The 57,671-nt window shown below is 41.5% G+C and carries 57 protein-coding genes and 3 pseudogenes; 23 read left to right on the top strand and 37 right to left on the bottom strand.

What is annotated here, in order from left to right:
• Positions 1–145 precede the first annotated feature (145 nt).
• On the bottom strand, positions 146–577 hold the full coding sequence (locus PGZ10_RS13285; protein ID WP_173699499.1) for a hypothetical protein: 432 nt from the start codon (positions 575–577) through the stop codon (positions 146–148).
• A gap of 47 nt (positions 578–624) precedes the next feature.
• Positions 625–1,869, bottom strand: a complete 1,245-nt coding sequence (locus PGZ10_RS13290) for a BTAD domain-containing putative transcriptional regulator (protein WP_270541608.1) — start codon at positions 1,867–1,869, stop codon at positions 625–627.
• A 189-nt stretch (positions 1,870–2,058) separates the two neighbouring features.
• Between PGZ10_RS13290 and PGZ10_RS13295 the strand changes: the two genes are divergently transcribed.
• From PGZ10_RS13295 to PGZ10_RS13325, 7 genes are read left to right on the top strand one after another with little or no spacing between them, the layout of a single operon-like run.
• The gene (locus tag PGZ10_RS13295; protein WP_270541610.1) at positions 2,059–3,030 is read left to right on the top strand and encodes a transglutaminase-like domain-containing protein; all 972 of its coding nucleotides are present in this window, start codon (positions 2,059–2,061) and stop codon (positions 3,028–3,030) included.
• 58 nt (positions 3,031–3,088) lie between these two features.
• Positions 3,089–4,141: a type II secretion system F family protein gene (locus tag PGZ10_RS13300; RefSeq protein WP_044998829.1), complete on the top strand. Its 1,053-nt coding sequence runs from the start codon at positions 3,089–3,091 to the stop codon at positions 4,139–4,141.
• A 12-nt stretch (positions 4,142–4,153) separates the two neighbouring features.
• The gene (locus tag PGZ10_RS13305; RefSeq protein WP_118199463.1) at positions 4,154–4,513 is read left to right on the top strand and encodes a hypothetical protein; all 360 of its coding nucleotides are present in this window, start codon (positions 4,154–4,156) and stop codon (positions 4,511–4,513) included.
• Positions 4,503–4,991, top strand: coding sequence for a DUF4860 domain-containing protein (locus tag PGZ10_RS13310; protein ID WP_270541612.1), 489 nt, complete (start codon positions 4,503–4,505; stop codon positions 4,989–4,991). The genes PGZ10_RS13305 and PGZ10_RS13310 overlap by 11 nt, the downstream gene beginning before the upstream one ends.
• A gap of 14 nt (positions 4,992–5,005) precedes the next feature.
• Positions 5,006–5,404, top strand: coding sequence for a hypothetical protein (locus PGZ10_RS13315; RefSeq protein ID WP_270541613.1), 399 nt, complete (start codon positions 5,006–5,008; stop codon positions 5,402–5,404).
• Positions 5,405–5,408: 4 nt separating this feature from the next.
• Positions 5,409–5,861, top strand: a complete 453-nt coding sequence (locus PGZ10_RS13320) for a hypothetical protein (protein ID WP_270541614.1) — start codon at positions 5,409–5,411, stop codon at positions 5,859–5,861.
• Between the two features lie 19 nt (positions 5,862–5,880).
• Entirely contained in the window at positions 5,881–6,936 is a 1,056-nt protein-coding gene (locus tag PGZ10_RS13325; RefSeq protein WP_055297463.1) for a type IV pilus twitching motility protein PilT, read from the top strand.
• A 66-nt stretch (positions 6,937–7,002) separates the two neighbouring features.
• Here PGZ10_RS13325 and PGZ10_RS13330 read toward each other — a convergent pair whose 3' ends face one another.
• The 4 genes from PGZ10_RS13330 to PGZ10_RS13345 all read right to left on the bottom strand — a co-directional run bounded on the left by PGZ10_RS13330 (position 7,003) and on the right by PGZ10_RS13345 (position 10,254).
• Positions 7,003–7,350, bottom strand: coding sequence for an Hpt domain-containing protein (locus tag PGZ10_RS13330; protein WP_117558085.1), 348 nt, complete (start codon positions 7,348–7,350; stop codon positions 7,003–7,005).
• Between the two features lie 140 nt (positions 7,351–7,490).
• Complete coding sequence (locus PGZ10_RS13335) at positions 7,491–8,906, bottom strand: hypothetical protein (RefSeq protein WP_270541615.1); 1,416 nt, start codon at positions 8,904–8,906, stop codon at positions 7,491–7,493.
• Positions 8,903–9,295, bottom strand: coding sequence for a GntR family transcriptional regulator (locus PGZ10_RS13340; RefSeq protein ID WP_173699481.1), 393 nt, complete (start codon positions 9,293–9,295; stop codon positions 8,903–8,905). Before PGZ10_RS13340 ends, PGZ10_RS13335 begins: the two co-directional genes overlap by 4 nt.
• Before the next feature lie 179 nt (positions 9,296–9,474).
• Entirely contained in the window at positions 9,475–10,254 is a 780-nt protein-coding gene (locus PGZ10_RS13345) for an HD domain-containing protein (protein ID WP_117836002.1), read from the bottom strand.
• 248 nt (positions 10,255–10,502) lie between these two features.
• On the opposite strand from PGZ10_RS13345, the gene PGZ10_RS13350 reads away from it, so the two are divergent.
• Entirely contained in the window at positions 10,503–11,390 is an 888-nt protein-coding gene (locus tag PGZ10_RS13350; RefSeq protein ID WP_055248710.1) for an Rpn family recombination-promoting nuclease/putative transposase, read from the top strand.
• Between the two features lie 22 nt (positions 11,391–11,412).
• Here PGZ10_RS13350 and PGZ10_RS13355 read toward each other — a convergent pair whose 3' ends face one another.
• A complete protein-coding gene (locus PGZ10_RS13355; protein WP_270205780.1) occupies positions 11,413–11,721 on the bottom strand; it encodes a hypothetical protein in 309 nt (102 codons plus the stop codon).
• 91 nt (positions 11,722–11,812) lie between these two features.
• Positions 11,813–12,307: a GNAT family N-acetyltransferase gene (locus tag PGZ10_RS13360; RefSeq protein ID WP_270541617.1), complete on the bottom strand. Its 495-nt coding sequence runs from the start codon at positions 12,305–12,307 to the stop codon at positions 11,813–11,815.
• A 165-nt stretch (positions 12,308–12,472) separates the two neighbouring features.
• On the opposite strand from PGZ10_RS13360, the gene PGZ10_RS13365 reads away from it, so the two are divergent.
• Positions 12,473–14,071, top strand: a complete 1,599-nt coding sequence (locus PGZ10_RS13365; protein ID WP_195413245.1) for an AAA-like domain-containing protein — start codon at positions 12,473–12,475, stop codon at positions 14,069–14,071.
• 117 nt (positions 14,072–14,188) lie between these two features.
• Here the strand turns inward: PGZ10_RS13365 and PGZ10_RS13370 are convergent, their stop codons facing one another.
• The 5 genes from PGZ10_RS13370 to speB all read right to left on the bottom strand — a co-directional run bounded on the left by PGZ10_RS13370 (position 14,189) and on the right by speB (position 21,514).
• Positions 14,189–15,613, bottom strand: a complete 1,425-nt coding sequence (locus tag PGZ10_RS13370) for a glycoside hydrolase family 32 protein (protein ID WP_270541619.1) — start codon at positions 15,611–15,613, stop codon at positions 14,189–14,191.
• Positions 15,614–15,724: 111 nt separating this feature from the next.
• Entirely contained in the window at positions 15,725–17,677 is a 1,953-nt protein-coding gene (locus PGZ10_RS13375; protein ID WP_270541620.1) for a PTS beta-glucoside transporter subunit IIBCA, read from the bottom strand.
• A 175-nt stretch (positions 17,678–17,852) separates the two neighbouring features.
• Positions 17,853–18,902: a LacI family DNA-binding transcriptional regulator gene (locus tag PGZ10_RS13380; protein WP_270541621.1), complete on the bottom strand. Its 1,050-nt coding sequence runs from the start codon at positions 18,900–18,902 to the stop codon at positions 17,853–17,855.
• Between the two features lie 76 nt (positions 18,903–18,978).
• Entirely contained in the window at positions 18,979–20,460 is a 1,482-nt protein-coding gene (locus PGZ10_RS13385; RefSeq protein WP_270541623.1) for a YjiH family protein, read from the bottom strand.
• A 103-nt stretch (positions 20,461–20,563) separates the two neighbouring features.
• On the bottom strand, positions 20,564–21,514 hold the full coding sequence (speB, locus tag PGZ10_RS13390) for an agmatinase (protein ID WP_055155955.1): 951 nt from the start codon (positions 21,512–21,514) through the stop codon (positions 20,564–20,566).
• A gap of 244 nt (positions 21,515–21,758) precedes the next feature.
• Here speB and PGZ10_RS13395 point away from each other — a divergent pair, with 244 nt between their 5' ends.
• Positions 21,759–22,655: a LysR family transcriptional regulator gene (locus tag PGZ10_RS13395; protein ID WP_270541624.1), complete on the top strand. Its 897-nt coding sequence runs from the start codon at positions 21,759–21,761 to the stop codon at positions 22,653–22,655.
• Between the two features lie 107 nt (positions 22,656–22,762).
• Here PGZ10_RS13395 and PGZ10_RS13400 read toward each other — a convergent pair whose 3' ends face one another.
• The gene (locus PGZ10_RS13400; protein ID WP_173826231.1) at positions 22,763–23,998 is read right to left on the bottom strand and encodes an MFS transporter; all 1,236 of its coding nucleotides are present in this window, start codon (positions 23,996–23,998) and stop codon (positions 22,763–22,765) included.
• 191 nt (positions 23,999–24,189) lie between these two features.
• Between PGZ10_RS13400 and glsA the strand changes: the two genes are divergently transcribed.
• Positions 24,190–25,140, top strand: coding sequence for a glutaminase A (glsA, locus tag PGZ10_RS13405; RefSeq protein WP_008371229.1), 951 nt, complete (start codon positions 24,190–24,192; stop codon positions 25,138–25,140).
• Positions 25,141–25,239: 99 nt separating this feature from the next.
• Here the strand turns inward: glsA and PGZ10_RS13410 are convergent, their stop codons facing one another.
• A complete protein-coding gene (locus tag PGZ10_RS13410; RefSeq protein WP_270541625.1) occupies positions 25,240–25,701 on the bottom strand; it encodes a type IV pilin protein in 462 nt (153 codons plus the stop codon).
• Positions 25,702–25,855: 154 nt separating this feature from the next.
• Between PGZ10_RS13410 and PGZ10_RS13415 the strand changes: the two genes are divergently transcribed.
• Positions 25,856–27,190 carry a D-serine ammonia-lyase gene (locus PGZ10_RS13415; RefSeq protein ID WP_270541628.1) on the top strand — a complete coding sequence of 445 codons (1,335 nt, stop codon included), beginning with the start codon at positions 25,856–25,858 and terminating at the stop codon, positions 27,188–27,190.
• 160 nt (positions 27,191–27,350) lie between these two features.
• On the opposite strand, the gene queF is transcribed toward PGZ10_RS13415, so the two are convergent.
• From queF to PGZ10_RS13440, 5 genes are all read right to left on the bottom strand, one after another.
• Entirely contained in the window at positions 27,351–27,833 is a 483-nt protein-coding gene (gene queF, locus PGZ10_RS13420) for a preQ(1) synthase (protein WP_270541629.1), read from the bottom strand.
• Between the two features lie 14 nt (positions 27,834–27,847).
• Positions 27,848–28,531 carry a 7-cyano-7-deazaguanine synthase QueC gene (gene queC, locus PGZ10_RS13425; protein WP_117835985.1) on the bottom strand — a complete coding sequence of 228 codons (684 nt, stop codon included), beginning with the start codon at positions 28,529–28,531 and terminating at the stop codon, positions 27,848–27,850.
• 23 nt (positions 28,532–28,554) lie between these two features.
• Positions 28,555–29,205, bottom strand: a complete 651-nt coding sequence (gene queE, locus PGZ10_RS13430; RefSeq protein WP_270541631.1) for a putative 7-carboxy-7-deazaguanine synthase QueE — start codon at positions 29,203–29,205, stop codon at positions 28,555–28,557.
• A complete protein-coding gene (locus PGZ10_RS13435; protein WP_270541632.1) occupies positions 29,206–29,628 on the bottom strand; it encodes a 6-pyruvoyl trahydropterin synthase family protein in 423 nt (140 codons plus the stop codon).
• 297 nt (positions 29,629–29,925) lie between these two features.
• Complete coding sequence (locus PGZ10_RS13440) at positions 29,926–30,396, bottom strand: GNAT family N-acetyltransferase (protein ID WP_117835979.1); 471 nt, start codon at positions 30,394–30,396, stop codon at positions 29,926–29,928.
• Between the two features lie 152 nt (positions 30,397–30,548).
• On the opposite strand from PGZ10_RS13440, the gene PGZ10_RS13445 reads away from it, so the two are divergent.
• Entirely contained in the window at positions 30,549–30,866 is a 318-nt protein-coding gene (locus PGZ10_RS13445) for a PadR family transcriptional regulator (protein WP_117835977.1), read from the top strand.
• Entirely contained in the window at positions 30,863–31,039 is a 177-nt protein-coding gene (locus PGZ10_RS13450; protein WP_195502448.1) for a hypothetical protein, read from the top strand. Before PGZ10_RS13445 ends, PGZ10_RS13450 begins: the two co-directional genes overlap by 4 nt.
• Positions 31,040–31,129: 90 nt before the next feature.
• Here PGZ10_RS13450 and PGZ10_RS13455 read toward each other — a convergent pair whose 3' ends face one another.
• From PGZ10_RS13455 to PGZ10_RS13470, 4 genes are all read right to left on the bottom strand, one after another.
• Complete coding sequence (locus tag PGZ10_RS13455; RefSeq protein ID WP_117835975.1) at positions 31,130–31,591, bottom strand: CFI-box-CTERM domain-containing protein; 462 nt, start codon at positions 31,589–31,591, stop codon at positions 31,130–31,132.
• Positions 31,592–31,865: 274 nt separating this feature from the next.
• A complete protein-coding gene (locus PGZ10_RS13460; RefSeq protein ID WP_117835974.1) occupies positions 31,866–32,630 on the bottom strand; it encodes an EFR1 family ferrodoxin in 765 nt (254 codons plus the stop codon).
• A 401-nt stretch (positions 32,631–33,031) separates the two neighbouring features.
• Positions 33,032–34,762, bottom strand: coding sequence for an ABC transporter ATP-binding protein (locus PGZ10_RS13465; RefSeq protein WP_270541634.1), 1,731 nt, complete (start codon positions 34,760–34,762; stop codon positions 33,032–33,034).
• 2 nt (positions 34,763–34,764) lie between these two features.
• Positions 34,765–36,513: an ABC transporter ATP-binding protein gene (locus tag PGZ10_RS13470; RefSeq protein WP_270541636.1), complete on the bottom strand. Its 1,749-nt coding sequence runs from the start codon at positions 36,511–36,513 to the stop codon at positions 34,765–34,767.
• 352 nt (positions 36,514–36,865) lie between these two features.
• Here PGZ10_RS13470 and PGZ10_RS13475 point away from each other — a divergent pair, with 352 nt between their 5' ends.
• Positions 36,866–37,714 carry a LysR family transcriptional regulator gene (locus tag PGZ10_RS13475; RefSeq protein ID WP_270541638.1) on the top strand — a complete coding sequence of 283 codons (849 nt, stop codon included), beginning with the start codon at positions 36,866–36,868 and terminating at the stop codon, positions 37,712–37,714.
• Positions 37,715–37,847: 133 nt separating this feature from the next.
• Here PGZ10_RS13475 and PGZ10_RS13480 read toward each other — a convergent pair whose 3' ends face one another.
• Together PGZ10_RS13480 and PGZ10_RS13485 are read right to left on the bottom strand one after the other, a co-directional pair.
• Positions 37,848–39,032, bottom strand: a complete 1,185-nt coding sequence (locus PGZ10_RS13480) for a sensor histidine kinase (RefSeq protein WP_270541639.1) — start codon at positions 39,030–39,032, stop codon at positions 37,848–37,850.
• Positions 39,029–39,709, bottom strand: a complete 681-nt coding sequence (locus PGZ10_RS13485; protein ID WP_270541640.1) for a response regulator transcription factor — start codon at positions 39,707–39,709, stop codon at positions 39,029–39,031. Before PGZ10_RS13485 ends, PGZ10_RS13480 begins: the two co-directional genes overlap by 4 nt.
• A 256-nt stretch (positions 39,710–39,965) precedes the next feature.
• Between PGZ10_RS13485 and PGZ10_RS13490 the strand changes: the two genes are divergently transcribed.
• Genes PGZ10_RS13490 through PGZ10_RS13500 form a run of 3 tightly spaced genes read left to right on the top strand, consistent with a single transcriptional unit; the run spans position 39,966 to position 41,970 of the window.
• The gene (locus PGZ10_RS13490) at positions 39,966–40,106 is read left to right on the top strand and encodes a CD1871A family CXXC motif-containing protein (RefSeq protein ID WP_020435933.1); all 141 of its coding nucleotides are present in this window, start codon (positions 39,966–39,968) and stop codon (positions 40,104–40,106) included.
• Positions 40,099–40,986, top strand: coding sequence for a 4Fe-4S binding protein (locus tag PGZ10_RS13495; protein ID WP_117558043.1), 888 nt, complete (start codon positions 40,099–40,101; stop codon positions 40,984–40,986). Before PGZ10_RS13490 ends, PGZ10_RS13495 begins: the two co-directional genes overlap by 8 nt.
• Before the next feature lie 42 nt (positions 40,987–41,028).
• Positions 41,029–41,970 carry a TlpA disulfide reductase family protein gene (locus PGZ10_RS13500; RefSeq protein WP_270541641.1) on the top strand — a complete coding sequence of 314 codons (942 nt, stop codon included), beginning with the start codon at positions 41,029–41,031 and terminating at the stop codon, positions 41,968–41,970.
• Positions 41,971–42,145: 175 nt separating this feature from the next.
• Here the strand turns inward: PGZ10_RS13500 and PGZ10_RS13505 are convergent, their stop codons facing one another.
• Together PGZ10_RS13505 and PGZ10_RS13510 are read right to left on the bottom strand one after the other, a co-directional pair.
• Entirely contained in the window at positions 42,146–43,222 is a 1,077-nt protein-coding gene (locus tag PGZ10_RS13505; protein ID WP_118219167.1) for a M42 family metallopeptidase, read from the bottom strand.
• Between the two features lie 12 nt (positions 43,223–43,234).
• Complete coding sequence (locus PGZ10_RS13510; protein ID WP_117824036.1) at positions 43,235–43,996, bottom strand: creatininase family protein; 762 nt, start codon at positions 43,994–43,996, stop codon at positions 43,235–43,237.
• Between the two features lie 415 nt (positions 43,997–44,411).
• Here PGZ10_RS13510 and PGZ10_RS13515 point away from each other — a divergent pair, with 415 nt between their 5' ends.
• From PGZ10_RS13515 to PGZ10_RS13525, 3 genes are all read left to right on the top strand, one after another.
• The gene (locus PGZ10_RS13515; protein ID WP_270541642.1) at positions 44,412–45,170 is read left to right on the top strand and encodes a GntR family transcriptional regulator; all 759 of its coding nucleotides are present in this window, start codon (positions 44,412–44,414) and stop codon (positions 45,168–45,170) included.
• A gap of 202 nt (positions 45,171–45,372) precedes the next feature.
• Positions 45,373–47,133 (top strand): diguanylate cyclase domain-containing protein, encoded by a 1,761-nt coding sequence (locus PGZ10_RS13520; protein WP_270541644.1) that lies wholly within the window; start codon positions 45,373–45,375, stop codon positions 47,131–47,133.
• A 278-nt stretch (positions 47,134–47,411) separates the two neighbouring features.
• Positions 47,412–47,543: a hypothetical protein gene (locus PGZ10_RS13525; protein WP_270247274.1), complete on the top strand. Its 132-nt coding sequence runs from the start codon at positions 47,412–47,414 to the stop codon at positions 47,541–47,543.
• A gap of 34 nt (positions 47,544–47,577) precedes the next feature.
• On the opposite strand, the gene PGZ10_RS13530 is transcribed toward PGZ10_RS13525, so the two are convergent.
• The 3 genes and pseudogenes from PGZ10_RS13530 to PGZ10_RS13540 all read right to left on the bottom strand — a co-directional run bounded on the left by PGZ10_RS13530 (position 47,578) and on the right by PGZ10_RS13540 (position 49,571).
• The gene (locus PGZ10_RS13530; protein WP_270541647.1) at positions 47,578–48,639 is read right to left on the bottom strand and encodes a Fic family protein; all 1,062 of its coding nucleotides are present in this window, start codon (positions 48,637–48,639) and stop codon (positions 47,578–47,580) included.
• Between the two features lie 410 nt (positions 48,640–49,049).
• A pseudogene (locus PGZ10_RS16860) lies at positions 49,050–49,193 on the bottom strand (ATP-binding protein); the annotation flags it as partial.
• A 165-nt stretch (positions 49,194–49,358) separates the two neighbouring features.
• On the bottom strand, positions 49,359–49,571 hold the full coding sequence (locus tag PGZ10_RS13540) for a helix-turn-helix domain-containing protein (protein WP_004846074.1): 213 nt from the start codon (positions 49,569–49,571) through the stop codon (positions 49,359–49,361).
• A 110-nt stretch (positions 49,572–49,681) separates the two neighbouring features.
• Between PGZ10_RS13540 and PGZ10_RS13545 the strand changes: the two genes are divergently transcribed.
• Positions 49,682–50,059: a hypothetical protein gene (locus PGZ10_RS13545; protein WP_270541649.1), complete on the top strand. Its 378-nt coding sequence runs from the start codon at positions 49,682–49,684 to the stop codon at positions 50,057–50,059.
• Between the two features lie 71 nt (positions 50,060–50,130).
• Positions 50,131–51,528: a hypothetical protein gene (locus PGZ10_RS13550; RefSeq protein ID WP_270541650.1), complete on the top strand. Its 1,398-nt coding sequence runs from the start codon at positions 50,131–50,133 to the stop codon at positions 51,526–51,528.
• Between the two features lie 113 nt (positions 51,529–51,641).
• Here the strand turns inward: PGZ10_RS13550 and PGZ10_RS13555 are convergent.
• The 6 genes and pseudogenes from PGZ10_RS13555 to PGZ10_RS13580 form a co-directional block, all read right to left on the bottom strand.
• Positions 51,642–52,133 (bottom strand): annotated as a pseudogene (locus PGZ10_RS13555) (site-specific integrase); the annotation flags it as partial.
• Positions 52,134–52,293: 160 nt separating this feature from the next.
• Positions 52,294–52,482: pseudogene (locus PGZ10_RS13560) on the bottom strand (helix-turn-helix domain-containing protein); the annotation flags it as partial.
• The gene (locus PGZ10_RS13565) at positions 52,469–52,711 is read right to left on the bottom strand and encodes a hypothetical protein (RefSeq protein ID WP_270541651.1); all 243 of its coding nucleotides are present in this window, start codon (positions 52,709–52,711) and stop codon (positions 52,469–52,471) included. The pseudogene PGZ10_RS13560 and the gene PGZ10_RS13565, both read right to left, overlap by 14 nt.
• A 319-nt stretch (positions 52,712–53,030) precedes the next feature.
• Positions 53,031–54,473: a glycoside hydrolase family 32 protein gene (locus PGZ10_RS13570; protein ID WP_270541652.1), complete on the bottom strand. Its 1,443-nt coding sequence runs from the start codon at positions 54,471–54,473 to the stop codon at positions 53,031–53,033.
• 21 nt (positions 54,474–54,494) lie between these two features.
• A complete protein-coding gene (locus PGZ10_RS13575; RefSeq protein WP_270541653.1) occupies positions 54,495–56,414 on the bottom strand; it encodes a PTS beta-glucoside transporter subunit IIBCA in 1,920 nt (639 codons plus the stop codon).
• A 193-nt stretch (positions 56,415–56,607) separates the two neighbouring features.
• The gene (locus PGZ10_RS13580) at positions 56,608–57,597 is read right to left on the bottom strand and encodes a LacI family DNA-binding transcriptional regulator (protein WP_227084569.1); all 990 of its coding nucleotides are present in this window, start codon (positions 57,595–57,597) and stop codon (positions 56,608–56,610) included.
• Between the last annotated feature and the right edge of the window lie 74 nt (positions 57,598–57,671).

Genomic DNA, 57,671 nt, shown 5'->3' on the forward strand with positions numbered 1-57,671 from the left:
ACTGGAGTTTTTTGTGAAAAGCAATTAAGAAAGAATAAAATTTTAAGATAATTAAAAGGCACCCTCCGATCATATTCCGTGATCAGACAATGCCTGTATAATTCTTATTCATTCATGTAATGATATCTCTCACAATGCCATTCCTTTAAACTAATGCATTGCTGAGAATTTTAAGCAGTTCAAGTACGCTTACAAACTGCTGCGTAGAGTTACCTTCGACCCAGCGGACGATGCCCTGCCAGGATGAATTCTGGCGGTATCTGACATTGAGAAAGAAAGTCCCTTTTTGTCCACGATTCTCGATGAAATCTTCCGGTGACCGTACTTTATCAAGCCGGTCAACACCTGAAAACTGGGTTGAAGTGAAAGAACGTGCGCTGGTGGATGCCTGTGGAAATTCGAGTCTGTCGAAGAAATCATCAGCTAATTCGATCAGCTGAAGGATATTGGTGAATTTCCAGGGTTCTTTGCTGTAGCAGTGATAAATCCGACCGGACAGCTCTCCATCATTAATATTATCAATACACATGTTAATAAAGTTTGGTGCATACCAACTGATTTGATAGCTCTGTTCCATAAATTATCTCCATTTCTGCCCTGCTGCGAAGATAACATGATTGCAGCTTACCAGGTTTTATTCTCAGTATTGAACTGAATCGGTGAATCTTGCCGGTCTACTTCGGCTACAGAGGACACGAAGTAGTCCAGGTACTGCTTCCAGCTTTTATGCTCTCTGGAGAAGTATCTCTGGATTCTGTCGAAAATCATGCTGCAGTTCTCTTTATTCGTACCAACGAGAAGTATCAGAAACTGTGATGGACTGTATTTGGTAAAGGAGTCCCCTTTACGCAGACACTGCTGGATCGTATTCTGAAGCTCACCTGAAAGAACTTCAAGCTTGTCCGGCTTGTCCATCGGCATTCCTTTTCCGTTGGTGATGCTACATAACATTAAGTATACGGACTGTCCGTTCCTCTCAATGATTCGGGAAACGAGACGGTAACTGTCACGGAAACTTGGCAGGCTGCAGTAAAAAGCACCGCCGCGTATATCGTCCTCTTTCAGACGTTCCTTGATGTCGCCGAGTTCCTGTGGTTTGTAGTTAAGGCGGCTGCTCATCTGCTCGAACTGCTGCATCATATGTTCAGAAGGGCGGATTCCAAGCTCTTCGAAAAATAATTTGGCAGTGTTCTCATATTCCTGCACAGCATCCTTATAGCGGTTCAATGCCATATAGCAGTCGATGCGGACGGATTGCCATTCATCGAACGGATATAACTGGCATGCCGGCTCACAGAAACGAAGTGTCTCTTCATAATCTCCGCGTTCGATCAGAAGCTTACAGAGCTCCTGAAGGGATTCGGAATAAATATTCTTATATTGGACGCTTTCAACAAGAACCCATTCATCTCCCGAAAGTTCCGGAAGAAATTCCCCACGGTACATCAGACAGATCTTCTTAAGAAGTGCCAGCTTTTTTACCTTATCGGTACACGTCTGCACGTCTTTTGACAGAACCTTAAACTGATGTGCATCAACTTCGGTCGGCATCGGAGCATCCCATCGGTAAATACCTTTTTTGATGTTGATATAATCATGGCTCGGAAGTCCGGCGTCTACGATGATCTTTTTAAGACGGTGTGCGGTTACCCGAAGGTTGTTGGCAGCATCGGCAAGTTCTTCTCTTCCGTACAGTTCATCAAGAAGCTTATCTCTGGAGATACCGGTATTGCCATGGTAGAGTAATATCTGCAACAATTTCATTGCTTTTGTCGTTGTGTTGCGTCCGAATGATACGGGAATCTCTCCGTAGCTTGCTGAGAATCCTCCGAATAAACGAACCTTTAAGACAGGTAAATGATCACTCATAAATTAACCCCCAATTTTACTATTGTGATGGTTTATAACTGATTTCTATTGTAATGGTCTTTGATTTCTTTGTCAAATAAATTAAAGCATATTAGATCAAATAACTTCTTTTAATGTTTTGATTATGCTATAATTTTTCTAGTTGAGTTTTTGGGACTGTTTCACTGTGGAAAAGAAAGGAGGAATTCTGTGCGGCAGAACGGTTTATATGAACAAAAAAGACGCTGGCAGAGGATTTTTCTTTTCTTTTTTCTGCTATTTCTGACAGGTGTACTGATACCTGGCGGATGTGCATCGGAGGGGAAAAAAAGCCAGTCCGGGAAAAAGGGGGATCCGAGAGATCCATCGGCGCAGGTGCTTCAGACGGAGGCTTCCGGTGAAGTGACATATGGAAATGACCTGGTTGTACTGGATGCATCCCATACGGCAGATGGCTATGTGATGATCTGTTATAATGGAAGTAATGAAAAAGTCAAGCTCCAGGTGACATCCCCGGATGGCACAGAGTATACCTATCCGGTTACGGTTGTTGGTGATTATGCGGTTTATCCGCTTCCGGGCGGGAATGGTTCTTATAAGGTAACACTTCTGGAGAGTGTGTCTGTAGAGGACAATCTGTATGCGGTAAGCTTTACCCAGGATCTGGACGTACAGATCACAGATGAATTTGCCCCGTTTCTGCATCCGAATTATTATGTGAATTTCACGGCAGATTCCAAGTGTGTAAAAAAGGGTGAGAGTCTTGCAGGAAAGGACTGCTATTCTGATCTGGATGTGGTAACGCAGATTTATAATTTTGTAATTAAAAATATTTCCTATGATAAAAAGAAAGCGGAGAATGTTCCGTATGGGTACACACCGGATCCAGATGAGACACTGGATACCGGGAAAGGAATCTGTTTTGATTATGCGGCGTTGATGTCGGCAATGCTCCGGTCGCAGCGGATCCCGACGAAGCTGGAGGTTGGCTATTCCGGTGATGTGTATCATGCATGGATCAGCTGTTATGTTGATGAGATTGGCTGGGTGGATAACATCATTGAATTTGACGGAAAGAACTGGTCGATCATGGATCCGACACTTGCTGCAAACAACAGTGCTTCGGATGTGAAGAAGTATGTGGGAAATGGAAAGAATTATGTCACAAAGTATACCTATTAGATAAAAGGAAGCCGGATAAGAAGAATGTGGCAGTAATGTGAAAAGGAGGATGGCATATATGGAAAAGCGGACACAGCAGGGGAAGCTTACGAATCTGGAAATTGCTTCGTTCTGCAGTGAAATGGCAATGATCCTGAAGTCTGGGATTTCTTCCCTGGAGGGAGTTGATCTTCTCCGGGAAGATGCGCAGACGAAGGCAGAAAAAGAGCTGCTGGATGAGATTTATCAGTCAGTGATGGATACGGGCAGGCTGGATCAGGCGCTGGAAGAGACGAAAGTATTTCCGGAGTATCTGATCCGTATGACGCAGATCGGAGAAGAGACAGGAACTTTAGATGAAGTAATGGAATCTCTGGCGGAGCATTATGACCGAGAGGAAGCGATCAGGAGAAGTGTCCGGAGTGCCATCTCCTACCCTCTTCTGATGATCGGGATGATGCTGGTGATCATTATCATTTTGATGACAAAGGTTATGCCGGTATTTGATCAGGTGTTCCGCCAGTTTGGTCAGGAAATGACCGGATTTTCAAGAGGGATCCTGCTTGCAGGCAATGCTCTTTCCAGATATTCGGCGGTGTTTGCGGTACTTTTGGCGGTGATTGTCTGTGCGGGTATTTATTTTACAAAGACAGAGAGCGGCAGAAAGAAAATGTATCACATCGGATCCGGATTTGCATTTTCAAGGGAGCTGAAGGATAAGCTGTCGGCATGCCGGTTTGCCGGAGGAATGTCACTGGCACTGAAAAGCGGACTGACGCCGGAACAGGGAATGGAATTTTCAGAGAATCTGATCGAGGATGATGATTTCCGGAAGAAAGTAGCAGAATGCAAAGCGGATATGGAAAATGGAACGGATATCGCAGAGGCACTGGTGAAAGCCGGAATCTTCACAGGTGTTTATGCGCGGATGACATCCATTGCCGGGAAAGCCGGAATGATGGATGAGATGATGGGAAGGATTGCCGATGAGTGTGAGGAGGAAGTGGATGAAAAGCTTTCTTCTATGATCGCAGTTCTGGAACCGACGCTGGTGATCATCCTGTCGGTGATCGTCGGAACGATCCTTCTGTCGGTTATGCTTCCGCTTCTTGGAATTATGTCAGGACTTTAGGAGGCGTATGCTATGTGGAGAAAAGAACGGGAACGGTTTTATCACGGAAAACGGCAGCGCCCACTTCGGAATTTCTGTCTGTCCCTTCTGCTGTTTGTATGTATCTGCAGTGCTTTTTTCAGTGGATTTGAAAGGCTTTCGGACACGACAAGACGCAGGCAGAAGGAAAGTCTGGAAAATGCACTCTGGCGTGGTGTGACGCAGTACTATGCGCTGGAAGGACACTATCCGGAGACGCTTGATGATCTGACGGAAAACTGTGGGATCCAGTATGACAAGAAGCAGTTTTTTATTGATTATCAGATTGCCGGTGCCAATATTCTTCCGGACATTACGGTAATCGAACGAGGAGGAAACGGACATGAATCGTAGAAATGAAAAAAAGCATGTGATTGATTTCCTTTTTCCTCTTGCAGTCTTTTTTGTGCTGGCGGCATCATCGGTCGCAATTGTGGTTCTTGCATCGGGGTTTTACAGCCGGCAGGTGAAGACCTCGTCGGATTCCTATTCGGGACGGACGGCACTTGCCTATGTGACGGAGAAAATGCACCAGAATGATGAAAATGGTGCGATAGCAGATGGAACTTTCGATGGGGAAAATGCTCTCGTGATCCGGCAGCGTTATGATGAGAAGGATTATGTGACATATCTGTATGCGTATGATGGATACTTAAGAGAGCTTTTTATCCGGGATGGAACGGAAGCAAAAGCATCCGATGGACGGAAGATCCTGGCAACAAAGGACTTCGAGGCTAAGGAAACTTCAGATGGGATTTTTCATCTGTATTGTGAAAATGAAGACGGGAAAAAGACAGATACATTTGTCAGTGTGAAGAGCGCTGCAAGATAGATTGGAGAAGATTTATGGAACGGACACCGGCAAAGCGTTCCAGCCTGTTTTTGCTGGAACTGATGATTGCAATTTTATTTTTCTGCCTTGCTTCGGCGGTGTGTGTGCAGATTTTTGTGAAGGCGCACACGATCAGCCGCGGGACACAGGAACTGAATACGGCGCTTGAGAAGGTTTCCGGGTATACAGAGCTTTTTCTTGCGGATGCGCTGACGGAGGACACGGAGGTTTTCTATGACGCAAGTTGGCAGGAATGCAGTAAGGATGAGGCTTCGTATGAGATCGTGATTCGGGTGGAGCCGGATGGAAAGCTTTTGCATGGAACATTTACGGTGCAGCGCCTGTCCGGAGAACAGCCGGAAGAAATCTATTCGGTGGAAACAGACCGGATGACAGGCACGGAAAGGGAGTGACAGGATGAAGAGAAAGAAAAGTGGATCATACCCGGGGATTCAGATCGGAACGTCGTACCTGCTTGTGATCTTTGTAATCCTGTGTCTGGTGACATTTGCCACACTCTCACTGTCAAGTGCAAAAAGGGATCAGAGCTATAGTCAGCAGCTTGCCGGCCGGGAAACGGCGTATTGTGAGGCAAATGCAAAGGCGGCGCAGATCATGGCGCAGATCGATGATGCATTTGCAAAAGAGGATCCTGTATTTGCGATTCGGCAGATTGAGGGCGTGACAGCTGAAGAAGATGGAGCGAATCTGGATATTTCCTATGTGGTTCCGGTCACGGACAGTCAGAATCTGGAAGTCGAGATCCTGGCAGATCCGGTAAAGGGAACGCAGAAGGTTGTAAAATGGAAAGAGTCAGCATCTGAGAAATGGGAAGAAAAGTCAACACTTCCGGTCCTTGGAAGTGACTGACGCGAAAGGAGTTTGAGCTATGGATATCATTGTACTGCTTCAGCAGGCAGTTTTAAATCATGCATCGGATATATTTGTTGTAGCAGGTCTTCCGGTTTCTTATCGGGCAAATGGAAGAATCTGCAGGGAGAAGGAAGAAAAGCTGATGCCGCCGCAGACGAAAGAATGCGTTGAGGAATTATATAAGCTGGCAGGAGGACGGGACATCCGGGTTCTTGAAGAAAAAGGAGATGATGATTTTTCTTTTGCTGTTCCGGGACTTTCGAGATTCCGTGTCAGTGCGTACAAACAGAGGGGTGCGCTCTCAGCCGTTATCCGAGTGATCACATTTGAACTGCCGGAGCCGAATGAGATCGGGATTCCGGACCCTGTGATGAGCTTTTATAACCTGTCAAAAGGACTGGTGCTTGTGACGGGCCCGGCGGGAAGTGGAAAATCTACTACGCTTGCCTGTCTGGTGGATAAGATCAATCATTCAATGGAAAAGCATATCATTACGCTGGAAGATCCGATTGAGTATCTGCACCGGCATGATAAAAGTATTGTAAGCCAGAGAGAGATCAATGTGGATACGGAAAGCTATGTCAATGCGCTACGTGCTTCGCTCCGGCAGAGCCCGGATGTGATCCTGCTTGGTGAAATGCGTGATTATGAGACGATCGATGTGGCAATGACAGCAGCGGAAACCGGGCATCTGGTATTTTCTACCCTGCATACGATCGGAGCAGCAAATACGGTTGACCGTATCATTGATGTATTTCCGGCAAACCAGCAGAGGCAGATTGCAGTTCAGCTGTCCATGGTATTGCAGGCTGTAATTTCACAGCAGCTTGTGCCGACAGTGGATGGAAAACAGGTCCCGGTATTTGAGATCATGACGATCACTCCGGCGATCCGCAATATGATCCGCGACAATAAGGTTCCGCAGATTGATGGAGTCGTGTATTCGTCTAATAAAGAAGAAATGCATTCGATGGATTTTGGTCTTCTGAATCTGTATAAAGATGGGAGGATCACGGCGGAGACGGCTCTCTCCTATGCATCAAATCCGGAAATGCTGAAGAAAAAGTTATAGAAAAACATAACAGGAAGGGACTGCGGTGAAGCAGTCTCTTCCTGTTTATCGTCAGTGTTTTAAGATTTAGTCAAGGGCTGCAATTGCTTCGATCACGATATCATACTGTTTTTTGACATCGGCGATCAAACCGTCAAGGTTGTCGTATTCCTGGCTGCGGAGCTTTTCGGTCAGAGTACTGCTGACATTGTAAAGTGCAGTAAATCCAAGGTTTACGGCAACACCTTTTAAGGTATGCATTGCACGAAATGCGGTTTCGTAGTCCTTTTTAGCCCAGGATTCTTCAAATAAAGCCATATTGTTGTCCTGCGGAAATTTGAGGACAAATTTGCGTACCATATTTTCATTCATAAACCGGTGAAGAATATCATTATAATCGCCACCAATTTTTACATAACATTCTTGAAGTGTCATTGTCTACAGTCCTTTCTGAACTTTTTTATCTTTGTGAAATTCGTATATTTTTGCCCCCAACATTTTAACATGATTGTAGCATGACGTGTTACACTTTACAAGATATTTCGTATTATGCATTGCCATAGTAATGAAAAGGCTTATTTATTCGAAGAAATTGTATCATTTAACTGATCGTACCATTCTTTAGTCTGTGCTTCGTTGCTGCTGTTCAGAAAAATGGTGGTATCTGTTGTCTTTATCTGAAGAACCGGAGGATGTTCAATCCAGATATACATCTGGCAATGTCCGGTTTTGCTGCCACGGAAATTACCGAGAAGTTTGCTGTTATCTTCGGAGCCATCAGACCGGTAGAATTTTTCATCCGGCAGATGATCCAGAAGAGTTACTGATTCAACATCAGCGAGAGCAAAGGTTGCTGTTTTATAGCCGGATGTAATAGAATACTGGGCAGCATTTTCTGTCAGGCGGATCGGTGTAAAATCGATCCGGATACAGAGGATACACATCCAGAGGAGAAGAAGCCCGGTGCCGACGAGCATTCCTCCGGTGACATATTTTGCAGAAGGGTGTCCGTAGTTCAGAGAATAATTCATGCTGTTCACACGGTCCTGTACAAAATACCGTTTGTCATTTGGATTGTTGTACCAGCCTTTCCGCCAGTAATAGTCATCATCAATATAAAATGGTGTGCTGTCCTGGGAGAGAATCCGCTCTTTTTCCTTACGCAGCCAGAAAAACATGATCAATATGATGGCAGCCGGTATCAGTTCGAGGAAAATGTAGATGCCCATTCCAACTCCTCCAATCCAGTTGCTGGATGCAATATCCCGGATGATCCCGAGATAGGCGCCGGTATTGCAAATGTTGGAGACAAAAAGGAATATGGTGTATAAACGCTTTTCCAGTGCATTGATCTGCAGGTTGATCTGTGAATTTTCACTGTAAATTTTGTTTGGCATATGGGCGAATAAATAGCCGGTACCCATGTAAGCTGCCGCGACAAGAATTGTGCAGAGAAGCATGACTCTTCCATCACTTTCGGTCAGCAGATAAGTACGGACCTGCGGGAAAAACAGAGGGATCAGAATCACTGCAGCCGGGATCAGATGCAGCTTTGCCGGCAGTATCTTTTTCGCAATTTGTGAGGAAGTGCGGGTATCCACTGCAGCGGACACATCTGCATTTGCTGAGCTGATCCATCCATTTTTCTGCTTAATGTCGTATACTTTCTGGTGATAATGATAGACACGGAGGATGGTAAGAAGGCAGAATTCTACGAACCACAGTGTCCATACGGTAATAAAAATAGAAAAGTAAGTAAAGCAAAGCAGGCATACCGCAATTCCTGCAAGCATGTTCCACAAATAAAACTGGCGGTTGCGCTTTTTATAAAGCTGGAGAAGCTCTTTTACGTCGGGATGTTCAAGTTCAGATTTAGGAATATGGACTCCCATCAGCATTCCTTCCCGGTAGTTTGCAATATTTCCATAGACTCCGGCAAAGATGCCGACCATGGAAATGTCTGTAATTAAAAATATAATCAGCATCATCATTTCGCTGTTACCTCCATTTCGTTAAATGCTCTCTGGCAGAGTTCCAGGAAGTCTGCCAAAGTCATGCCGTGGAACTTTGCTTCTGCGCTTAAAAGTTCCAGTTCATCTGTCAGCTTTTCGTCAAAGCGGTTATCTTGTGGAGCAGAGGAAGTGGGATAACAGATGGTTGTTCCCTTACGGCGGTCTGTCTCGAGAAAGCCTTCTGTTTTCAAAAGCTGGTAAGCTTTGCTGACGGTCATGGTGTTGATACCGAGATCGGTTGCCATCTGGCGGACGGTCGGAAGCGATTCCCCCGGCTCAAATTCCCCTCGCCCGATTCCTTTGACAATCTCGTTGCGCAGCTGAAGGTAGATCGGGATTTCGGACTGCATGTTGATCTTGATGATCATATATCGGCATCTCCTTTCTGTGAGATTTGATTGTATTATACCACATAATACAAATAATACAATAGGAGGATAAAAAAAACAGGAAAATGATGTACACGCTTTCAAGGTGCAAATAAATCTTAGAATTTGTTTTCCTGAAAGCGCATATGTCAGTTCATTGATTTCGTGAACTAAGAAGGTTAAGATAACCGATTGCCTGTATGTGAGTTAATAAACTTCTGCATATAAGTCCGAATTTTTTCCATTTGCTTTTTTGTAGAAGGATTGCTATATGGAATCCTGTCAATAATGCGGTTTAAGTAGTCATTTTCCGCTATAATATCAAAGCTTTCTTTGAAGTTAATATCGAAGAAATAGACGATATAAGATACCCAGTAATCCATCTGTGTGACGCGGTCTGCGGAAAGGATACATTTATTTTCAAACACTGTTTCGTATACCTTTTGGGTTATGTTCTGTGTACCGAGTTCTTCTTCAGAAACGTTAATAAAGGTGCTTGTGGAGTCTACGAGCTTTACCCGGCAGTTGTCCAGCTTGTCCTCATCACGGATCAGCTTTGCGTGTAAAAGTGTCTGCGGATCTGAGATCTCAGGGAGTTCATAATCGCTGTGGTGGGCGATTGCAGTGTAAATGATGGAGTCCCATTTGTCATCCGGAAGAAAGCGGCGGATCATGCCTTCATCAAAAAGCACCTTTACACCGTAAGCAGCGTGATCCATTGTGCCAGGCTCAAAGCTGTCGTAGCGCTTTAACTGTTCAAAACGCCCGATGTCGTGAAGGAGTGCAATCAGCCTTGCAAGGTCGGTGTCTTCGGCCGAAAGATGCATCCTTCCGGCAAGCTCTTCTGCCTGTTTTACAACGCCGTAGGTGTGGATGATTTTTAATTTTATGCGGTCATTTTCGCGGTCGTATCCGTTAAGGTAAGATTCAAATTCTTGTTGTGCGAGTGGATAGTACATGAAATTAAGCCTCCTGAAAATATATGATTAGTGATTAAAAGATTTATGAATATGATAACACAAATTTTATTATTTTTTAATTGCTTCTGCTAAGAGAAACCAGTATTATTTGAAATAAGGCGAATGTAGAAAATCAAATCATATATAGATATGAGTGTATTTATTGTAGATAAAATTTTATATCTACACGAAACATGAGTTATGACGAATTTACTTATTAACCTTTTTCGATTATAATGGAGGCAGAAATGAGAAAACAAAAGAAAAAGATTCGTCATAACAAACAAACTCATAACCGGCAATATAAAGACCGATTATGGAGAATGATCTTTAATAACAAAGAAGATCTGTTGCAGCTTTACAATGCAATCAATCACACAGACTATCAGAATCCTGATGATCTGGAAGTAAACACATTAGAAGATGTCCTTTATCTATCTATGAAAAATGATGTATCCTTTCTGGTGGGTGGTACAATGAATCTGTATGAACATCAAAGTACCTTTAATCCCAATATGCCACTACGTGGCGTGTTCTATTTCGGAAGGCTATATCAGGGATATGTAGCAAAGAATGATCTGGATATATACGGAGAAAAAAGACTACGGCTCCCGATACCGAAGTACATTGTTTTTTATAATGGAACAAAGGATGAACCAGATTCAATGGAATTAAAGCTGTCTGATTGTTTTGAAGCGACAGATGATGAAAAATCGTGTCTGGAATGTACAGCGATTATGCTGAATATCAATTATGGTCATAATCAGGAGCTGATGCATCAGTGCAGACGGCTGGAGGAGTATGCAATATTTGTGCGATGTGTCAGGGAATATATGCAGTTGGAAGATACAATGGAAGATGCGGTTTCTAAAGCAATGGATGCCTGTATCAGGCAGAATGTGTTGACGGATTTTTTGAAGAAACATCGAGCGGAGGTGTTGGAAATGATTTTGACAACATATAATAAAAAATTGCATGAGAAGACGTTGAGAAGAGAAGGGCGTGATGAAGGGATACAAAATATCAATCGACTGAACGGATATCTGTTAGCAGATAAAAGATACAGTGATTTAGAACGCTCAACGAAAGATACCGAGTATCAGGAAAAACTCCTGAAAGAATATGGAATAGAGTAAAATAAGAATCCCGTGTCAGATGTCAGGAGAAAGTGTAAGTTACTTTCTCCTGACATCTGACACGGGAATTTTCTTTTTTATAATTGCGGATTTCTTCTGCAATCTGTGTATAGTCTCGCTCAAAAAGCTTCTGGCTGATCTGCTCATTTAATATCATCTCCGGCAATTTTTCTACAAGCTTCTTCTGGACAAAAGCCTTACTCTTCTGCTTATATTCTGGCAGATGATATTTTTGCTGGATTGAATACAATTCTGGTCGCCAGAGGATTCGGATTTTTCTGGTGAGGTCAACGTGAGGATTTGCCAGCATTTCCCGGACAACATTTTTCAATTGTGTTGATATCATTTGAAGTTGCAGAATATTTTTTTGCCAGATTTATAATTTCTTCTAAAATACTATTGATTGTCATAAAAATACCCCTCTATTCAGATATCCTAATAAATTCATAAGCGATCCGCGGAGTCCCGTCACTGACGTAAATAATCCCACATTCTTCAAATCCATTCTGCTTAAAGCAAGCCTGCATTGTTTGATTATCCTTGTGGGTATCTACACGCAGATGTGAGATCTGTGTCTTGCAAAAATCAAAGCAAGCCCGTGCAATCCCTTTGGTTGTTCCGTCAGATGCAAGGCGGTGAACGGTTCCGTATGGAGTCTCGGAACGCCAGCTTCCATTTTCAATGAGTTGATAGTTCGGCTCGTCTCCGATGATAAGTGTAAAAGTGGCAACGACCTTATCATTTTCTACGCAGACATAACTGTTACCATTCTGGATATCCGGTTCGAGATCTTCGAGAGCCGGATAATTTGCATTCCATTGTGTCGGGTTTCCGGTTGCGTGCATGAACTGGCGTGCGGTGTCAAAAATATTTAAAATCGTGTCTACATCTTCTGGAAGTGTTTTTCTGATTAACATAGTGTTTCGTTACCTTTATTTGTTTTTTGCTGTATATGAAGTATAACATTTGAAATAAAAAAAGAAAAGGTGGAGAAGAAAACTGAAAGATAGAATCCCTTGCCATTCCCCCACCGCAATGATAAAATCTAAGAAACAGTGGTGCGAAAAGGAGTTGAGAAGACGATGCCAAAAGTATTCAATACAACAGCAGTATGCATACCGGAAGAACATTATATGGTCGATATATCCGGACGGCTGGAGGAGATCAAAAGCCTCGTAGATGCCGGCAAATATTTTACGATCAACCGTGCGCGGCAATATGGAAAGACAACAACACTTCGTGCATTGTATCGCTATCTGCAAAAAGAATATTATGTTGTCCTTCTGGATTTTCAGACTTTTGACAATGATAAATTTGAAAATGGAAACGTTTTTTCGGCAGCATTTATCAATTCATTTTTGCGGTCGTTAAAAAGAAATACTCTTTCACCAGAACTGGAAGATGCGATAAAAAATATTTTGCATAGTACGGATTATACAGATAAGTATTTTTCCTTAAAAGAGCTGTTTGAACAGTTGAGTGATCTCTGTGCGGCAGCTGAAAAAAAGATTGTACTGATGATTGATGAGGTTGACAGTGCATCGAATAATCAGGTGTTTCTGGATTTTCTTGCTCAGCTTCGTGCACAGTATATTGAAAGAGATATACAGCCGACATTTCGAGCTGTTATTTTGGCGGGTGTATATGACGTAAAGAATTTAAGACGGAAAATCCGTCCGGATGAAGTTCATAAATATAACAGTCCGTGGAATATCGCAGCGGATTTTAAAGTGGATATGAGCTTTTCAAGAGAAGAAATTGCAGGAATGCTCGATGAGTATGAAAAAGATTATCATACAGGAATGGATGTGGAATTACTTGCCGGACTGATCAGAGAGTATACATCCGGATATCCATTCCTGGTGTCGAGGATATGTCAGCTTCTGGATGAGGAAATCAGTGCGAAGAAGGCGTATGGCGGTAAGAAAAGTGCGTGGACGAAGAAGGGATTTTTGGAAGCGGTAAGGATTTTACTTTCAGAAAAAAATATGCTGTTTGAGTCTTTGCGTGAGAAGCTGGAAAGCTATCCGGAATTGAACAGTATGCTCTATTCGCTTTTATTTACAGGAAAAGCGATTGTGTATAATTATTATGAGACATCAATCAATATTGCGACCATGTTCGGCTTTGTGAAAAATGAAAATGGAGTGCTTGCAGTTTCCAATCGTATTTTTGAGACGTGGTTATATAATCTGTATTTGTCATCTGCGGAGATGCAGAAAAAGGAAATCTATGCGGCATCGTTGATTGACAAGAATCAGTTTATCACAAATGGTTATTTGAATATGAGATTGGTCCTTGAAAAATTTGTGCAGCATTTTCATGATTTATATGGCGACAGTGACGAGACATTTCTTGAAGATGAAGGTAGAAAATATTTTCTTTTGTATTTAAGACCGATTATCAATGGAACAGGCAATTATTATATAGAGACTCAAACCAGAGAGCAGAAACGGACAGATATTATTGTAGACTATTTGGGTGAACAGTATATTATCGAAATGAAGATCTGGCATGGAAAGGAATATAATAATCGTGGGGAAAATCAGTTGATAGAATATCTTAATGATTACCATGTGAAGAAAGGATATATGATCAGCTTTAATTTTAACAGGAAAAAAGAAACCGGTATCAAAGAAATTACAATTGACGGAAAGACAATTATAGAAGCAATTGTGTAACAATCAGAATTAAAAAATGCCAGGCAGGATACAGCATGCAAAGGAGGAAAAGGGATTGCTGTACCCCGTCTGGCGTTTTCGTATACGGGAAGCTTGGGGAGATTTCCCATATACGATTTACTGAATTTTATCGAATGTAATGTGGGCACTTGGGGAATGCACCACAATCTTATAATCATTTGGATAATATCTTGTAGAGAATACGAATTCTCCGTCATTTACAAATACTTCAACGGAAGAAGTATCTGCAAGGATTTTTACATTTTCCAGAGTGCCGACGTTGGCGTAGCGAAGGCTTCTGCCTGCGGATGCGGAAGTTTTACTTTTGGTTGTGAAATGCATCTGGAACCGTCCATTCTCATAGTCAAGGATCAGTTCATCTGAAAGGACAGCCTGGAAATGATTCTCCTTAATTCCATCTACATTTACTTCATATACCGGGCAGCCGCTCTGGGTAAGTTCATTCTGAACATCCTGAAGCTGTTGTTTTTTTGCATCCAGCTCGCGAACCGGTTTCTGGCAGACTTTGCCATCTTTTATGAAGACTTCTCTTGGAAATGTAAAGCAGTGCTGCCATCCGTCTTTGATGGTCGGATTGGTATATTCTTCGCAATCCGGCATTCCCATCCAGCTGATATGGATGCGTCTTCCATCTTCTGCTTCGAAGCTCTGCGGAGCGTAATAGTCAAAACCATAATCCCACAGATGATAAGGGGATAATTTGTAGGAATCTAAAATGTCGCCGTCCACAAGGAAGTAACCGGACTGGTATACATTTCGGTCAGCCCACTCTTTGCCTTCCAGGCCCTGAACGGAGGAAGAAAGGATTTTGATGCCGTCCGTTTCAAAATAGTCCGGGCATTCCCACATATAACCGAAAGGCTTTTCGGATTCTACACGGCTGCGGAAGTGCCAGTTTATTTTATCGGAGGATTCAAAAATCAGTGCCTGACCGACATCATTTTTAGTACGTGCGCCCTGGATCATGTAGTAGGTATCGTCCTTTTTCCAGACCTTCGGATCGCGCACATGGCAGGTCAGGTCAGAAGGATAATCGCTGTTGCGGAGCAGCTCTTTTTTGCTGCCAAAATGAATTCCGTCTTTGGTTGTGACGAGTACGGTATTTGCCTCACGGCCGGTGTTGATATAATCAAAATCTCCATCTTCCAGCTTGACATTTCCGGTGTAGTAAAGATACATTGTACCGTCTTCGAGGAAGGCAGATCCGGAATATACACCGTGGCAGTCAAATGGCTGATCCGGGTAGAGGGATACACCTTTGTATTCCCAGTCGATCAGATTGGTGCTGGTGTAATGACCCCACATTTTCACACCGCCTTCGGCGTTAAATGGGGAGTACTGGAAAAATGCGTGGAACACACCATCCATCTGACAAAGTCCGTTCGGATCGTTGAGCCAGCCAACCGGAGGCATCAGGTGCAGTTTCTCGCGGAACTGTGTGCCGGATGTCTGTTCTTTTGCTGTCTGGTTCTCTTCTGCTGTATTTACTAAGTTTACAAAATCTCTGGTTAATGCGTTCATATTGATTCACTCCTGGAAATAGTTCCGCAGGCAACGGTCCGGAAAACGTATTGATACGGATATCCGACACCCGCTGCGGGAGACAAATTTGATTATTTGTCATGAGTTATTTTATTTCGTAAGTTTCATAACAGATGATTTACCGGTTACAGTGCCGGGTGCGGCACATTCTACAGAATCATACAGATCTGTATTGGTAAGGATCATCATGGTTGTTGCCGGATGTCCGGCTTCTTTTATTGCATTTAAATCTGCTTCGATCAGCACGTCTCCGGCGTGTACTTTTGCGCCGTCAGATACTTTCTTTGTAAATCCATTTCCATCCATTTTTACAGTGTCGATTCCGACATGGATCAGAAGCTCTGCGCCGCCGTCAGTCAGGATGCATACTGCGTGACCGGTATCAAAAATGCTTACGATTTCGCCATCACAAGGTGCGGTGATGATGCCATCAGCAGGTTCGATCGCTACGGTTTTTCCAAGGACTTCTGCTGCAAATGTATCGTCTGCGATCTGATCATTTGGAATGATCTTTCCATTTACCGGAGCATTTAACATTTCTTCGGAAGAAGTGGTTTTTGTATTGTCTGAAGCTGTTTTAGTTTCGGAAGCAGCAGATTCTTTTCTGTCTGTTTCCTCAACAGAAGCTGCAACAGTAACAGGAGCTTCTGCGACTGGTTCTTTCTTCTTGTCTTTGTAAAGTGCGAAGGATACTGCAAATGCAACACCGACTGCGATTGCCATCTCAATGACGTACTGAAGTGGCTGGTTCAGGCAGAGCAGGATTCCGAAGATACCGGTTACACCTGTTCCTTTTGCACCGAGGTGAACAAGGGAAGCATAAAGGGCTCCGCATCCGCCACCGATGCATCCGGCGATAAATGGTTTAAAGAATCTTAAGTTTACACCAAAGATTGCAGGTTCTGTAATTCCCATAAATGCACTGAGTGATGATGGAAGTGCAAGGGATTTGATCTTCTGGTCTTTTGATTTTACAGCAACGGCAAGTGCTGCCGCACCCTGTGCCACGTTTGCTGCACTTGCGAGTGGCAGCCAGTAGGTTACACCGTATTTCGCAAGCTGTCCGATATCGATGGCTGTGTACATCTGATGGATACCGGTAACAACGGTCGGTGCATATAAACTACCCATGATCAGACTTCCAAGTCCGAGTGGAAGTGTCAGCATCCACTGGATCGCTCCGAGAATCGCATTTTCAGCCCATACGAAGATCGGTCCGACGATGGAAAGTGTAAGGTATCCGGTTACGAATACGCTGACAAGCGGTGTGACAAAAAGGTCTAAAACTTCCGGTACGATCTTGTGAAGCTTTTTTTCAAGTACGGATAAGATCCATACAGCGATGACAACCGGAATAACGTGTCCCTGATAGCCGACCATGTCAATGTGATACAGTCCGAAGAACACGCTCTGTGTCTGCTGAACACCTTCTGTTGCAACTGTGTAGGCGTTCTGCAGAGACGGATGGATCATGATCATACCGATAACTGCGCCAAGGTAAGGATTTGCGCCAAATGCTTTTGCAGCGGAGAATGCAATCAGGATCTGCAGGAATGTGTAAGCAATGTTACTGAAAAGGGTTGCAAATACATAGATCGAGCTGGTTGTGCTGATGTGTAAGAACCCGTTACTGTTCATGAAATCCAGTGCGTTCATGATTCCCATAAGGAAACCGCTGGCTACGATCGCCGGGATGATCGGTACGAAAATGTCTCCCAGAAGCTTGATGGCTTTCATAAACCAGTTCTGCTTTTCGGCAGCAGCTTCTTTTGTTTCTGCTTTCGTGCTGGCTGTGATGCCTGCGATTGCAATAAATTCATCAAATACTTTGTTGACGGTTCCTGTTCCGAGAATGATCTGGAGCTGTCCGGATGCTTCAAATACACCTTTTACCCCGTCTGCATTCTCAAGTGCTGTCTTATCCGCTTTCGAGTTGTCTGTAATGACAAGGCGAAGTCTGGTAGCACAATGGGCAGCAGATACGATGTTCTTACTTCCACCCACATGATTCAGAATTTCCTTTGCGGTTTTTCTGTAATCCATATTCTCTCCTCCTTTAGATACAATGTGTAATCGATTTCATATCTTATGCTTAAATAATATGAAAAAAAATGCCATTTGTAAATATGGCATTTTTACTGATAATTCATATTGTTTTTTGTGAAAAGTGTTGAAAGAAACTTTCGTTTCCTTAAGAAACTCCGGGAAATCAGGAAAATCAGGTAAGATTTTCGGAGTCTGAAGGGTCTGCTCCAACAAGACGGAAGCCGAGCTTCATCTCGATCGGGATCTGTTCTCCTCTTTCAATACTGTCAAGAAGTAGCTCTGCGCCGCGGATTCCACTGGTTTTGTAGCCGAAATGGATGGTTGGGATTCCTCCGGTGACGGCTTTTAACATCTGGTTATCTCCGAATCCGGTTACTCGGATGGACGTATTTTCAAGGATATAGCGCATTCTTGCACCTGCATCGGCTGCATTTGTCGGAATCTGCTTTTTTAAGTAGGTCTGAATGGCTTCGATTGCTCCCGCTGCTATGGTATCGGTTGCACATGATATGACATCGATATCACATTTGCTTTCCAAAAGATCCAGAGCAGACTCATATCCGGATTCCAGCGTGAAGGCTGAGGTTCGCTTATTTTCCTCGAAAAGCGTGACACCTGCATTTTTGAGTCCTGCGATAAATCCGTCCTCTCTTGCGGCACCTGCAGCTTTGTCATCACGGGTAACGCCGATGTAAGCAACTCCTTTTTTACTGAATCCGGCAACGGTCTGTCCCATTGCCTTTCCTGCACCGTAATCGTCGTGGTAAATGCAGTTTGCGTGTGAGGTGCGCTGCCCGATCACGACAACAGGAACCTTTGTCTCTTTTAAAAATTTCCGGTGACCGGCGGTGAATATCGTACCGACAAGAATAATTCCGTCCACCGGATAATTTTCAAATAACCGGAGGTATTCTACTTCCTTTGCAGGGGTGTTGTCGGTTCCGGCAAGAAGCATCTGATAGCCTCTTTCGGCGAGAACACTTTCAATTCCGGCAGTGATCCGGCTGATGGATTCAGAATTGATCTTCGGGACGACCACGCCCACCAGGCTTGCCTTTTTGGTACGAAGCATACGCGCCTGTGCGGATGGCTGGTATCCGGTTTCTTCGATGACTTTACGGATCTGTTCTTTTTTTTCTTCACTGACGTAGCCGCCGTTTAGATATCTGGATACAGCTGCGCTGGAGACACCGGCGAGCTGTGCGATTTCTTTGATGGTCATAATATAAAAATCTCCTTCTTATACAACAAGTATAAAAAGGAGATTTCAGGATGTCAAACAGAAAAATTCATTGTAATCAGAATAAAATATGGACTACTAAGGAAGCAAGCGGAATTGCGATAATAGTACGCTCCAGGAAACATACAACGATTTCCCAGAATTTAATTGGGGATTTGGTTGCTAACATTACTGTTGCTGTTTCTGAGAAGAAAATAATCTGTACCATGGATACCAGAACAACGAATGCTCTTGCTTTTACACATACGGTAACGCCGCTTCCCATCATGACTAATACAGGAAGGAACATTTCTGCGATTCCAACCGGGATTGACGGAGCAATCGCTGATACGTCAGGAATCTGGAATAAAACAAGGAGTGGCTGGAAAATGTAACCTAACCATTTGAATACAGGAGTGTATTCTGCAAGGATCAGACCACTTACACCGATGGCCGATAACATAGTCAGAACCTGTGGGAGAACCAGTAAGCTGTCTTTTAAGCTGTTCTTAACTTCTACGGATACATTCTTTGCAATATAAGCACGCTTGACTGCACGGTTTATACCGAGAGGAAGAAGGCTGAAACTGAATTTGGTATCATTTTTACGTTCCGCCTCTGTCTGCACATGTCCAGAATAGTATACATCCTTTTTCTTGCTGATCGGTGGAATTCTTACGGTTATCATTTCGATAATGAATACGAGAACAAAGCTGATCGCGTAAACTTTTACGAAATGATCACCTAGTTTGGCTGTATTGATTACCATGTATGCAAAACCAATACTTACAGCACTGAATCCGGTCATGATGGCGACCATTTCTTTTTCAGTGTAAACATTTCTTTTCCACAATCTGTTTGTGATTAAGACACCAAGTGAAGAAGAGCTTACAAAAGAAGATACGGCATCCAGAGCAGCTTTTCCAGGAACCTTGAATAACGGACGCATCAGTGGTTCCAGGATGGCACCGATAATTTCCAGGATTCCATAATTTAAAAGGAATGGCATGAAAATAGCACCTACGATGATGATTCCAAAAACACCAAGAACGATCGGAGGAATAACGCTTCCACCGGTAGAATCGCCAATGATGATTTCCGGTCCCTGGAATCCTGTGATATTTATATGACAGGCATATAAGACCACATAGATGAAGCCGAGAGCGTATAAAAATGTATGGATAATCGTGTCGTTATCATAAATTTTGGCAAAAGGTGATTCAAGAGTACCTTTTTTCACATACTTAAAATAAATATGACAGACAAAATTTCCGGCAACGATGAGTGTCAAGATCCAGTAGGCAAAATTGCCAAACATATTTACAAAGGCATTATAAATAATACTAAAGATAATTTCGCTCTTACCGTTGTGTGGTACAGAAACAAAAAAAGCGGCGATACCGATAGCTGAACAGATGACTAATCTGAGAATGCCCTTTATAGTCTGGCTTTTGTTCAACTGGATTTTATCAAGTTCGGCGGACATCATATCGCTGTCATAAGTAACTTGTTCGGTAGTAGCTATGGTACTTTCCGTGGTCATAGTCTTAGATTTAACCATAAAGAGTCTCCTTTCCTGAAAAATGCGTATTTTAAGAACAACAGCACCAGTTCCAGTAGAAACTGGTGCTGTCATTTATCTTAAAAATATAATCTAAGATAAATTATTTTCTTTTTTTCTTGAGTGCAAGAATAGAAAGATATTCAAATACGATATTAGCTGCAAGATATGCGGTAATTTCACCATGATCATAAGCTGGAAGAACTTCAACAATATCAAATCCTACAAAATTCAGATCTTTCAGTGCTCTTACAAGTTCCAGTCCTTCGAGAGAAGTAAATCCGCCAACTTCCGGAGTTCCTGTACCTGGAGCATAAGCAGGATCAATAAAGTCAATGTCGAAAGTGAGGAAACAAGGTTTATCTCCTACTCTTTCAATTGCTGTTTCAATCAAAGCCGGAAGTCCCATTTCACGTACCTTGTGTGCAGGAATCAGTTTCATGCCAAGTTCTGCAGCCATCTTGTGTTCGTTTGGATCATAAAGGGAACCTCTCATACCAATCTGAATAGAATGAGATGGATCGATAAGTCCTTCTTCGATCGCTCTTCTGAAAGGTGTTCCGTGATTGTATTTCTGTCCAAATACTTCGTCACACAGATCTGAATGAGAATCGAAATGAACAAGAGCTACCGGACCATATTTTTTGGCTACTGCCCGGAGTTCTGCAAGTGTAATTGCATGATCGCCGCCGAGAACGATCGGACAGGCATTTTTCTCAAGTATTCCAGCAACCCCTTTTTCGATTGCGTCGTAACTCGGGTGAATATAACCAGGGGTGATATTGAAATCACCAATATCTCCACCCTTCAGGCTTTCCATAATATTAACCTGCATGATTACATTGTTCGGTTTCATCATTGCAGAGATATTACGGATTGCGTTCGGACCAAATCTTGAACCAGAACGGAAAGAACTTCCTGTATCAAATGGTGCACCTGCAATCGCAAAGTCAAGACCTTCTGCGGTGTCTACCTTTTGCATTCTCATAAAAGTTCCCATGTTACAAAATCTTGGTGATGATAAAGCACTTGCTGGCTGTTTGATTTCTGACATATCTGTATCCTCCTTAAAATCATATGTAATCATTGCGAACGTTCGATATTTGTTTCGTTGAATGTATGATAGCATTTTGTTAAAAGCTTGTGTTATATCGATCTTTGATAAGTTATATGAAAAACCATATAAGAAATAATATAAAAAGATATAGATTACAGAGATTTTTTGTGTTAACATATAAAAAATATCAATAAAGTCAATAGATCCAGAGTATGAAAAAACAGGTAGGTAGTGAGTGAAAATGGATAGCAAATGTTTTCGATATTTTATTGAAGTTTATGAATGTGGATCAATTAACAAAGCAGCCAAACATCTGGGTTTGTCACAGCCAAATTTAAGTGTTTGTATTAAAAATGCGGAAAAGGAACTGGGATTTTCTGTGTTTTCAAGAAACAATAACAGAATACAATTGACGAGTGAAGGAGAATTGTTTCTGAAATCCGCCCGTAAAATCGTCAGAGAGCTGGACGCGATCGGGAACATCCCTTCTCTTTTTGCAAATAAGGGGAATATTTCGGTTTCAAGTACCTATTCTTTTGATTTTATGAACCTTTTTATGCAGTTTAAGAAGAGAAATCCGGCACGAAATATAGAAGATTCATTTAAGGAAACAGGGCTGATCCAGGTAATCCGAGATGTTATGGATAAAAGATACCGGATGGGATTATTTTACTGCTTTGATTCAATCAGTGAAAGCTATTTTGAAATGGCGGAAAAATATAATATGAAGTTGATCCCGATTGCCAAAAGCAAACCGCTGATTCTTCTGACATCGAAGAAGAATCCGCTGGCATTGCGCAAGAAGATTGAATTTGAACGGATCAGAGAGCTCCGCTGTATTATGTATGAAAATTTTAAATTTGAGGAGTGGCTGGGGATTCTAGGTTTTGAAGATGATAACAAGATTCTTTATGTGTTTGACCGGGGTGGCCTTCTGGATGCAATCAAGCAAAGCAATTATTCTACCGTTATGATGAAGCGTTTTTCGGATGTGTCTTATAGTCCGGAGTGTGTGGAAATTCCTGTTGTGAATGCACCGTGTGGGATGAGCGCGTACTTGATGTACCATTCGGCATATATACCGAATCCGCGAGAGAAAATCTTTGTCAGGCAGTTAAAGGAACTGTTTAACGACTGAAAATATGCGCGAACAAATAAAACGGGGATGCAGATTATATAACTGATCTGTATCCCCGTAAATTTAGGATGTTAAATAAAAGGCACTGCGTGCCGTGACGTATTCTATTATAATCTGCGATACAGATTTTTATAGCGTTTTTTGTCCTCTTTCGTTAAGATAACAGCCAGAAGCATGAATGCGACTCCTGTCAGAAGAACGATGACCCAGGTAAAGATCGGCGTATGATTTTTGTAAATAAATCCGATCAAAAGCTGGTACAGACTCATAAATCCGATACGGATGATCTCCATCAGCCCGTGGATTCTTCCGCGGTGGCTGGATGGGATACGCCTGGTCATGTACGGGCTTTCCGCCAGCATGTAAGAAATCTCACCCCATGTCAGTACGACCATTGCCGCATAATAGAACGGGATGTGTCCGGAAAAGAGGATGAACATCACGTAGCCGACCAGTGTCAGTAAAAATCCGTAGATTGTCTTTTTTGGTTCGGAGGATCGCTTCAGAATCTGAGTGATAAGTGGTGTGAAGAGAACAACGATAAAGCAGTTGATGCTTGTAACTGTTCCGAATATCACCGCACCGGTATCCCCGTGTAGACGGATTAGATCCATAGGAAAGAGATAATTATACATCTGGTAAAGTGCTGTGTACCCGCTGGTGATCAGAATGAACAGCAGAACAAGCCGGTTTTCTTTAAGAATCGTCAGCAGGCTTTCCCCGTGGCGTTCGGCCTGATAAATGGCGTTGCCATCACTTTCTTCTTTTTCCGGTGTGATATTCTGTACAAAGAAATAGATCATCACAGAAGAAGTGCCGATGGAAATTCCACTGAGCAAAAATGCAAGCCATAAGTAATTGCGAAACATAAATCCGGCTACAGCAGAAGCCATCACGCCGCCGAGATTTGCTGTCAGATACTGGAGGGAATACCCTCTCTCCCTGTCTTTGCTGAGGGTGATATCCGCAGTAAGCGAATTGTAGGACGGATTTTCCATGTTCTGGCAGGTCGATGCGATAAACATCAGGACAATGGATTTTGTCGTCAGCGGGATTAGTCCGCAGATGATATAAGAAATGACGGAAATCATATCCAGGTAAACGATATTCATTTTCTTATTAAAACGATCGGCCATCTTTCCACCGATCAGATTTGCCGGGATCGTCAGAATCCCCATCAGTGCCGTGATCCAGGCAACCTGCACGGCATTCATCCCAAGCTTCTGGCTTAAGATCATCGTCAGCATCGGACGGACCATTGCCCCCATGGCCGTCACAAAGCGTCCGAAGCATAAGACATAGTTTTCTTTTCTAAGACCTTTGTATTGCGAAATTAGATTCATGATACGTTTTCCCCTTTGCATATTCCCCAATTTTAAACTACTAATAATATACAATGAGGGCACTTTTTTGTCTATCTTATTCCGTCGGGTTTCAGCAAAAAATGGTGGTTGATTGAAGCCGGAAAATGATGTATGTTAGTACTTAGGAAATAGCAGTTGTAGGTGGTTACGACTGAGCGAAAAAGGAGAATATGATGAAATCAGAAGAGGTTACGAGAATACTGGAAAATGCCATCCGTATCGGAAAAGGAGTGATCCGGTATGGAAGTGTCGCATCGTATATTCCGGAGCTTGCCAAGGCAGATAAGAATAAACTGGGGATCTGCCTTTACACAATAGACGGCAATCAATTTGAGACCGGAAATACAGAGGACAGATTTACGATACAGTCCATTTCCAAAGTAATGGCACTGTGTCTGGCGCTGGAAACGTTTGGAGCAGAGTTTGTGTTTGATCATGTGGGCGTAGAGCCGTCGGGAGAGGCTTTTAACTCACTGGTAGAACTGGATAACCGGAGCAACCGGCCCTTTAATCCGATGATCAATTCCGGAGCAATTACGGTTGCAAGTCTGCTAGTGAACCATTATTCCATCGAAGATATGCAGAAGTATATGCAGGAAGTATGCGAAGATCCGGAGATCGCGATAGACGAAGCCGTATTTCAGTCTGAGATGGCGACCTGCGCAAGAAATAAGGCGATTGCCTATCTTTTAAAAAGTAAGGACATCATTGATACCGATGTAGAAGAAAGTGTTACCTTTTATACAAAGATGTGTTCCATGTCGGTAAATGCAAGAGATCTGGCAAGATTCGGTCTTCTGCTTGCAAATGACGGAGTGCAGCTTTCCACCGGAAAACGTCTGATCTCATCTCAAACTGTGCGGATGGTGCAGACCATTATGCTTACTTGCGGAATGTATGACGGATCGGGGGAATTTGCATTAAGAACAGGAATTCCGACTAAGAGTGGAGTCGGCGGAGGTCTCCTTAGCGTGTCGAAAAAGAAAATGGGAATCGGGATCTACGGACCGTCTCTTGACAAAAAAGGAAACTGTATCGCAGGCTGCGAATTGTTGGGATATATTTCAGAAGCACTGCATCTTCACATCTTTGATACCAGAGAGTGGAAGGTAGAAGAATAAAAAAAGACGATACTGCAGAACTCCCTTAGCATGTGGTTTTGCAGTGTCGCTTTTCTTTTATCCGCTTATTTTTCAGAGGATGGAAGACAATTTCCATCTTTAACAATGGTTGGTTCTTTTCCTGCGATCATGGTTACCATGTATCCATTTTTTCCAAAATTGATTGCAACGACTTTTCCTTTTTTTGTATGGAAAATCTGAATAAGGATATCTTTTGAAGTCGGTCTGATCTTTGGGATTCCTTTGAAGAGCATTTAATGCACCGTTTGATATTCTTCCGAGCTTTGTCATCTTTTCGCCACCGATTGTGGAGGTAAATTTGCAAGATTTTTCAAAGCTTTCCGGGTACATAGCATAACATTCGGACAAAGCAGCCTGAGCAGCAGTCCAGACTTCTTTTGCCTCAGTTAAAACAGCCTGTTTTTTTGCTTTTTCAATATATCCTGTCAAAGACGGAATAAGCAGTGTTGCCAGTATTGCAAGAATAGATAGTACAACAATGAGTTCTACAAGTGTAAAGCCGTGTTTTTTATGAATTGTTTTTATGAAAATCACTCCCATTAAAAATATGTTAAAATGTGTATAGATGCAATTTTTTATAATGATATAATACATTCTGATTGAAGAATGGTCAAGACAAATATGGTAATCAGAATACAAGAAATAAGGTAATATATAGATATGAATCAAGTCATGGAAAGAGGGGATGAAAGCAATGGTTGATTTGAAAATGCTGGAGGAAAAGACTCCGATTTTGAAGGAGATCTGTAGCGAAAAAGAGGTGTTCTGGAAAAATCCGGACAAAACAGCTTGTGGGGAAGCAATGGAACAGATCGAACTTGGTATGGAAGATGTAGAAGATGCGGAGCGCAGACTGGAGCGTTTTGCACCGTTCATTATGAAATGTTTCCCGGAAACAAAGGAGAAAAACGGAATCATTGAATCTGTTCTGACACCGGTTCCGAAGATGAAGGATTTGCTGAATGAGAAATACGACAGCAATCTGGAAGGAAACTTATTATTAAAGCAGGACAGCCATCTGGCAATCGCAGGTTCGATCAAGGCACGCGGCGGTATTTATGAGATTTTGAAGCACACAGAAGAACTTGCATTAGAGCATGGGATTTTGAGTCCGGAAGACAATTATGAGAAACTGGCGAGTGAAGAATGCAGAGAGTTTTTCAAAAAGTATACCATTCAGGTGGGTTCCACCGGAAACCTTGGACTGAGTATCGGAATCATGAGTGCAGCAGTTGGCTATCAGGTGATCGTACACATGTCAGCAGATGCGAAACAGTGGAAAAAAGACTTGCTCAGAAGCCACGGGGTAACAGTAAAGGAATATGAGTCAGATTACAGTGAAGCGGTGAAAAACGGACGTGCTTTATCTGATGCAGATCCGAACAGCTACTTTGTGGATGATGAAAATTCAAAAACACTCTTTCTTGGTTACGCAGTAGCGGCAAAACGTCTGCAAAAGCAGTTGGAAGAAAAGAATGTTGCAGTAGACGAGGAACATCCGCTCTTTGTATATATTCCCTGCGGAGTAGGCGGAGCACCGGGTGGTGTATGCTTTGGACTTAAGCTGCTGTTCGGAGATTATGTACACTGCTTTTTCATAGAACCGACACAGGCACCGTGTATGCTAGTCGGAATGGCAACCGGACTGAACCAGGAGATTTCCGTACAGGATATAGGGCTTACCGGACTTACCCATGCAGATGGGCTTGCCGTGGGACGTCCTTCTGGATTTGTAGGCAGAGTAATGAAGAATCTGCTTGGCGGCGAATTTACTATCCGCGATGGAAAATTATATGATTACATGAGAGACCTTCTCGGAACAGAGAGCATTTTCCTTGAGCCAAGTGCTTGTGCTTCTTTTGAAGGACCAATACAGATTGAAAGGAATGAATCTGCACGCAAATATTTACAGGAGAATCATCTTGAAGAGAAAATGAAAAATGCGACACATATTGCATGGGCAACAGGCGGAAGTCTCGTGCCGGAAGCAATTCGTGAAGAATACAAAAACACGTATCTGGAGAAATAAAAAGATGCGGTCTTCCTCTGAAGTGGCAGAAGAAGACCGCGTTTCTTTATTCATTTCCCATATTATTCGAGAAGATATCACCTTGAATGCATTTTCCGTGGAAGTTTTCAGTCGTTCATTCGCACGAGTAATGCTTTCTTCCGCACCGACATCATATTTTTTATCGGTTATCGATTTTTTCCGGAAACATGTCGTGATTACTCATTCGATTCCAGGCAACCTGTTCCCAGGAGGTGCCCGGTTTTCCGTAATTACAATATGGATCGATGGATAAACCGCCTCTTGGAAGGAATTTTCCCCAGACTTCGATGTATTTCGGAGACAGAAGTTTGATCAGATCTTTCATGATAATATTGATCACATCTTCATGAAAATCCCCATGGTTCCGGAAGGAAAACAAATACAGCTTTAAGGATTTACTTTCCACAAGACGTTCGTCCGGAACATAAGAAATAGTAACTGTTGCAAAGTCCGGTTGTCCGGTGATTGGACACAGACTTGTGAATTCCGGGCAGTTAAATTTGACAAAATAGTCATTTTCCGGATGCTTGTTCTGAAAGGACTCTAATACAGAAGGATCATAGTCCATGCGATACGCTGTATTCTGATTTCCTAATAATGTTAAATCTTCTTTTTCTCTCATTGTTTTTTTCCTTTCTATTGCAATGCAGGATCTTCCACATGATTTGCCTGAAATGCAGCTGCACGGTCAATGCAGGTTCCGCATTTTCCACACGGTTTTTCGCCACCCTCATAACAGGACCATGTTAACTCATAAGGAACGTTAAGTTCCAATCCGATCCGGACTACCTCAGCCTTGGAGACATTGACAAAAGGTGCTTCAATCTTAAGCTGATGTCCGGAACCTTCCCAGATTGCTTCATTCATAGCACGGTTAAATACCGGTGAACAATCCGGATAAGCAAAACCGGCAGAATCATCTGCATGAGCACCGTAGTAAATCACTTCACAGTCTTTGCTAAGTGCAATACTGGCAGCTGAAGAAAGAAACAATCCATTTCGAAATGGCACATATGTGCTTACCGGTGTTTCTCCATTTGTCTTTGAAATCTGTTTAGCATAACTTTCTTCCGGAATTTTTTCTGTAGACTGCTTAAGTAACGAACAATTGCTATACGTAAATATTTTCCTCAAATCTAAAAACAGGTGTTCCACACCATAATATTCTGCAACAGCGATTGCCGCCTGAATTTCTTTATCATGTTTCTGACCATAAGAAACAGAAAGCGCAATCACCCGGTCTTTTCCATATTTGTTGATTGCCAGTGCCAGAGCTGTTGTTGAATCAATTCCGCCACTGAAAAGAACTAATGCTTTCATTATAAGTACCTCACTTTATTTTTTTAAACGCCCCGTTCATTCGGGTCCCAGATAATTTTATGCATCTGAATCTGCAGCCGTACATCATTTAACTGATGCTCCAGCATAAAATTTACAATCTGTACCGGCTCTATAGAACCGAAAACAGGACTGAAATAAACATGGCACCGGTTTGTCAGATCATAGGTACGGATTACTTCCATCGCTTTTGGCAGATCCTCCTGGCTGCCGGTTACGAATTTTACGGTATCATCCGATACAAGCAGTTCCATATTTTCTAAGATCATCTGTGACTCACATCCGCTGGAAGGCAGTTTGTAATCCATTGTAAAGACCGGTCGTTCTTCACAAAAATCGGTCAGACTTACAGAACCATTTGTTTCAATTTCTACTCGCACTCCGGCTTTAAGAAGATGATGGATCAACTCTTTGATTTCTTTTTGAAGTAATGGCTCGCCACCTGTAAGTGTGACGTTACGAATTCCGGTTGCAAGAACATAATTCACGATATCTGCAGGTGTTTCCTCCTGATAAGGACAGGCTAGTTCGTTAGCCCACATGGTATCACAATAGCTGCATTTGAGATTGCATCCCTTGAATCGAATAAAGACTGCAAGCTCTCCGGCGCGAGTTCCTTCTCCGTTAATACTGGTAAATTTTTCAACAACTTTCATTTATTTCCCCTCATAAGCTGCGCAATTATTTGGTGTTTCATATACTTCTACACGGTGAACTTCATATCCAAGATCAGATAATTTTGTATAAAAATAAGCTGCAAAATTTTCTGCTGTAGGACGAAAGGATACTTCCTCTAAGTGAAACATTTCCTTGCGAAATGCAAGAAGTGTTTCCTCTCTCAGGGATCCTGTTTCATAGATCAGACTGTGATCAAAGAGGTCACAAAGTAATCTTAAGTCATTTTTTAAATCGCCAAAATCTACTACCATTCCACGTGTCTGTTCTTCTTGCTTTAGATCCGGACTCTTGATTTCAGCGACAACTCTCCAACGATGTCCGTGGAGGTTTCGGCATTTTCCTTCATACTTCCAAAGAAAATGCGCTGCGTCAAAACTGCTTTCTGTTCTCAAATAGTACATATTTTTAAATGCTCCTGTATTATAAAAATGGATGTACCTTTAAGCCTGGTGCCGTCTGGAAGTGAAAAAAAGCTCTGCGTAGTGATACACGCAGAGCCGGAAATCTTTTTGATCAGCCCTGGTTTTATTTTTCGACAGGAAGGTACAAATGAACTGTCGGCTGCTTTCTTGCAGCGTAGATATTATACTTCGAAATGGATATAATCGTCAATAGGAAAGAAGTTCTGCTGTCTTTACAAAACAGATATGTCTGTTCAGCAAACAAATGAATTATTATTCGAAATGAATGAAACTACTTTATAAGATATATTCCATCTGTCTTTCTTTTGTTTTCATTCCCATTTTTTCATAGAACTTTTCTGCTGAAGTATTTCCCGCCCATACATTCAACGTCACTTCATAGCAGCCCATTTGTTTCGCTTCAGCCTTTACATATTCAAACAGTTTTTCACCGATATGCTGGCCACGTGTCTTCTGATCGACGCAAAGATCATCAATAAAAAGGGATTTAAACGGCACCATATTATTTGAAAAAGGTTGCTCCCGCAGTTGACAAAATGCATATCCCACACAAATATCGGCTTCGTTTGTTGCAACAAATATCGGTTTCTCTTCGTTTTTCAAAAGCTCTGTCAACTCGTCCACTGTATATTTTGTTGTGTCGGGAATAAAAATATCAGGTCTTATGTCTGCATGGATTTGCAGCACCTGACCTAACAGTTCAATAATTCTTGGAATATCTCTTTCTTCTGCTTTTCTGATAATCATTTTTTGCTCCTTAAATAACAGATTAGTCAACAATTAGGTTAATCATAGCACATAAATTTTCAGAAGTATAGCTTTATGCTTGACAAATACATCGCGGTGCGATACAGTTGATATATCGAAGTGTGATATATCAAACAGCGAGGTAACTATTTATGGATGCACATATTAAGAAAGTATATGTTCCAATGACCGAGACAGGTTTTTATATTTTACTATGCCTTCGAACGCCGAATCACGGATATGGAATTGTACAGAAAGTGAAAGAATTAACCGACAATGAAGTCATCCTTGGACCGGGAACCATGTATGGAACTCTTGGAAAGATGGAAAAAGACGGTCTGATCGAATTTGTACGGGAAGAAGAAAAAAGAAAAATATACCAGATTACAAACCTTGGTAAAGAAGTGCTGGAACAGGAATTAAGAAGAATCAACAGATTGTACCGTAACGCACAGGAAGTAGCACAATGAAAGAGGTAAAAAAAGAATTTTGTTGGTTTTCGATTACAGAGTATGAAAAAGAAGAAGATATCTTTTGTGACGACCAATCTCGGCTGGAACTGCTGAACAGGATCTTTGAGAACAGGGAACTCCTGAAGAAATATTTACTGCACCAAAACATAATCGTACAAAAGCATTTTTGAAAAATTTTATTTAAACTATTTTCAACAATAATACTCAGGAGCAAGGCACTGAATACCTTGCTCCTGGATATGTTACAGATTGCATTCTCTCTACTTTAATTTTGATAGGTCATGCAATAACATCATATAATGAATGATCGCTTCGTCCTTCTTTCCATCATCCACCATCTTAACGATATTTGTAATTTTCTCGTACATTTTTTCGAGAATTTCGTCTTTATTCGCAGAACTATTTATTCTATCGACAATCTCCGGTGCTTCTGCATAATAATCTTTTATTAATTTTTCTCCATAAGACTGTTTTGATATGTAATCATCTCTTAATTTCCGCATAGTTTCTAGTTCATAGCAATCATCCGGAAGTCCTTTATAGTCACAGCAGGCTGTTGTTAAAAAACATCCACCGCTTGAAGAGCCACGTTCCTTAAACTGTTTACAATCCTGCACTTCATCCGGATCCTCATAAGTTTTGTAATAACTACAATACCATTTCCAGGTACCACTTTCAGGTTCTCCCCATTCACAATCTTTACATCTTCCATAGTTAGACATAATCAATTCCTCCATTTTTTCTTTTGATAGTGACAGTATAACAAAATAGCTCTTCACAATATACATTCACCACATAGAATTAACTCTTTATAATTACCGGATTTTGCGAAATAACCAGTATAGACAATACCTTCCGTATATCATAGGAATAAGACATATAGTTGATCTTTTGGCACAATCCATTCATTTTCGCAGCTTATGATAAAACACAAACTTGTTGTTAATATAATTCAATTTTTCCAAAGATAATATTAGGAATCAGTCTATGCTCGATTTATAAATATAATTTATTTTCTTTCCGATCTGAACAAATCTTCTTCATCTTCCGTCCAGCTATAAAACTGATAAATTTACTATAGTTCCTTGCATTCTTTGGACAGACTGCGACGCAGTGCATGCAGGAAATACACTTATCATTATCTGTAATCTTTGGATCATCTAATGAAATAGCACCTGTTGGGCATTCTTTTGCACACAAACCGCAAGAAGTACACTTTTTATTTACAATCGGTTTAAACGGAACACCGCCATATTGACGATATGGTCTGTTTCCCGGAAATTCAGGTGTTTTTTGTGTTGTAATATTTTCCATGATCTTTGCAGCAAATCCCATCAATTCCTTTTCATCCAGCGAATCTGGACGGCCAGTTCCAAATTGGTGCATTAAGGAATGTTCTGCAACAGCCTCCATTCCTGCGATACATACAAAACCTGATGCTTCCAGAACATCCTGTAACTCCAGTAAAGTATCGTCAATTGCCCGGTTTCCAAATACCACTGTTAGAATCGCTTTCGTCCCGTCTGCCTTTACATTTCGAAACATATCTGTTATAACTGACGGAATGCGTCCACCATAAGAAGGTATAACAACCAGACACACATCATCCTTTTTTAATTGTAACTTTTTAATCTTTTCTGGATCTTTGATCAGGTCAATTACTTCAGCTTCCTGTCTGGTTCCGTTAATAATAATATCTGCTACTTTCTTTGTCCCCCCGGTCGGGCTGAAAAATATGTTATAAAATTTCATTATACTCATCCAATCTGACTCTCTTCGGAACACACTGTGCCCTGAAGCATCTTTGATATATTCATTTTAGGAAACTACTATTCTATCATTATACTATTATTCCGATGCAAAGGGAATGAAAAGCTATCTTCATTCCTATAATATTGAAATCTGGAAAATGGGAAACACGCCTTTACGTTCAGCAAAAAATGCAGCCATCGTACTGAATTCAATTGCTATGAGAGCAGCAATCAAGGGGAAATTACCTACCGGAACAGCTTATTCACTTGGCTCGCTCAATCTTCAACGAATTGAAGCCTCTAATAGTGTTTTTTCTCTAAGTCAATTGTGCTCTGATATTATGTATCCATAAGCAAAAGGACGCATGAAAAAACTCTCATTTTTTCATGCGCCCCGTGACGTATTCTGTTTTATGACACTGCCTGGAACTGGCTGTTATACAGATGACTGTAGAAGCCGCCTTCTTTCAGCAGTTCTTCATGGGTTCCCTGCTCAATGATCTTACCGTCTTTCATGACGAGGATCAGGGAAGCGTTGCGGATCGTAGACAGGCGGTGTGCAACGACAAAGCTTGTACGACCTTTCATCAGGTTATCAAATGCTTCCTGTACCTGTAGTTCGGTACGGGTATCGATACTTGAAGTCGCTTCGTCCAGGATCAGCATTGGCGGCAGACAGAGCATAACTCTTGTGATACACAGGAGCTGTTTCTGTCCCTGGCTGATGCTGTCCTCATGCAGGACGGTATCAAGTCCCTGCGGAAGTCTGCGGATGAAATCCCAGCTTTTTGCCTCTTTTGCTGCCCGGATGATTTCTTCATCCGTGGCATCCGGTTTTCCGAAGCTGATATTTTCACGGACAGTACCGGATTTGATCCAGGTATCCTGAAGCACCATACCGAAGCTCTTTCTGAGTGAATGTCGGGAAATCTCATCGATCGGTTTACCGTCGATACAGATTTTTCCGGAATCCACGTCATAGAAGCGCATCAGGAGGTTGATAAATGTTGTTTTTCCGCATCCGGTAGGACCTACGATCGCAATACGCATACCAGGTTCAACCTGAAGGTTAAAGTCTTCAATCAGAGATTTACTCTTGTCATAGCTGAAATCTACGTGGTCGATATCCACATTTCCATCCACCTTTTCAAGTACTTCAGAAGAATCGTTTACTTCTTCCGGTTCTTCTAAGAGGTCAAAGATACGTGTCGCACATGCAAGGGCGTTCTGCATTTCCGTGATTACGGATGTAATGTCGTTGAATGGCTTCATGTACTGGTTCGCGTAAGAAAGCAGTACGGAAAGACCGCCGACAGTCAGGGCTCCAAGCGGGATCAGGAATGCACCTGCAAGTGCTACGGCAGCGTAAATAATGTTGTTTACGAAACGGGTGGACGGATTGGTAAGGCTGCTGTAAAATACGGCTTTCTGGCTGTATTCTTTGAGTTCTTTATTGATCTCATCAAAACGCTTTGAAGCCTTGTCCTCATATCCGAATGCCTTGACAACCTTCTGATTTCCGATCATTTCCTCGATCAGAGCAGTCTGTTTTCCACGAGTTTCACTCTGCTTTTTAAACATGGTAAAAGAGCGTGAGGAAATAAATTTTGCCACCAGGAAGCTGAGTGGTGTCAGAAGGATGACCATCAAAGTGATCCACACGTTCTTGGAAAACATGAAGATCAAGGTTACAACAACGGTCACAACGCCGGAAAATAACTGGGTAAATCCGAGCAGTAATCCGTCAGAAAGGATATCGGTATCGGCAATGATACGGCTCACAATATCGCCGGTGCTGTGCTGGTCCAGATAAGAAAGCGGAAGTTTCTGGATGTGGCGGATTGCCTGGGATCGGATATCCTGTACAATATGATAGGTCATGCGGTTATTGACAAGGTTCATGATCCAGATTGCGGCTGCAGCGATCACTACGAACAGAAGAATCTGCTTCAGATAGATCCACATCTGGGTAAAGTCTACATTGTGCGCTGCTACGATCTCATCGATCGCATTACCGAAGAGAACCGGCACATAAAGCTGAAGAACCACTGATATTCCGGCAAGGATGATGCTGAGGATCAGGAGGATCCAGTATTTTCCGATATATTTAAAAAGCTTTTTCATTACACTGTCTTTTTTCATACCTACATCTCCCCTCTTTCATATTTTGCACGGTCTTCCGGGAACTGTGAGAAATAGATCTCACGATAAACTTCGCAGGATTTCATAAGTTCATCATGTGTACCGGATCCGGCGAGTTCTCCATTATCTAATACTAAAATCTTGTCTGCCTGGCGGATGCCTGCAACCCTCTGGGATACCAGGAAGGTTGTTGTCTCTCCTTCCAGTCCTGCGAGGGCTTTCCGAAGTGCTGCGTCAGTTGCAAAATCAAGTGCGCTTAAGCTGTCGTCGAGGATCAGGATTTCCGGCTTTTTCACAAGAGCGCGGGCAATGGTAAGACGTTGACGCTGTCCACCGGAAAGGTTCTTTCCGTTCTGCTCGAGCATGAAATCAAGTTGTCCGTCTTTTCCTTCTACGACTTCTTTTGCCTGTGCAACTTTCAGTGCATCCCAGATCTCGGAGTCAGATGCATTTTCATTGCCCCATTTCATGTTATCGCGGATGCTGCCTTTGAAAAGGACGGAGCGCTGCTGTACGATTCCGACTTTGTCGTGAATTTCCTGATTGGTGAGCTCTTTTACATTGCGTCCATTCAGTTTAACGGTTCCGCAGGTTACATCATAGAAACGGGAGATCAGGCTGACCAGAGTGGATTTTCCGCATCCGGTACCACCGATGATACCGACTGTCTGCCCTTTTTTTACAGAGAAACTGATATCAGAAAGGCTTGATGCACCGGCACCTGCATAGGTGAAGGATACCTTGTCGAATTCAACTTCATTTGCAGAAGGATCTGCCTTTGCAGAAGGGGTTTCCGGATAATGCATGGTAGTCCTGATATCCAGGACACCGGCTACACGGTCTGCACATGCCATCGCCTTGTTCAGTGTAATGATCAGGGAAGCCAGCTTGATCAGCTCGACGATCATCTGTGCCATGTAGTTGTAAAGCGCGACAACCTGTCCCTGATGCATGGTTCCGAGATTGACCTGGAGTCCTGCTCTTGCGATCAGAATGACAGTTGCAATGTTGATCAACACGTAGGTAAATGGATTTAACAGGGCGGAAATTCTTCCGACAAATTCATTTAACCTGGTCAGTTCGGTGTTGCTCTTTTCAAATTCATTTACGGACTCTTCTTCGCGGCAAAATGCGCGGATCACGCGGACACCTGTCAGATTCTCACGGGTAAGTCCTGTGACGCGGTCCAGGGCAGCCTGCACTTTTTTGAAAAGCGGGATGCTGACCAGCATAATGAAAATGACGCCGACAAATAAAAGAGGGATCGCCACAATGAATACCAGCGCACATTTAAAGTTGATCGTAAATGCCATGATCATCGAACCGATTACGATAAACGGACTTCTCAGAAGAAGACGAAGTCCCATGTTGATGCCGTTCTGGACCTGGTTGATATCATCGGTCATCCGTGTGATCAGGGTGTCCGTACCGATCGTATCAAGTTCGGTAAATGAAAAGCCCTGAATGTGGTCAAATACGGCCTGTCTTAAATTGGTTGCACAGCCGACACTCGCTCTTGCAGCAAAATACTGTGCGGTAAAACTGCAGCTAAGACCGACTGCAGCCATGAGGATCAGCACCAGGAACATCTTTACGATGTAGCCGTGGTCATTGTTTGCAATACCAATATCAATGATCTTGGCGACAACCACCGGAACCAAAAGGTCAAATACGACTTCCAGCAGTTTGAATAATGGTGCAAGAATACTTTCTATCTTGTATTCTTTCAGATAAACCCAAAGTTTCTTCAAACACACTCACTCCTGTTCTTTACTTCTTAGTTTTTTCTTGACCTACTCATTATAATGCGCTACCATCAATATGAATAATATTGTTTTTATGACAGCTTAATATAAAAAAAGTATAACAATGTGAGTGGCAAAAGGTATTTTGACCTATTTGATACCAGATTGCTACGTGCTTTGCACTCTCGCAATCCTCAAAAACATTCGTAATCCGCTCATTTTTCTTTGAAACATGGCTACTTACTCATGTTTTTGGCGGGTCAAGAGGTCAAAAATCCTCTTGCAAGCAAGCTTGCATCGGCTTTCTGACCTTTTGACCCTGGTATCATCATATAACTAAACGGAGGGAAAAAAGAAAATGGAACTCAGACAGCTGGAATATTTCCGGGAAATCGCGAATACGGGAAGCATCAATGAAGCGGCGAGAAAGCTCAATATGTCACAGCCGCCCCTCAGCTATCAGATCAGGCAGTTGGAAAATGAACTGAACGTGCAGCTGTTTGAGCGTACCCATAAAGGGGTGATCCTGACGGCGGCAGGTAAGCTTTTGTATGACCGTGCGGCGAGCCTTCTGGATTATGCCAGATCGACAGAGCTTGAGGTGTCCCAAACGGGTAAAAAAAGGGTTCTGAGAATCGGGATCACGCCGACAACGGTCGGCACAGTCATGCCGTTTATCGCAGAATTTTCAAAGAAAAATCCCGACGTGAATTTTGAGGTTCACGATGGGATCACGTATACGTTATATGATTATCTTCAGGAAGGGATCATCGATATTTCGGTTGTCCGCACGCCGCTCCGGCTGGATGATGTGGAGTCCGCAGTCCTGCATTCGGAGCCGATGATCGCTGTCTCCAATCCGGAGATGCCTTCAGAAGGACGAAAATCGCTCATTCTTGAAGATTTAGTCCACAGACCGTTAATTCTCTACCGGCGCTATGAAAAGCTGATTATGGATGCATTTCACGCGCAGAATCTGGTTCCGGAGGTGTTCTGCCTGTGTGATGATGCCAGGGGCGCTACCCTTTGGGTGAAGGAAGGGCTTGCCACGGCGATCTTCCCGCAGTCCATGGAGCCGCTTTGCGAAGGGCTGACTTGTCAGGTGCTTGATGAACCGGATCTGGTGACGAAGATCCTTTTGATCTGGCAGAAGGGGCGGAAGCCGACGGCGGTAGTGCAGGATTTTATGGATGTCTGTCTGAAATAATTTAAACCGTATCAAAAATAATAATCCTTGGTTTATTTTTGATACGGTAAGTGAATTGTAAGACGGATTCTCCATGTTCTGGCAGGTGGAAGCGATAAACATCAGTATGATCGATTTGCGAATTGTTTTTCGATTATACTGCTTTTTCAAAGTCTGCCCCTATACCCATTTTCACTTCAAATGTCGTCCCGCTATGCTTATTTGTATAAACTTCAATCGTTCCGTCATGAACCCGCACAACTTCCCGCACCATCGCAAGACCAAGCCCCACACCTCCGAGTTCCCGGCTTCTTGACTTATCTACACGGAAGAACGGTTCGAAGATCTGCTCCCTGAATGCTTCATCAATTCCATTTCCTGTATCCGAAACCGTCAGAACAACTTCGTTCTTCTCCCTTATTGCCGATACCGTAACGGATCCATTTTCCCGATTATATTTAATCGCATTTTCCACAAGATTATATAGCATTCTGTAAATCAGAATATCACTTCCTGTCAAAAATAATTCTTCATCTGCCTTTGCTCCTGCTCCCTGGGACCTCTGTATCAGTTCAACCTTTTTTTCCTGTGCCAGCGGTTCCAGATCTGTCAGCACTTCCTCGATCAGACTATGGAGCTCAATTCTGTCATTTCGCGATACGGTCTGTAATTCGCTCATATCCAAAAGCGTTCTGACCAACTTGCTAAGACGTTCATTCTGCTCCGTTACCATCTGAATAGTCTCTCCTGCCACTGTTGTACTATCCGGATGTTCTGTTGTATGGTATAGATCCAGCTGTGCCTGGATTAAAGCCAGTGGAGTACGTAACTCATGTGCTGCATTTCCTGTAAACTGACGCTGTGTCTCAAATGATTCCGAAAGTCGCAAAAGCATCTTGTTATAAGAAGTACGAAGTCGGTCTAATTCTGCGATTCTATTCTCTTCAATCGTATAATCCGCCAGATTCTGTGCCTGAACCTTTTCTACTGTCTCTGAAAATTCTTTGAGTGGTTTTAATGCCCTGCCGCTGACAAAAAATGTAACTGCGCCACCAATCAGTGCCACGACAACAGTAATCAGAAGACTTCTATTTCTATAATCTGATTTCGAATTATAAACCTTCGTAGCAAACTGCGCTGCAAAATCATCCCATTCATTATCCGGAATATCAATATACACTGCCTCCGGTGCGGCACTTTGATCCGTAACAGTCTCTTGAAGCGTGTCAATATAATAGACTCCGTTCTTATATAGGAAAAATGTAAGACATCCACACAATACGGTAATCAACACCGTCGTAAGAATCGTCAGTCTCCACTGGAGTGATATTTTTTTCATGCTTTACCACCTCCTCCTATCTTATACCCCTCACCGATCTTATTCACGATCGGATCATAACCAAGCCCGGCTTTCAGTTTCTTTCTCAGAGAAGACATATGCACTCGGATCGAGCCGCTGAAACTATCCACAGAAGAATCCCAGACATGCTCGATCAGTTCTTCCTGACTGACCGGTCTTCCCTGATTCAAAAGAAGATACTCTAGAATTCCATTCTCTTTTCTTGTCAATGCAACCGGCTTGTTTTTTGCATATGCAGTCCGTTCTCTTGTATCAAAACGAAGACTGCCACATTCCAGACAGACATTTTTTTGTACAAACTTTCTTCTTGTCAGACTTCGCACACGGGCTTCCAGCTCTTGCAGATGAAAGGGTTTTTCCATATAATCATTTGCCCCCGCATCAAGACCGTCAACCTTATCAGCGATCTGACTTCTCGCAGACAGAATCAATACCTTTGTCTCTTCATTTTCCTTTCGAAGTTCCCGGAGAATATCCATCCCATCCATCCCCGGAAGGTTAAGATCAAGCACGATCAAATCATACATTTCCGCATAGATCATATCCAGTGCTTCCTCTCCGTCATTACACGTGTCTACCTCATAACCTGCCTGGTGCAGACTTTTCGCAATCATATCACATAATTTCTTCTCATCTTCAACAACTAATAATCTCAATTTATTTTTTCTCCATTTTCTTAACAGGAATTTTACACCCTCTATTGTATAATGCAAATATCGAAAGGTCAATAAACGGTTACTGTTCACACGATGTGCGACCAGCAACGCATCTCGCCATTTTAAATCGCCTTTGGCGATAGGGCGAGATGCATTCAAGCCCAACCATGCCTCCTCCGTGTCAATCAGCGGAGTGATTGACACGGGAGTGAACAGTAACAATAAATAGACTTTGAACATTGAAAGGAGTATTTTAATGAAATCTGAAAAAGCAACACAGATTCTTTTACTTGCAGCCGGTCTGGTGTTTTTCCTTGTCGGGATCTTCCGCGGAGAAGCAGCGGTTGTACTTAGTAAGGCAATAAAATTATGTATGGAGTGTGTTGGAATTGGATAAGAAAATGAAATCAAACAAAAACTTTCTGGCCCGCTTCCGCGGATGGATTCAGGCAGCTGCTACACTGCTGACCAACATTCACATCCCGAATCTGTTTAAAGGGAAAATTTATCAGGGAAATGTAAAAACGATGTGCGTCCCGGGACTAAACTGTTACTCTTGTCCTGCCGCTACCGGAGCATGTCCGATCGGAGCATTTCAGGCCGTGGTCGGTTCTTCAAAATTCAAATTTACCTACTACATCACCGGATTTTTCATCCTGTTAGGTGTTCTGTTAGGACGGTTTATCTGTGGATTCCTCTGTCCGTTTGGATGGTTCCAGGATCTGCTGCATAAGATTCCGGGCAAGAAACTTTCCACCGCAAAACTGAAGCCTCTGCGGTATCTGAAATATGTGATTCTGGTCGTTTTTGTTATACTACTTCCGGCATTTGTAACCAATTCACTTGGTATGGGAGATCCTTTCTTCTGCAAATACATTTGCCCACAGGGCGTACTTGAAGGCGCAATTCCGCTGGCACTTGCCAACTCAGGAATCCGTGCCGCACTCGGACATTTATTTACATTTAAGTTCACAATCCTTGCGCTTTTCATCATCCTGAGCATCTTGTTTTACCGTCCATTTTGTAAATGGATCTGCCCGCTGGGTGCTATTTATTCACTGTTTAACAAGGTATCTTTTCTTAAGATTCAGGTTGATCATGAGAAATGTGTTGGCTGCCAGAAATGCAGCCGTGTCTGTAAGATGGATGTCAATGTAGTAGACACACCAAACCATCCGGAGTGTATCCGATGCGGAGAATGTATGAAAGCCTGTCCGACTGATGCAATCTGCTATCATTACGGATTTTCAAACAAAAAAAAGGCTGACAATAAATAAACTAAAACGAACAAAATAAAATTGAAAAGGAGATTTAAACTCATGAAAAACAAAACACATAGAACAAACTCAATGAAATTAAAAAAGGTAATTGCTGCATCCCTTGCCATTTCTGTACTTTTTGCGTTTACAGGCTGCGGAAATTCCTCCTCAACAGACAATACAAACACAAAACAGGAATCTTCTTCCACAACAGAAACGGGCAGCGCAGACGAGCTGAACAAAAAACGGGATGACCTTTACCAGCAGGAAAACCAGCTTTTTGCTGATCACAAAGATGCATGGGACAAAGCCTTTGGTCTTATGAACAAGAACGCTGCCGGTGATGCCATGAGCGAAAACTATGCTGATTCCCTCGCAAGCACAGTGGAATCTAACAAAGACTCTTTCTCTGAAGAAGAATATGAAACTCTGTGCAAAGACATCGAGACAATCCGCGGAATTGAAGAAGAAATTGCCAAGCTTGAGAAAGAGATTGCTGCATCCGATTCCTCTGACAGTTCTTCCTCCAAATCAGACGAATCCACAGCTGTATTCAAAGGTTTCAAAGGAAAAGATCTGGATGGAAACGATGTAGATGACAGTCTTTTCGCTAAAAACAAAGTTACAGTTGTAAACTTCTGGTTCAGCGGATGCAAGCCATGTGTCGGAGAGCTCTCTAAGCTGAATGAATTAAATGAGAAACTCAAAGAAATGGGTGGCGAAGTTGTTGGTATCAACACGGATACTTTAGACAACAATGAAGCCGGAATTAAAGAGGCAAAAGAAATCCTGAAAGCTCAAGGCGCTTCCTACAAGAACCTGACTTTCGATTCTAATTCAACAGTTGGAAAATATGCAGGAAACATTATGGCATTCCCTACAACCGTTCTTGTAGATAAAGACGGAAATATCGTTGGGGAACCTTTCATGGGTGGCATTGACGATCAGTTAAACTACGATCAGCTGATGAAGCAGATCCAGTCCGTACTTGACCAGAAATAATTCATTTACTGAAGATGTATGCTAAATGAGGCTGACAAAGGTTGAGCACATTTGGGGCAGACCACTAGTGTTATCTCACCCGAAATCTTTTCAACGAAGATAAAAAATGGATTTTATGCAGTTTCTGCTTATCTCAGCTCCTGCATAAAATCCAGAATTTTTTAATGTATTGTATTTAAAAACTCATAATCTGCTCTTCGTCAAGTCTTTTAAGAATTTCACATGCCAGCTTAACCGCATTATCAAAATCAGCATAAGCTGAAATTCCGTAATGTGTATGTGCATAGCGAACCGGAACTCCGATAACGATAACCGGAACCGCTTTTTCAGACAAATGTATAGCTGCACCATTTGTTGAACCGGCACTACGAACTGCATCCTGAACCGGAATACCAAGCTTTTCTGCCAGATCCAGTGCATATCTTTGATAATGCGGATTGGTGATCATACGGGCATCAATGTGACGCAGCATCGGTCCTCGTTTGATAGCTGTCTGAACCATATACGACTCAACGCAGGTATCATCTGCCGGGCATCCCTCAAAAACAATTGCGATATCCGGTTTAATTACCTGTGTTGTCACGGTGGCACCGCGCACACCAACCTCTTCCTGTGCTGCACAAGCACCAACAATATCTACATTCAGATCCTGACCAGCCAGGGTATGCATGGTCTTAAGAATTGCCGCACATCCCAGACGGCAGTCAAAGCTCTTGCCCACCATCAGATCGGTGGTTTCTGAATATGTAAATGTCACATCCGGCACTACCGGTTCACCGATACGAATGCCGAATTTTTCAACCGCCTCTTCTTTAGAAACAGCGCCAACATCAACCGTGATATCTTTCATATCCAGAGGAGCTTTACGCTCCTGCTCTGTCATGAAATGCGGAGGCTTGCTGGCAGTAAGTCCCGGAATATATTCTCCGAACCGGTTGCGAACCAAGACTTTATGAGCCGGAATATTATGGTTAACCCAACCTCCGACCTGAATGATGCGGAGAGTTCCGTTCGGGCAGATAGCCTGCACCATAAACCCAACCTCATCACTATGTGCGTCAAGCTGAACAACCGGACGTTTGCCGTTATTTTCTTTACGGCGGATATACAGGTTGCGCATGCGATCTTCTGTAATTTCTCCGAGTCCTTCTGCGTAAGGACGAATTGCTGCAACCACTTCATCTTCGAAACCGGATGTACCGTTTGCATTTGAAATTGCTGCAATCATTTCAAGCGTTGTTTTTTTATCCATTCTGACACCTCTTTATGAAAGTTTTATTTTCTTGAATTCTTCCATGAAATCAACAATATAGTTTGCTGTGGTCTCAAGCATCTCCTTGCCCCACTCTTCTGTAGCGGTATTCGGATGATCCGGTCCGATCCAGCCGTTGTCTGTTACATGCGGAGTATTGCGTATAATATCAACGTTAACTCCCTTGAACTCAACAGAACAGAAACCGGTTGTCTTCAGATTTTCAGACAGGTGCTTAAACTGGAGTTCACCGCCTATCTCACTCTTATCAACTAAAGACGGATCAATTCCAAGAATCGCCGCTGTTTCCTCACCACCGCCGTGGCCGCCTTTCCACGCCGGGTTCATATCCCATGCCATCAGCCACCAGTTAAGCATAGCCACCAGACAGCCCTTATCTTCGAATTCCATGCCAAGGCGTTCAATCATCTTGATGTTTCCGCCATGTCCGTTCAGGAAAACGAATTTTCTTGCGCCGTGACGATACAGACTCAGAAAAATCTGACGGCAAAATTGATAGAGTACCTCATTGTCAATATCAATTGTACCTGGATACGGAGCTAAATACTGGCAGGAACCATATGGAATGGTCGGAGCAATCAAAACATCACTCTTCTTCTCGATTTTTTCCAACAAATGCTCCGGAATCAGTGTATCGGTTCCAAGTGGCATGTGACGACCGTGACACTCAATACTGCCGATAGAAATAAGTACCATATCATTCTTTTCAAAATATTCCTGGGCTTTCGGCCAAGTCAAATTTGTAAGTCTCATAATTTCTCTCCTTCCTATAATAATTATTCTTCTCTGCTGAAAATCGGACTATTCGGAAACCAGACAGTCCGACAACCATCAATTACTGCGTTGCCTTCTGTTCCTTTTTAGGATTTACTTTTTCTGACAATGCAGAATTTTCGAGTCACTCTTGATAAAACAAGTATAGTCTAGGCTAATAGGATTGTCAACAATTTCAATTTAATGTTAACAACGGAAATAATACTTTCGTTTTTGTTAACAATCCACTATAATTATAATAAGTTTTTTGCTAATGGACAAAAGACATCCGTGTAATCTTTTCTATTAATGAGTAAGGAAATGAAACATGCGAAAAATTGGCGGTATGTTCTACTACGAACCAAGTGCACCTATTGAAAACGGATACTTATTCTGAAAATTTTATGAGGTAAATATGCAGAAACAACGAAAAATATCAAATACTACTACATCAGAAATTGTTCTTGAATCTCTGCGGGAGCAGATCATCAATGGGATCCTTCAGCCTCAAGAAAAACTGGTAGAGGCTGAAATTGCCAAGAAATTCGGACTCAGCCGAGGTCCTGTGCGCGAAGCGCTCCGACAGCTTGCCGTCGAAGGTTTAGTCGATTACTGTCCTAACAAAGGATGTACAGTCGCACTGCTTTCTCCACAAGACGCTTATGAAGTCTTTTTTCTGCGCGGCAGCCTTGAAAAACTGGCAATCCAAAAAAGCAACTGCCTTATCAGTGACTATAGTCTCATGATAATGGAAGCCAGTATTGAAGAATTTCGAAAGGCTATTCTCGAAGGCAATACTATGAAGGCTGTTCGTGCAGATGAGACATTCCACCTGCAGATCATTCGCTCTGCCCAGCTTAACCGACTGACCAAAATGTGGGAGCTGCTGAGTCCACTGAATGGTGCCATGTTCCTCTCGGTTCAAAATGCTAATCGCTTTGGACAGTTAAGCGGAGATGCTGAAACGCTTCAGAATGCCAAATGCTTAGAACCAAACACACCGGATCAAAATACCTCTTATAACGGAAGTGCTGCAGTATGGACACACCAATGTCTGTTGGAGGCCATCCGGATTAACGATCTCCAGACAACCTGTGATCTTCTGGATCAGCATTATGAAGAAACCGGCAGACGTGTATACAGACTTTCACTCATGAAAGAACAGAGCTTTTGATTCGTTTCATTGATAATGGTTTGAGGGGTTCATAATATGTTTCTTTTGTCTTTTGGATCGACTTCATCAGCAAGGATTTCTTTCATTTCATGTATAAGGATTATGCACAGTCCGTTTTTTCATAAAACTTATTCTGTTTTTCAACTTCTGTGATATAATGCTTTATTATAATAATTTCCATGGACAAAATGAGGTGAACCAAGTGAAAAAGAAAACACTTGTGCCTCTTATTATTTTTTTACTGGGCATATGCTTTGTTAGTTTGATTGTATACAAAACAGACACCCACGAAAAAGAGCAGAGACACATAACAGCACAATTAAACGTAGCCACCTATGACGAACGAATAAAGAATGAAATTACAAATGGAATTGAGATCACAGATACCTTGAAGCAAATCTTAATAAGTGAAGATGGCGAAATCCATCAGTTTGAAACAATTGCAGGAAATCTTATGTCTGATTCTATTGAAAGTGTACAGCTCGCTCCTAATGGTGTTGTTACAGATATTTATCCGACTAATGAAAAGGAGGCAGGTAAGATTGATTTGATCCATGATAAAGACCGCGGAAAAATTTCCTGTTACGCAAGAGACCACCATACAATCATTACGCAGGGACCCTTCAAATTAAAACAGGGAGGATATGGAATTGCAGTCCGCAATCCCGTATACCTGAAAGATAAAAACGGACATGAGTATTTCTGGGGATTTACTATTGTTATCCTGCGTGTTCCGGATATTTTTTCAGATTCAATCAGTGCACTTTCAAATTTTGGATACGAATACAAAATTTCAAAAACAGACGCTCCATGGAGTGATACTTATAAAGTGGTTTATCAATCAGATGGGCAAATAAATCGTCCTGTTTCTTATACATTTACAATAGGAGATGAAAACTGGAAATTTGAAGTAACTCCTAAAAGTGGATGGAGAAATGCCACATTATTGATAATCATCATCGGAATATTTCTTACAATAAGCCTTCTCCTGTCAGTTCTTACCAGAGTATGGTTAGTAGCAAAAGAACATAAGAAAAAGTTTCAGATACTGGCGCGCACAGATTCTCTTACAAATATTTATAACCGCTATGGATTTGATGAATTTGCAGAAAAAATGATTCAAAAAAATCCAAAAGCACATTTTGTGGCTGCGCTCCTTGATATCGATGATTTCAAGTTTATTAATGATATCTATGGACATAATTACGGAGACAGGGCATTAAAGAATCTTGCAGACAGCATGAAGACTTTTTTCCCATCCGATGCATTACTTGGAAGAAATGGTGGTGACGAATTCTGCATTCTTTTACCAAATTGTACCTTTGCAGAAGCAGATATACAGCTGCAGAAATTCACCAAACTTCCTAAATCATTCTCATACCATGGTAAGGAACATGCATTTTATATTTCTCTAGGATATGCAGAATATCCAACATTTGCATCCAATCGTTCACAACTCATGCGCTGCGCAGATGCCGCTCTTTATGAAATAAAGCTTCATGGAAAAAATGGATGTATGGTCTACAGAGAAGGATTTCGGTCAGGTGCCCGCAAACAGCTTGGATTCGCATTCAAGGATATCGCGGAACATCTTCCAGGTGCATTCATCATATACAGGGCTGACAAAGAAGATGATGAACTATTTTTTGCAAATGATGAATTTCTTCATATGTCAGGATATAAAGATATAGATGAACTGTTCAGACTTACTAAGAAAAGTTTTCGCAACTTGATCCGGGAAGATGAACAGCAACAGATAGAATCAAGTATCTGGGAACAGATTGACAGTGGTAATGAAAATGACTATATTCACTTCCATCTTCGAAAAGCTGACGGAACTTATTTTTCTGTGTTTGATCATGGAAGAATTGTAGAGAACCCGCAATACGGAAAGGTATTTTACGTATTGTTCATGGATTGGAAAGATATGCATATTCGTTACAATGATAAATTCGCAAGATAATAAAATATTGCAAAAAAGAGAGCGTATGATCTATTTTCATATTAATACTTGGTTTGAAAACTGATGGAAGAATAACATGATACTGCGATAGAATAAGGAAAACGGTTAAACTAACTATTGCTGAGTGAGCAACAGCAAAAGTAAGCATGACTGGAAAGTGCTTGTGATCTTAGGGATTAAGAGAGGATACAGATTATGGAAGATTCTTACGTATTACAACTGTTGAAACCAAAGTTTAAAGATTTTCATTTTGCTTGGAATGGGTGCTTGCGAAATAAATGAGCGAATTATTTGGTGAAAATGGAATGAAAACAGGAGCTCTCGTTATGGGGAATGCTATCATTCATTTAGCATCGCATCCTGACGAATTACAGGCCGTAAAAGAAGAACATGCTTCTTATCGAAATTAAAAGCAAAACAAGTAATTTATTTGAAAATAATTTTTCAAATACGGACATAACCGGTGGATGGACCTGCACCGACCTTTGCGATATACCCACTTTTAACTAAATCCGTCAGTGTTCTTTCAACGGTAACCTTACTTATGTCAGGGCATAGTTCCATAATTTTCTTCTTCGTTATCTTACCGACCTTATTATCAATCACCGCCTTAATTCTATCCGGCTTGGAAAGATTATGATACTTCAAATGTTCTACATGGTTTTCAAATTCATTGTATACTTTCAGCATAATACCTAAATAATACTTAACAAAAGGCTCATAACTGTTTTCATCCTCATGCCAACCGACAGAACTTGCTTGAAGAGCTTCATAATATGTTTCTTTCGTTTTTTCAATCAGCATTTCCATGCTGACATACTTTCCAACGATATATCCAGCCTTATAGAACAACAATAAAGTCAACAGACGGCTCATTCTACCATTTCCATCATTGAAAGGATGAATACACAGAAAATCCAGAATGAACATGGGAATTAAAATCAGTTTATCAATGAGATTTGCTTCCCATGCTTCAAGAAAATGAGCGCAAAGTTCGTCTATTGTTTCTGCAGCCTGAAAAGCTGGAACTGGAATAAAACGAGCTTTCTGGTGTCCCTCGGCATCGGTTTCTGCAATTACATTGTCTGAATTCTTATAGGTACCACCGATGTTTCCTTGGGAATAAGAATATAAATCACGATGTAACTGTAAAATAATGTCTGGTCTTGGAGTGATATATTCATAACTTTCGTGAATCGTAGCCAGCACTTCACGGTAGCCGGCAATTTCCTGTTCAGACCGATTACGTGGCTCTGCTTTCTGACTTACCAGTTCTTCCAAACGTTTATCACTTGTAAATATACCTTCAATTCGGTTAGATGCTCCCGTACTTTGAATTAAAGCAACTTCCAGAAGTGTTTTCAGTTCATCTATGTTTGCTTCCAGAAATAATTCCTGTTTACCTTTATGCTCATGAATACTGCCAACCATCTGAACAATTTCAGGTGTCAGCAACTTCGCAGGATTTGTAATATAATCAAAATTTTTCATTGAAATCTCCTTCATTTTGAATTTATCTCCATCATTTTAATGCTAAATGATGGAGATTTCAATAGATTTGATGGAGATAAATTTCCCATATGCACAATAAATATACTCATTTGGATATAGAATTTATTACTTCATCGTCTTTGCCAGCTAATTGAGCAACGCCCGCATCTCTGGATTTGCCAATACTTTTGCCAGAAGTTCCGGATCGACTTCATCAGCAACAGTAACCGTGCAGTTGGAGTATGTTCTCACTATCGGAATCGTACTCTGTCTGTTCTACATAATCTGCGGAACAGTCTCGTTTGTACGGATAAAAAAATAAACTGAGCCACGGCTGTTCCAACATGAAATCAGCCGTGGCCTTATTTATATCATTTTACTCTTTTTTGAAATAGAATAACACCACAGCAACAACTCAAATCGACTTAAAATTCCAGACTATTCGCATTCAGCAAGAAATACTTCATTCCCATGATGACAAAACCTTCATCATTTCTCCAAGGCTTTTTGCTGCCATTTACAATGACGATCTTCTTGAAAGAGTCCGGGATATTACGCAGAGAATTGAACCCTATGAGAAATACTCGCAATCCCCGTAAAATAAGCATTTTTTCAATTGAGTTTTGACTACATTTGACTACCTTTTGACAACATAGGTGGTAAAAATAAAAAACAAGAAAGGAGAAATCGTTCAGCATGGTATCATCTTTTTCATGCATCACTTCATATCTCCTCTAAAATACATTATCGTCTGGATAGTGTGTCATAATATCTTCCACATTACAATCCAATATATTACACAGCTTATCAATTGTATTTACTTCAACATTCTGATTATGTCTTAACCTGTTCAGCTGAGAACGGTTCATATGATAATGCGTATATAAATCATATTGTGAAATGCCTTTGGCTTTCATTGTCTCCCATAATTTATCGTATTTAATCATCTCATGAATTTTCCGCTTGCTTTCATAATTCCTTGCTATGTAATTATTATTAGCGTAAAATAGCGTTTATAACAGTGTTCGTATACGAACACTAGCTTGAGAGGTGTTGTATGAAAAAAAGCTATATTATTATGGGGATATTGATATGTATTATTGCTTTTCTGGGATATTTACAATACGGACATGAAGAACAAGCTGTTAACACTATGGTCAGCACGTCTGGTGCTTTTTATAAACAAGAATTCGATGTCATTGCTAATAAACTGTTTATCTTGGACAAAGAAAAATATGTAGAAGAACTCATTGAAAAGGCTGTTAAAAATAAGTATAGAAATGTTCGCTTTTCCTATGATATTACAGGGAAGCCGAATGAAATGATTATATCAGTATATAATACTGAATGGCATTATCAATATAATTGTATGGCATTACAAATTGTGTATACATTAGATGATGGAAAATTAGAAATAAAAAATTGTGGTGAATAATTTGTGGTGGTATACAGGAGATATTGTTAATATGTTACAATAGGCATATAAATTAAAGCAAGGAGTACATTATGAATTTTTTGGATTTATCTATAGAAGGATATGATGAAAGCACTCAAATACCAGAGCGCAGTTTAGATGGATTTTGGAACACTGAAAAATTATCAAATAGTAATATCGTTTATGTCGAATTTAAAAAAACTAAATCGAAATATTACGATGATATAATTGACAAAGCTAAAACATTACCTAATTATACGGAAAATAATGGATCTCATTCTTTTACTATAAATACCATTCAAGAATATATTGATAATACAATTTTTGTTGAATATATAATTTCTAAAATTCGAAAGTGGAAAAATGTCATTATACTATTAAATGGGAAAAAATTTGAAACTAAAACGGATTTGTGGCATTTTAAGAAGATTTTAGAAGCAAATGCAGGTGAATATAGTGAATTAATCAACCCCTATGCATTTTATGAGTATATTCCAAAAGAACCGTTAGAAGATTTGCCATTTCCTTATGTTTTATACCCCGATTTATATGGAGGATTTTTCGCTTTTAAAAAATCTAGAGAATCTAAGGATATTTATTTTTGTGATTGTGAAAAACAAGCTATACAAAATTATATAGCTCTAGAAAAGAAAAGACAAGAAATTTTTGGACATCAAGGCGAAAAAATAGTATTAAGAACGGATGAATTTCCAAAACTTATAGAAGAAATAACATCAAAAAATTCAGGAAATCCACTCTCTTTATTCAAATTTGAAAGCAAAATATGTCACAAATGCAATGGAAAATTACCACAAGAAGAATATTGTTCAGCAATGTATGGAACTGCGTTCAGAAGGCAATATGGTTGGTATATTCGACAACGGTATTTAGAATATGGCATTGACTATATGTTAGAAGGACATGTTAATATACAAAAACAATTAATACTTAGAGATAAATGTCCTCAAAATATACTAAAATATTGGGATAAGTTTATATTAGCCAGTGAACAAAGTGAAACTAATCCAAGCTCTGACATTTTGTATATACAAGCTAAAGAAGCAAGAAGAGAATTTGAGAAAAGTATTGAAAACACGGTGAGAAAAGAATTTGGTTTTAAAAATGTAGGTGAATCATGGGTTAGTGAAACAACTTTAGCTAATATTATTAAAACTATTTATTCTAACTATGAAGTTAAAACACATTATCGTCCTAAATGGTTAGAGGGATTAGAATTAGATATTTATATTGATGCAATTAAACTTGGAATAGAATATCAAGGACAGCAACACTATAATCCAATCAAACATTGGGGTGGTGAAAAACAGTTAAAAAAGCAAAAGGAACATGATTCCAGAAAAGCAAGAATATGTCGTGAAAAGGGAGTGACATTATTAACTGTTGATTTTGATGAACCATTAACTGAAATACATATTAGGGAACGATTGAAGGAAAAGTCCTTAATATAATTCTATTTTTGTTTCCAAGTGATGTCAAGGAACAAGGCGAAGCCGATACGCCGTAGGGCAGTCCTTGACAGAACGGACGGTATCAAATCCAACCATGCTATATAGAGGACTTGAAAGGTCACAAACCTTGCAAATACTGCAAAACGGAATGACTGCTGTAACACTGCGGAGAAAGAATGGATATAATCTTTACTGTATCCTTTTCGCACCTTTCCGTCTGGAAACTCGCCACCGAATGTAAGCAGGTCAAGGAAACTCTGTAAATGTTCTGCGGTAACTGTTTTCAGTTTGCGTTCTGCAATCGGGTGTTTCTTGATACATCGGATTGCACCAAGGTAATTTTCCACTGTGCCATTACTGAGTGTTCCGGTTTTCAGTTCTTCTTCCGCCCACATATCCAGAAGTTCCCCTACCGTAAGGCTGTCTGCCTTTGCGACAAACTTCTTGTTTTCATAATCTTCCAGTGCTTTGCGGAGAAGTTTTTCCGTCTCACTTTTACTTTCGGTTCCAGCATATTCTTTCTGAACCATTTTACCGCTTGCATCTTCTACATAGAAGCGATAGTACCATTTCTTTCCTTTTTTTCTAACAGATCCTTTTGCCATAATCGTATGTCTCCTTTCGATATCAGACAATCGGAACTGTTGAAATGCTTCTTGCGTGTAGGCATCTTATGGACAAGTCCATAAGCCAATTCGCCACTCGTCAAATCTGTGAACAGCCTGACTCGCTTGTGCTCATTGTATCATAACTCCGGTTGTCTTACTATACCGATTCAGAATCCTCATACATAACTTCGGATAAAAGATTGGCAAGCCTTTGTTCTGCTGTTTCTGGTTTTTTAGAATAGAGTCTTATCACATCTGCCATATCGTTAAATGCGTTGACAGTATGCGTGATCTCCCTGAGAAACATAATCTCATTATATTCATCTTTCGATTCAAATCCCATTGAAAGAGGCTACCGATGCAATCATCTCATCCTGCGGTTCTTTTGCATCCTCCAGCTTGATGATCTGCTGGGTCTTTCCCCGGACCAGGCCAGCATAATTCACCACTCGCGCCGTCCCTTGTATCTTACTGACCAGAATCATGATCGTCAAAAACAGGGCGATCAGGATCACTGTTAAAAGCATCATCAGCATTCTTGCTATTTTAGAAATCTTACTGTCTTTACTTTTCATAACCACCTTCACTCCATATATCCTGTTATCTGATATTTCACATCTTCCATAACAGATTCTTATTTTATAATAATATCTCTGTTTTATACATTTTGCAATTTTCTCTTTGCTAATATGCTAGTACAAAGTCAGATACAAAAAACTTGCCACCTGCTACTTCTTACAAATGCATGGCAATACATAAAACTTGCCACTGACAGCATCTCTTGCATACTATGGTATAAAAAATGTGGACTGGCACCTCTTTTTTCAGGAACCTGTCCACATTTTTATTTTCTTTTCCGTATATTCACCTGTTATATCTTATGCAGTCCGGAATCTATTTTTTATATTCAACCTCGAATGATCCAAGTTCATATCCATGAACGCTTCCCTTTACCTCTCTGGATACAAGCTCTACTTTCTGTTCAAGATGTTCACTATATACTCTTGTTGTCAGAACTGTTTCCCCGTTATTAATGAATATCTCAATGGCTGATGTATCCGAAAAGATGGTAATATCCGAAAGCTCTTCCACCTTAGCAAAGCGCTGCTTTCTTCCACGTCCGCTTTCTCCCATCGATAAGGTAAAAAGCCCGTCCTTCCAGCTTATTGTAACATCTTCACGAAGATTAAGCTCCAGATTTTTTGCTTCTTCCACGTCAAGTCTCAGTTCAAAACAGCAGTCCGCAGGCGCCCACTTTGTAAATGCTTCCAGCTCGCAGGTAAATGCATTTTTACGCAGATCTTTCATCTCCTTTAATGGATGCTGTAAGATCTTTCCATCTTTCCATTCCAGTTCTCTTGGCATGGTAAGTGCATGGATCCAGTCATATGCAACCGTTGCATCATTATCATAATCTGCATCCGGAATCCCCATCCAGCCAATCAGGATTCTTCTACCCGCTTCATCTGCAAATGTCTGTGTCGCATAGATGTCAAATCCTTTGTCAAATTCCTGAAATTTTCCAAAGCTGTATGATTTGTTCTTCAGGTCAAACTCTACCGGAAAATATCCACACTGGTACACATTCTGGTAATCATATCCCTTCTGATCTACTCCCTGTGGACAGCATGTCATAATCTGCTGGCCGTCAATCTCGAACAGATCCGGGCATTCCCACATATAACCAAATGGCTTTGCTGTCCGCACCGTATCGTACCATTTCCAGTGTTCCAGATCGTCGGAACAAAACAAAAGTGCACAGCCATCAGATTCCGCATCACGGCCTCCCTGGATCATATAATAACGGCCGTCTTTTTTATAGATTTTTGGATCTCTGACATGCTTGGACATATTCACCGGATAATCATCATTGGTCATTACAAGCTTCTTGTATGCAATATTCTTTCCATCCGGACTGAATACGTGAATCGTATTCTGTTCCCGTCCATTCATGATATAATCATAATCTTTATCCCAGAGTTTTACATTTCCTGTGTAAAAATAGTGAATTCCATCTTCACAGGTATAGGCTGATCCGCTATATACACCGTCTCTGTCCCATTCTTCGTCCGGATAAAGGAACGGCTCTTCTTCTTTATAATGAATCCAATCCTTTGTTGTGTAATGTCCCCAAAGCTTCGTTCCCCATCCGGCAAGAAATGGTGTATATTGGAAATAAATATGATTCACACCCTGAAATTCACACAGACCATTCGGATCATTCATCCAGCCTGTCGGCGGCATCATATGAAAGTGAAGTCTGTTTTTATCTTTTTTTACATTCTCCCTCATACTTTCATGCTTCGGATATTCTGTTAAATATGTCTCTTTGTTCATCTGTTCCTGTCCACCTTATCCTTACACGATTTCAGCCATCTTATCATTTTTTGCAATATGTTTTTCTTCTGTTTTGATGGTCTTTCCTTCCGGAAGCTCTGTGAAGATAACAAGAATCTCCGGAGAGTATCCATGCTTCTTCACCAGGTCGATGTCAAATCTGATAAGTGCTTCTTCTGCTGTTACTTCCTGTCCTTCTTTTACAAGTGTCTCAAATCCTTCACCGTTCATATTGACGGTATCTACCCCGCAGTGAATCAGGATCTCTGCTCCATCTGCAGTTGTAAGTCCGATTGCATGTCCGGTTGGATATACGAGTGATACGGTTGCCTTACATGGTGCCATAACGGTTCCGTCTTCCGGAAAGATAACGACACCGTCTCCAAGTACCTTGTTTGCAAATGTCGGATCTGTCGATGCTTCGATATCTTTTACTGTTCCCTCTGCTGCTGCATAGACTGCACCAGGCTCTTCTGTAATAACTGTCTTTGTTGTATCATTTTCTTTTGTATCGTTCTTTTTGTCATTTTTATTCTTATCCGGTGCTGACCACATTTTTCCAAAGATGACTGTACATACAAATCCAATCGTAATCGCGATTGCATGTGCAATGATGTAGTTAATGTACCCGTGATGTGCCGGATTAGAAATTGCCATTCCAGGAAGTGCAGTTGTACCGAATCCAAGAGCAGTAAGCTTTGAATAGTATACATATGCACCTGCAACTGCACCACCGATACATCCACCGATCAGTGGAAACTTGTAACGTAAGTTTACTCCGAAGATTGCCGGTTCACTGATACCAAATAATGTCGAGCAGAAACTTGGAATACAAAGCTCTCTGGCTTTTAAGTTCTTCCAGTTCAGGGAAAGATAACCAAGTACCGCACCACTTTGTCCAAATAAAGCTACAGACATCAGTGGATTTAAAAAGTTTGTTCCTGTCGATGCAATAAGCTGTGCTTCTACCGCACCGATAATGTGATGAAGACCTGTGATAACTACGATCTGCTGAACTCCGGCAAATAACGCATACCCGAATGCTCCCAGATGTTCTGTACTCCACATCAGTCCGTCTGTGATTCCATTAGAAAGAATTCGTCCTGCCGGACCTACAAGTGTAAAAAGTAATACCGTAGAGATAAATACTGTCAGCATTGGTGCAACCAGAAGCTTGATTACATCCGGAATTACCTTATTGAAGAATTTATCCAGTTTTGCAACTACAAATCCCATCATAAGCGCGATGATGATTCCTCCCTGGAATCCTACCATCTCAATCTTCAGTCCGAACAGACGGATAACTTCTATATCAACGGTTCCCTGTGCAGCCTGGTAAGCATTGGCAAGAGAACTGTCTAACATGATTGCTCCGATTACCATACCAAGAACTGGATTCCCGCCAAATCTTTTTACGGCTGAATAGCATACTGCCATTGGAAGGATTGCAAAGATACCTGTAGACGCAAGACTTACCAGCCGGTTGATCGCATATAAGGTATCATGTGTCTTTACTACTTCAAGTCCGCCAAGGACGCTTGTAATTCCCATCAGAAGGGCTGCTGCAAGAAGTGCCGGCATGATTCCGATAAATACATCAGATAACGCTTTGATCACTGCCTGAAGTGGATTCTGCCTCTTCGCACTTTCTTCCTTCAGATCTCCCAGTGACATATTCTGTGTATTCGTATACTCGGCAAATACCTCATATACATCATTCACTGTTCCAGCTCCCAGGATCAGCTGTAACTGATTACCTGCTATGAACGCACCTTTTACTTTGTCGATATCTTCCAGTTTTTCAATATCTGCAAGATCATTATCTTTCAATACGATCCTGAGTCTGGTTGCACAGTGTGCTGTTCCCTGGATATTATCCATTCCACCAATATTGGCTACGATCTGTTTTGATATTTCCAGATACTCATTGTTCTTTCCCATTTCTCTTCTCCTTGTATTGCTTTGTTTTGGAACCGGTTCCGTTCCCATGTTTTTATTATATACATCAGCTTTTGTATGTCAACACAAAACGTCACTGCAATTTCATTTTTGGAAACGGTTCCAAAAATTGATATCTAAATTTGTCTATATTGCACAAAAGCGGGTCTGTCAAATTGACAGATCCGCCTGATTCTCAGTTCTCTTTTACACTTTTTCTTTCTATAATTTTATACGGGTTGACCTGAAGCGGGCTTACCGGCTTTCCTAAAATCATCTGGATCATCGACTCAGCACTGATCTCCCCCCAGTTCTTCCAGTCAAATTTTACCGTCGTAAGTGGCGGCTGTAACAGTTCTCCTGCTTCGTAATCGCCAAATCCTACCACGGATACTTCTTCCGGTATCCGTATACCTTTCTCTGACATTACTTTGTACACGCCAAATGCGATACGGTCTGTTGCGCATACGACTGCCGCCGGTGTCTTCATATGATCTACAAATTTCTGTACATTTTCAATTGCATTTTCATAAAAGAACGTTGTCTCTATGACTTCTTTTGGCTTTTTCTCACAGGACATAAGTCCATCGATCACTCCATGGCGTCGTTCTCCTCCTACTGCCGGGTCATCTTCAGGTACCCAGAGCATATAAATCTCCTTGAACTTACGTTGTCCGATATAATTACCCACCGCATATCCTGCATTGTAATCATCATTAATGACAGAATTCTCTCCCGGGAAGCGTTGTCCAAGAAACAGGATTGGAATTTTTAACTTCTTTACTGCTTCTTCGTATTCTTTTGTGCTTCCCGTCGCAAGAACCATAATTCCATCTACATTCATATTCTTCAGCCGTTCGATACAGCGTATTTCTTCTTCGATATCATTTTCCGTATGCATGATAAGAGGTGTATAATCATTTTTCTTAAGATAGGCAACGATTACTTCTACAAGTCTCGGTGTTGTTATCGAGTTAAATCCAGGTACCGTAAGTCCTATGATCCGGCTCTCTTTTGCATTCAGCCTTGCAAACAGATTCGGCTCATAATTATTTTCTTCGATGATTTTTTTTATCTTCTGGGCCGTTGCATCTTTGACGCTTCCCCCGTTCAGATATCTTGATACAGTACTTTTTGCCACACCGGACATCTGGGCTATATCATTTATTGTCAGTTTTTTTTCCAAATTATTTTCCCCCATAGCGTCTATTTATAATACAGAGAACCTGCCAGTGACAGCTTCTTCCGGACACATGCCGA

It is taken from the genome of Coprococcus sp. AF102-57 (genome assembly GCF_027686195.1).
Taxonomy (GTDB): domain Bacteria; phylum Bacillota; class Clostridia; order Lachnospirales; family Lachnospiraceae; genus Allocoprococcus; species Allocoprococcus comes.

What these genes read in the sequence shown, in the direction of transcription:
- PGZ10_RS13575 (WP_270541653.1), bottom strand. Translation starts at nt 56,414, where the DNA reads ATGGGAAAGAACAATGAGTATCTGGAAATATCAAAACAGATCGTAGCC.
- PGZ10_RS13290 (WP_270541608.1), bottom strand. Translation starts at nt 1,869, where the DNA reads ATGAGTGATCATTTACCTGTCTTAAAGGTTCGTTTATTCGGAGGATTC.
- PGZ10_RS13385 (WP_270541623.1), bottom strand. Translation starts at nt 20,460, where the DNA reads ATGGTTAAATCTAAGACTATGACCACGGAAAGTACCATAGCTACTACC.
- PGZ10_RS13325 (WP_055297463.1), top strand. Translation starts at nt 5,881, where the DNA reads ATGGATATCATTGTACTGCTTCAGCAGGCAGTTTTAAATCATGCATCG.
- PGZ10_RS13380 (WP_270541621.1), bottom strand. Translation starts at nt 18,902, where the DNA reads ATGACCATCAAAGAAATCGCACAGCTCGCCGGTGTCTCCAGCGCAGCT.
- PGZ10_RS13550 (WP_270541650.1), top strand. Translation starts at nt 50,131, where the DNA reads ATGAATTTTTTGGATTTATCTATAGAAGGATATGATGAAAGCACTCAA.
- queF (WP_270541629.1), bottom strand. Translation starts at nt 27,833, where the DNA reads ATGAGAGAAAAAGAAGATTTAACATTATTAGGAAATCAGAATACAGCG.
- PGZ10_RS13300 (WP_044998829.1), top strand. Translation starts at nt 3,089, where the DNA reads ATGGAAAAGCGGACACAGCAGGGGAAGCTTACGAATCTGGAAATTGCT.
- PGZ10_RS13545 (WP_270541649.1), top strand. Translation starts at nt 49,682, where the DNA reads ATGAAAAAAAGCTATATTATTATGGGGATATTGATATGTATTATTGCT.
- PGZ10_RS13455 (WP_117835975.1), bottom strand. Translation starts at nt 31,591, where the DNA reads ATGTCTAACTATGGAAGATGTAAAGATTGTGAATGGGGAGAACCTGAA.
- glsA (WP_008371229.1), top strand. Translation starts at nt 24,190, where the DNA reads ATGATGAAATCAGAAGAGGTTACGAGAATACTGGAAAATGCCATCCGT.
- PGZ10_RS13435 (WP_270541632.1), bottom strand. Translation starts at nt 29,628, where the DNA reads ATGTACTATTTGAGAACAGAAAGCAGTTTTGACGCAGCGCATTTTCTT.
- PGZ10_RS13320 (WP_270541614.1), top strand. Translation starts at nt 5,409, where the DNA reads ATGAAGAGAAAGAAAAGTGGATCATACCCGGGGATTCAGATCGGAACG.
- PGZ10_RS13370 (WP_270541619.1), bottom strand. Translation starts at nt 15,613, where the DNA reads ATGAACGCATTAACCAGAGATTTTGTAAACTTAGTAAATACAGCAGAA.
- PGZ10_RS13315 (WP_270541613.1), top strand. Translation starts at nt 5,006, where the DNA reads ATGGAACGGACACCGGCAAAGCGTTCCAGCCTGTTTTTGCTGGAACTG.
- PGZ10_RS13350 (WP_055248710.1), top strand. Translation starts at nt 10,503, where the DNA reads ATGAGAAAACAAAAGAAAAAGATTCGTCATAACAAACAAACTCATAAC.
- PGZ10_RS13415 (WP_270541628.1), top strand. Translation starts at nt 25,856, where the DNA reads ATGGTTGATTTGAAAATGCTGGAGGAAAAGACTCCGATTTTGAAGGAG.
- PGZ10_RS13475 (WP_270541638.1), top strand. Translation starts at nt 36,866, where the DNA reads ATGGAACTCAGACAGCTGGAATATTTCCGGGAAATCGCGAATACGGGA.
- PGZ10_RS13340 (WP_173699481.1), bottom strand. Translation starts at nt 9,295, where the DNA reads ATGATCATCAAGATCAACATGCAGTCCGAAATCCCGATCTACCTTCAG.
- PGZ10_RS13565 (WP_270541651.1), bottom strand. Translation starts at nt 52,711, where the DNA reads ATGAAAAGTAAAGACAGTAAGATTTCTAAAATAGCAAGAATGCTGATG.
- PGZ10_RS13410 (WP_270541625.1), bottom strand. Translation starts at nt 25,701, where the DNA reads ATGGGAGTGATTTTCATAAAAACAATTCATAAAAAACACGGCTTTACA.
- PGZ10_RS13440 (WP_117835979.1), bottom strand. Translation starts at nt 30,396, where the DNA reads ATGATTATCAGAAAAGCAGAAGAAAGAGATATTCCAAGAATTATTGAA.
- PGZ10_RS13285 (WP_173699499.1), bottom strand. Translation starts at nt 577, where the DNA reads ATGGAACAGAGCTATCAAATCAGTTGGTATGCACCAAACTTTATTAAC.
- PGZ10_RS13500 (WP_270541641.1), top strand. Translation starts at nt 41,029, where the DNA reads ATGAAAAACAAAACACATAGAACAAACTCAATGAAATTAAAAAAGGTA.
- PGZ10_RS13310 (WP_270541612.1), top strand. Translation starts at nt 4,503, where the DNA reads ATGAATCGTAGAAATGAAAAAAAGCATGTGATTGATTTCCTTTTTCCT.
- PGZ10_RS13360 (WP_270541617.1), bottom strand. Translation starts at nt 12,307, where the DNA reads ATGTTAATCAGAAAAACACTTCCAGAAGATGTAGACACGATTTTAAAT.
- queE (WP_270541631.1), bottom strand. Translation starts at nt 29,205, where the DNA reads ATGAAAGTTGTTGAAAAATTTACCAGTATTAACGGAGAAGGAACTCGC.
- PGZ10_RS13530 (WP_270541647.1), bottom strand. Translation starts at nt 48,639, where the DNA reads ATGAAGGAGATTTCAATGAAAAATTTTGATTATATTACAAATCCTGCG.
- PGZ10_RS13375 (WP_270541620.1), bottom strand. Translation starts at nt 17,677, where the DNA reads ATGGATTACAGAAAAACCGCAAAGGAAATTCTGAATCATGTGGGTGGA.
- speB (WP_055155955.1), bottom strand. Translation starts at nt 21,514, where the DNA reads ATGTCAGAAATCAAACAGCCAGCAAGTGCTTTATCATCACCAAGATTT.
- PGZ10_RS13570 (WP_270541652.1), bottom strand. Translation starts at nt 54,473, where the DNA reads ATGAACAAAGAGACATATTTAACAGAATATCCGAAGCATGAAAGTATG.
- queC (WP_117835985.1), bottom strand. Translation starts at nt 28,531, where the DNA reads ATGAAAGCATTAGTTCTTTTCAGTGGCGGAATTGATTCAACAACAGCT.
- PGZ10_RS13460 (WP_117835974.1), bottom strand. Translation starts at nt 32,630, where the DNA reads ATGAGTATAATGAAATTTTATAACATATTTTTCAGCCCGACCGGGGGG.
- PGZ10_RS13400 (WP_173826231.1), bottom strand. Translation starts at nt 23,998, where the DNA reads ATGAATCTAATTTCGCAATACAAAGGTCTTAGAAAAGAAAACTATGTC.
- PGZ10_RS13540 (WP_004846074.1), bottom strand. Translation starts at nt 49,571, where the DNA reads ATGATTAAATACGATAAATTATGGGAGACAATGAAAGCCAAAGGCATT.
- PGZ10_RS13330 (WP_117558085.1), bottom strand. Translation starts at nt 7,350, where the DNA reads ATGACACTTCAAGAATGTTATGTAAAAATTGGTGGCGATTATAATGAT.
- PGZ10_RS13365 (WP_195413245.1), top strand. Translation starts at nt 12,473, where the DNA reads ATGCCAAAAGTATTCAATACAACAGCAGTATGCATACCGGAAGAACAT.
- PGZ10_RS13510 (WP_117824036.1), bottom strand. Translation starts at nt 43,996, where the DNA reads ATGAGACTTACAAATTTGACTTGGCCGAAAGCCCAGGAATATTTTGAA.
- PGZ10_RS13445 (WP_117835977.1), top strand. Translation starts at nt 30,549, where the DNA reads ATGGATGCACATATTAAGAAAGTATATGTTCCAATGACCGAGACAGGT.
- PGZ10_RS13515 (WP_270541642.1), top strand. Translation starts at nt 44,412, where the DNA reads ATGCAGAAACAACGAAAAATATCAAATACTACTACATCAGAAATTGTT.
- PGZ10_RS13450 (WP_195502448.1), top strand. Translation starts at nt 30,863, where the DNA reads ATGAAAGAGGTAAAAAAAGAATTTTGTTGGTTTTCGATTACAGAGTAT.
- PGZ10_RS13490 (WP_020435933.1), top strand. Translation starts at nt 39,966, where the DNA reads ATGAAATCTGAAAAAGCAACACAGATTCTTTTACTTGCAGCCGGTCTG.
- PGZ10_RS13345 (WP_117836002.1), bottom strand. Translation starts at nt 10,254, where the DNA reads ATGTACTATCCACTCGCACAACAAGAATTTGAATCTTACCTTAACGGA.
- PGZ10_RS13525 (WP_270247274.1), top strand. Translation starts at nt 47,412, where the DNA reads ATGAGCGAATTATTTGGTGAAAATGGAATGAAAACAGGAGCTCTCGTT.
- PGZ10_RS13505 (WP_118219167.1), bottom strand. Translation starts at nt 43,222, where the DNA reads ATGGATAAAAAAACAACGCTTGAAATGATTGCAGCAATTTCAAATGCA.
- PGZ10_RS13395 (WP_270541624.1), top strand. Translation starts at nt 21,759, where the DNA reads ATGGATAGCAAATGTTTTCGATATTTTATTGAAGTTTATGAATGTGGA.
- PGZ10_RS13465 (WP_270541634.1), bottom strand. Translation starts at nt 34,762, where the DNA reads ATGAAAAAAGACAGTGTAATGAAAAAGCTTTTTAAATATATCGGAAAA.
- PGZ10_RS13335 (WP_270541615.1), bottom strand. Translation starts at nt 8,906, where the DNA reads ATGATGATGCTGATTATATTTTTAATTACAGACATTTCCATGGTCGGC.
- PGZ10_RS13480 (WP_270541639.1), bottom strand. Translation starts at nt 39,032, where the DNA reads ATGAAAAAAATATCACTCCAGTGGAGACTGACGATTCTTACGACGGTG.
- PGZ10_RS13305 (WP_118199463.1), top strand. Translation starts at nt 4,154, where the DNA reads ATGTGGAGAAAAGAACGGGAACGGTTTTATCACGGAAAACGGCAGCGC.